A 57,671-nucleotide genomic window follows, 5' to 3' on the forward strand; every position below is an offset into this window, starting at 1 on the left:
ATTAAAACATATATATTATAACAAATTTTATAGCTGTGGCTTATCCAGAAAAAATAGTAATAGACAATAATCAAATAACTTTTTCAGCTTTCAATAAATCTTGTGCTTACCTCAAAAGCGATATAAAAAGTTTTAAGATTAAAGAACAGAAGTTAGCTGGAAAGATGTATATAAGGGTTAATAATCCATCACTATTTAAAGGACGATACTGGATAGATCTAAAGGCTTATAACGATTATAAAGAGCTAGAAGAAAAACTATTAAAAGTTGAAGCAGTTATACATCCTAATTCTCTAAAACAGAAAATAAAAGTAAATAATGCAAGGTATGCAGAAAGGAAGATGAAGAATGTACGATAAGGAAAAAAAGGAAGTTATTAATGCTGGCATTAAACTTGATAGATATGGATTGATTGCACTTTCAGGAGGAAATGTAAGCTTAAAGGTAGATGAAGATAGGGTACTAGTTACACCTTCTGGAATGATATACGAAGAGTTAGAAACAGATGATATAATTCTTATGGACCTATCTGGAAAGGTTATAGAAGGTAATAGAAAGGCATCAGTTGATACTAAGGCTCTCTTATATATCTATAATAATATGCCAGAGATTAATGCAGTAATTCACACTCATCAGCCCTATGCAACGGCATTAGGATTAGTTGAAGAAGAGTTTAAGTGTAATCTAACTACACTTGCAAATGCTACAAAAGGTTCAGTTAATGTATGTCCTTTTTCATCAGCAGCAAGTGAACAAATGGGAGTAGAAGCAGTTGAAAATCTAAATGGAAAACTTGCAGTTATTCTAAAAAATCATGGAGTAATAACAGTAGGGAATTCATTAAAGCAAGCTTTATATTCTTGTGTATATTTAGAAGAGGCTGCAAAAACCTATTGTATAGCTAAATCAATGAGTGATAATGTAGCTATGATGACCGAAGAACAGATTGAACAAGCGGTTAAGATATTTGATTATTATGGACAAGGCAAAGAAAATGTTCCAGATGAATTGGTTATGAGATAATATATAATAAAAAATAACCCCCTCAGTACAATAATAGGCTGAGGGGGTTAAATATATATTTAAAAAAAAGCTATATCTTAAATTTTTCTACAATTACACTGAGTTTTTGGGCCATTTCAGATTGAATTTGAGCACTTTTAGATATATCCTCCATTCCTAAAAATGCCTCATTTATTCCATGTTTAATACTTTCTGCATTTTCGCTAGATTTTAAAGCGCTATCTGCCATAGTTACAATAGAAGAGCTTATCTCTTCCATTGTAGTATTTACTTCCTCGCTCATAGAGGAAATTCCTTCTGACATGTCAAAAACAAATCCTGCATCTTCATAGTATTTGTTTCCTGTATCAGTAAGATTACTTAGCTGAGGTCTTACATCATTATGAATAAAATTTAAAATATCGTTACTGTTTTCTTTAATATCAAAAAAGGCTTCATTAATTTCTTTTATTGTATCTTGTATTTCTAATACTGATTCTGATGCTTGTTCAGCTAATTTCCTTATTTCTTCAGCCACAACGGAGAACCCTTTGCCTTGTTCACCTGCCCGTGCAGCTTCAATAGCAGCATTAAGTGCGAGGAGATTAGTTTGATTAGCAATGCTTGATATGGTATCAGTCATTACTTTTATGTTTTCTACAACCTCGACCTTTTTAAATGCATTTAATATTTTCTCTTCTTTTTCTTCATAAAGTTGTTCAGTTTTATCAACAGAAATAATACTTTTATCTTTAATTTCTATAGCTCTTACTTTTATAGACTCAGATTTTTTCTTTCCTTCAACCGCTTTATTTGATAATACTTGAATATTTGAGTCCACTTCTTGAATAGATGCAGAAATTTCCTCTGTAGCAGCACTAGAATCATGGATACCAGCTACAATTTCCTCTGTTGAAGTATTTATCACTTGCATTTTTGCAGTAAGTTCCTCAGCTATAGAGTATAATTCCTCACTTTCAGAAGTAAGATTCTGTATGGAACTCAACACCTCGCTTATGAGAGTAGCTACATTAATTTGAGCACTATTAAGAGCTTTTGAAACCTCTCCTAACTCATCTTTGGAATCTACACTAATACTTGTGGAGAAATCAGAATTTTCTAGCCTTGAGGCAAATTGTTTAATTTTTGTTATTGGGGATATAATACTTTTTGTGATTATAGTAGCAAGAAATGTACCAATTAAAAAGCAAATTGCGCCAAGGATAAAGAAGATCCATAATGTCTCTTCTGTTTTTTTTACATTATTATCTTTAGTTTTTTCAGCTTTATTTATATTATATTCGGATAATTCGTTTAAGTTATTTTGAAATTCATTTGCTATTGGTTCAATCTCTTCAAAGTTTTTTGTAGCTTCATCTTTTTTTCCTTGTAATGCTAAGTCTATGACTGACTGCCTTTTATCCCTATATATACTTAAGGTTTTTTCCATATTAGCTAACATTTCTTTTTCTGTTTCATCAAGATTGGTGGATTTGTAAGCATCAAAATTTTCATTAGCTACTTTTATTCTGTATTCTATATCTTTAAGCTTTTCTTGTTGTTTTTCCTTGTTTTCTGAATTAAGTACTAAATAATAAATATCTCCTTCTATGGCTCTAGATTGATTCCTATTATCTAACAGATATTTTATAGAAAGTAAATTGTTATTATAAAGATCTATCAAAGAATCGTTCGCTCTAGAAATATTTATAGATCCAATAATAGAATTGATTGCAATGAAGAATAATAATAGAAAAGACAAGAAGAATATTTTTGTTTTTACATTAAAGTTTTTTAGCATATATATTTCCTCCTAAGTAAATTGCACATTATATTATTTAATAATAATAATTCAATAGTAAATATTCAACGATTCTGGGGGTTTGTCCTGGAAATTTCTCTGACAAATAAGAAAAATACATTATAATGCAGGAAATTGGTAAATTATTACGATTTTTTATTTGTTAGATTTGATATAATCATGTGGAAATATATCAAAAATAGTTTTTTATAAGGAGTTATAAGCAATGACTGAAAAAAGCTTTGGACTATGTTTAAATGAATTGTTAAAAATATTTAATATAAGGGGAAGTACTTTGGCTAGAGGAATAAATGTTGATTCTTCGTTAATATATAAATGGATAAGAGACAAGAGAGTTCCATCTTATAATTCTTCTTATATAAATTTAATAACAAAGTTTCTTTGTAGCAATATATATAGTTCTGCTCAAAGAAACTCCATTAATAATTTGCTTAAAGAATGGTCTATAAAAGAACTTTATGATGAGAGTTTAGATTTGGATGATATAATATCTAAAAATCTTTATGAATCTCAAGGATATTCTATTGAAAAATTTACTGAAAAAAGAAAAGTAAAAGAACCTATACATGATTATAATATAGGGGACAATTCAGATGTAAAAAATAAAAGTTTAAATGCTGGTTATGAGTACCCTCAAGTTCCTAATCATAAAGAAAATATTAATATAATATATGGGCATAAAAATATTTTATATTTTGCATTAAACATGTTGGAGGATGCTATAAATATAACATCAATAAAGGATAAGAATATATTTGTAACTCTTAATAATAATTTGGATTTTCTTATGAAAAAAGATAGTTTTACGGTAAGGTGGAAATCAGCTTTAATAAAAGCTCTAAATTTGGGGTGGAATGTTACATACTTAATTAATTTAAATAATAATGTTGATAAAGTAATAGCTTTTATTAAAGATATGAGATTAATAATGAATTCTCCTAGATTCAAAATATACTACTTTAGAAGTGAAGAAAAATCTTTTAATTTAATTAATGAGTTATTTATAATAAAAGATTTTGGGACTTTAGTTTGTTTTTTATCGTCCAAAGTTAATAAGTTAGAGCATGCATTTTTATTTAGTTCTTCAGTTAGTACAAATATTTTAACAACCCATTTTTCAAGTTTTTTTGCTGCTTGTAAACCACTATTTTCATATTTCCCTACACAGAAGCTTATTAAATTTCAAGAGAAGTTTGCTGAAGTTGAAAGTATGTTAGGGAGTAGATATTGTTTTAAGGGTGATATAAGCACATTATCAATGCCTACTAGCTTGTATGAAAAATTTCTAAAATTATCAAATAAAACAAAAGAAGAAATTGATAATAGGGTTTATCTTCATGATATTAGGGTTAATTCATTTAAGGAACAAATTAAATACTATAAGTTTAAAGATATCTGGTTTAAGGAATCAATAGAAATTTTAGTTTCTAAAAAGAAATATGCCTTTGATCAATACCATATACTAGAGGATGTAATACCTACAGATGAAGATATTATTTGTCACTTAGAAAATGTTATTCATATGCTTGAAAGTAACAAAAATTTTGAAATTGCACTTATAGAACAGAGTAAAGTTGATTCAGTTTCAAAATTATATTGGATGGTTAAAGAAAACAGCGGCATATTAATAGAAACCTTAAAGTCAGATTCTAAAGAGTTATTTAAATTCTATGACTATGATAGAGAAATTAACCTTTTTATTTCAGAGAAAAGTGTAATAAAAGCTTTTGAAAATTATTTTATATCTATTTGGAACCAAATTGATAATGAAAATAAAGATAAAGAAAAAGTTATAAATTGGCTGAGGGGACAAATATCTAACTTAAAACCTAAATAGTTACTTTGTTATTTTATGAATAATTAAAGCTATAATCTGAGTTGAAATTCCAAAGATACAAACACCAACCCAACCAAAGTTTGAATATGCAGAGGAACCTAAAAATGAACCTAAAGATCCTCCAAGGAAAAAGCTTACCATATAAACTGTATTGATTCTGTTACGTTTTTCTTCATTCATAGAGTGAACTCTTGCTTGGTTTGATATATTGGAGGATTGAACACCTAAATCAAGTAGTATAACCCCAACTATTAAACCAATCATCTTAAATCCAAGTGTAAGAAATAATATATAAGATAAAGATACAATGATGATACAGATTCCTATAACATAACGGGAACCCTTTTTATCAGCTAACTTACCTACTAAAGGAGCAGCTAATGCACCAACAATTCCTACTAGTCCGATTAATCCTGCTGCTTGAGACCCCATGTTATAATGTGGACTTTCAAGTAAAAATGTAAGGGCTGTCCAAAATGCACTAAAGGCTGCAAACATTAAAGCTCCGTTTAAGGAGGCTTCTCTTAAGATAGGTTCCTCTTTTATTAACTTAGGTAATGATTTTAACAAATCAAAATATTCAACTTCAGAAACTGGATTTGTTACAGGAATTACTTTTCTTAAAACCAATGTTAAAATTATCATCATAATAGCTGCAACTATATAAACTACTCTCCATCCAAAATAATTTCCTATAAGACCACTAATAGTACGTGAAACTAAAATCCCTATTAATAGACCACTCATTACAGTACCAATTATTTTCCCTCTTTCATTAGGATTTGATAATTGAGCAGCTAGTGGAATTATAAGCTGAGGGATTATTGAAGTGAAACCTACAGCAAAAGAAGAAATAATAAGCATATAGATATTTTGAGAGAAAGCCATAGTAAAAAGTGAAATAACTGAAAATAAAGGCATAATGGTTATTAGATTTTTTCTCTCTTTAATATCACCTAGAGGTAAAATAAATATCATTCCAACTGCATAACCTATTTGAGTAAGCATGGCTGCTGAGCCAACACTTACCTCATGAACATTAAAACTTTTAGCCATGTAACCAAGCAAAGGTTGTATATAATAAAGATTTGCAACAGTAAGTCCACAAGTTATTGCCATGATTAAAATTAGTAATTTAGTTAATACATTAGTATTTTTAGTATTATCGTTATTTATTGCTTCCATTTAAAACAGCTCCTTTTAGCGAATAAAATTTGTAAATATCTTTTCTTCCATTTTGGGTTTTGGCAATGATTTTTCTCCACTTTCTATTAACTTCATAAGCCAAGCCATATTCTTACCAAGAACTCTCATTATCTGAATACCTTCTTCATCAAGAAGTACATCTCCAGGTTTTGTTCCATTTATAACATTCCAATAGTTAGATGTAGGCATAAACATTTCTGAATGATTTATATAGTTATTTAGTTGATTGAAAGTAGGGATTCCTCCCGAACGTCTTACTGCAACAACTGATGTTCCGACCTTATATCTTAATAGGTTATCATTAGCTTCAGCTACTCTAAAGGCTCTATCTAAAAATGACTTCATTGTGCCAGCTATAGCAGAGTAGTGTACAGGGGAACCTATTATTATTCCATCAGCCTCTTTCATTTTTTCAATCCATTCATTAACTGGATCTGTAGCTATTATACATTTACCATTTTTGTTTTGAGAGCATTTTCTGCAAGCTATACATCCTCTTATAGATTTATTACCAACATGTATTATCTCTGTTTCTATACCTTCTTTTTCTAGTTCCTCAAGAACTATTTTTATTCCGTGATAAGTGTTACCTTCCTTATTCGGACTTCCATTAAATGCTATAACCTTCATTTTAAAATTCCTCCTCAATTAATATACTGAACGTTTAGTTTATAAATATATAATATACTAAACGTTCAGTATTGTAAAGAGTAGATTTTTAATTTCTTTTAATTTATAATATAAATATAGTTTTTAAGTTTATTTATGTAATACATAAGGAGGATATAACTTATGGAGAAGAAATTAGGACGTCCCCGTAGTGAGAAAACAAAATCGGATATTCTTACTGCTGCATATGATTTACTACTTGAAAAAGGTTTTGATACAGTTACTGTTGAAAAGATAGCTGAAAAAGCTGGAGTTTCTAAAGCTACTATTTATAAATGGTGGCCCAATAAAGCTGGAGTTATTATGGAGGCTTATTTAGAGGCTACTTCAGTAAAGTTACCAGTTCCAAATACTGGCTCAGCTTTAATAGATATGCAAATTCAAGTAAGTAACTTTGTTAACTTTATTAAAAGTAGAGAAGGAAATGTTTTAATTGAAATAATAGGAGAAGGGCAATTTGACTCAAGTTTAGCTGACATATATAGAAGTGCCTACTTTAAACCAAGAAGAGATATTTCCAAGGAAATTTTGAATCGTGGAATCATAAGAGGGGAGATAAGATACGATATAGATGTAGAGGTAACAGTTGATTTAATATGGGGCCCTATATTTTATAGATTACTTATTACAGGAGATATGATTGACGATTATTTTATTGAAGCTTTAATAAATCATGCCTTTATAGGAATTAAAGCATAATATTTTCTATTAAGTATCTTTTGCGAAAATTAGTTGCTGATAATTTAGACCCAAGAAGGTAGTTTCTTGGGTCTTATAATATGAATAATTATTTATATATAGTTTGAACTAAGTAGAAACTGTCTGTTTGATAATAAGAATTTCCAATATTAAAAGGCTTACCATTTGATAGGCAGGCTGAAATCTCCATATGAATTAATGCACTGTTTTCTTGTATATCTAAATAGGTTGCAAGTTTTTTATTAGCATTAACAGCCGTGATTTTTTGATCCACATATTCATAAGTAATTCCTAAAGAAGATAGATATTCATAAATGGATGATTTAGAAACTTCCTCCGGTATTTCCTTGACTATATTTGCATCAAAATATTCTAATTCATAACAGATTGCTATGTTATTAGCATAACGTATTCTTTCAACTTTCCATATAGGAGAATCCACTGGAACTTGAAGAGCTTCAGAAATAGCTTCATCTGCTTGAAGTTTTTCTAATGATAGAAGTTCAGTAGAGGGTTTAAGACCTCTTTTTTTCGCTTCAGAACTAAAACCTACACCACTTTTAAATCCAAAATATTTTGGAAGAGGGTTTACAAAGGTTCCGATTCCTTTTTTCTTATTAAGCACCTTGCTATTAACTAGTTCCTCTAAACCCTTTCTTACAGTTACTCTTGAAACGTTAAGTTTATCAGAAAGTTCATTTTCAGATTCGATCATTTGATGAGGTCTATATAATCCATTTTTAATATTTGAAAGAACGTAGTCTATGACTAATTCATATTTAGTTTGAGTAGTATTTTCCATCTTTAATATGTCCATCCTTATATATCAATATTAGTTACTTTTGATATAAATTATATTAAAAAAGTCTATTATAAGCAACTAATTAAGTTTTTACCAGCCATATTTTTCAGATCCCCATTCTTTAATGATAAGCTCTTGCTTTTTTAAAACAATTTTTCCATGAGCTATATCTTCATCTACAATTAAACCAGGATATAAAGCACAGTTAGAACCTATTTTACAGCCAGGTAAAAATATATTGTTAATTCCTGTTCTAGTAAAGTCTCCAATAAAAATAGCATTAGTATTTTTACCAGAATAGGTTTTACCATCAATTTTTTGAACTTGGCTTGAATCATTAAATCTTAAAATACCAGACACACAAGCTGCTGCTATATCAACATATTTTCCGATAACTCCAAATATTTCACTATAATGTACAGCTGATACCCCGTCCATGGTTAATCCTTTAATTTCAGCATTGTGACCTATTTTGTTATCTTTTCCTATAACAGAATTGGGACCTATTTTAGCATAATCTTTTATATATGTGTTATCCCCAATATAATTATTACCTTCTAAAATAACCCCATTATCAATAAATACATTGTCACCTATGATACAATTACCATTTATAACAACATTTTTACCAATGATACTGTTTTTTCCTAGCTTTACAAAGCCATTTAATACAGCTGATGGATCAATATCTATATTGTTTTGAGCTTGGGCAGACATTTCAGTGCAAAGTTTATTAATATAATATTCATTGGCATTTAGTAAGTCCCAAGGGAACTTTAAGCTAAAGACATCAAAGTCAGTTTCAATTGAGTAAATATTGTCAGTTTCTAAAACATTATTTAATCCATTTTCAAAAAAATACTCTTGAGGAGGCATTGCTCCAGAGATGTTTTTCTCAAACCCTACATCAGCTTGAAGTGCGGATTTTAGGTTATCATGGCTTAAGGAAAATACTCCAGCAACCTTATGAGTAACATAGTGCTCACGGGGATGTCCCAAGAAAACTTTAACTTTACCATTTTCAACATTTGCACAAATATGATCTATAGAGGGTTCATTATTTTTTATAAACAGAGCTTTATTAGCATAATTTGATGATAGGAATTTTTCTACATCGGAGTCTGTTACTACGCTATTACCATAATAAATTAGAAAATCTTCTTTAATATCTTCACAAGTCTGTTTAAGGGCAGATTTTAAATCATTATTTGATATAGATATATAGTTAATGTTAGCATAATGTCTTAAAGTAAACTGTACTTGATCTTTTCTATGATCAATGATTACATAAACATCTTTTTCTAAAAACGAGTTATTAAGTAGCTGTTTAACTATTCTTTCAACATTAGAGGTATCAACAATTGGCAAACAAGCTGGTTGCCAGTTTAAATCATAAGGAAACATTTTTGATTCTTTATAGTGACATAATAAAATAGCTTTCATTAAAACCATCCTTATTAATTTTATTTCCAGTAGCCATAGTATTTACTAAATAAGTTATCGTTATATTCATCAGCTCCATCTAAGTTTGAGCTTTTAAATACAGGTACATCAACGCCTCTTTCTACTAATTTTGCTACTGTTGCTACTATAATACTTTGTGCTATACCTATACCAGTAAAATCAGAAGTTGGACCAAGATCAGCATTTAGACCTTCTATACGATAAGCTGCATCACCCTTTGGAGCACAATTATCAATTACAACATCAGAAACTTCAAACATTAACTTACCAGAAGAATGTCTAGAAGTAACATTTTTAGAATGTGATAAGGAGGTCATAGAAATAACTTTTGTTCCCCTATTTTTAGCCTCTATGCACATTTCAACAGGTACGTTATTTCTTCCAGAGTTTGATATCACCATCAAAGTATCTTTTTCATCAACCTTATATAAATCTAAGATGTTTTTTGAATATCCATCTAAACGTTCGAGATAAGTACTTTTATTAGGCATCTGATGAAGCATAAGCTCTGGTGTCAATATTGCTTTAACAAAAGCTAGTCCACCAGCACGAATATATATTTCTTCAGCAACCATATGAGAGTGACCTGATCCAAAAACATAAAAACGTCCACCTTTTTCACATGAGTCAGCTACTAATTCAGCGGCCTTTTCAATTGAATCAACTTCATTTTCTATTACCTTATTCCACGTTTCATTTAAATATTTAAGATAATCAAGGGTAATTTTTTTACTGTTCATAATTAACACTCCTTTTATTTTTTATTTGTCCTTACACATACAATTATATTATATATTTACAACTTGTCAATACAAGTAGAAAATATAGGTTGCAAGTGAAATTAATATGTAGACAGAAATCTAGCAAAAAATATAATATAAAAGTAAAGGGTAAAAGGATTATAATAATATAAGGAAAACTATTTTAAGTAGAAATAGTATTAAAAGAAGGATGATATTTGAATGAAAAATATTTTAGTAATAGAGGATAATAAAGACGTAAATAATATGCTTTCAGAAGAGTTAATGGATTCTGGGTATAAGGTTAAATCAATATATACAGGAACAGATGGAATTAAAGAAGTTAAAGAAAATAACTATGATTTGATTTTGCTTGATATTATGCTTCCTTATAAAAGTGGAGATGAGATACTTAAAGAGATTAGAACATTTTCTGATATACCTGTTATAATCATTTCTGCAAAGGATATGGTAGGAACTAAGATTGATCTTTTGAGAATAGGGGCAGATGATTATATAACTAAACCTTTTGATTTAGGAGAAGTTGTTGCAAGGGTTGAATCGAATTTAAGAAGAACGAGTAGACAGATACAAGGTAGCAATAAATTCACCTATAAGGATTTAACTCTAGATGATAATAGAAAACAAGTTATGGTTAATAATGTAGAACTCGAACTTACTGCTAAGGAGTATATGCTTCTAGAAATACTTATAAAAAACTCAGGTAAGGTTTTTAGTAAATCTAACCTTTATGAATCAATATGGAAGGAAGAATATCTTGGAGATGATAATACAGTAAAAATTCATATAAGTAACCTACGTAATAAATTGAAAAAGATAAACCCTGATGAAAATTACATAGAAACTGTATGGGGACTGGGATATAGATTATATAAAAATTAATTATCTGTTTTTAAACACTTTTATTCAAAGTCTTAACCTTTTCTAAACCTTTGAAATTTATACTAAAACTAGAGAGGACAGGTGAACAAGATGAAAAAGTATGTTTTAAAAACAAATAACCTGAAGAAAAGTTATAATGGTATAAATGCATTAAATGATGTATCTCTAACTTTAGAAGCTGGTAAGATATACGGATTAATTGGACAAAATGGTGCTGGAAAATCTACTTTTATGAAACTTGTGACAGGACTAAGTTTTCCAACCAGCGGAAGTATAGAACTATTTGGACATGTTGGAGAGAAAGAACTTCAACTAGAACGTAAAAGGATAGGTGCTATGATAGAGTATCCAAGTCTAGTTTCCAACATGACTGCAAAAGATAATTTAAGATTTCATAGAATTATGAAGGGGATACCTAATAAAGAGATTGAGGATGAATTATTAGAACTTGTAGGTCTTTCTGATACAGGAAAAAAGAAAGCTAAGAATTTTTCATTAGGAATGAAGCAAAGGCTTGGAATAGCAATAGCTTTAATAGGAAATCCTGAACTTCTTATTTTAGATGAACCTATAAATGGACTTGATCCATTAGGAGTAGTTGAAATTCGTAACCTATTAAAAAAGCTGTGTGAGGAGAAGCAAGTTACAATTTTAATCTCAAGTCATAATCTTCCTGAACTTTATCAAACGGCTACTGATTATATAATAATCCATGGAGGGGAAATAAAAGAGGCTCTTACCCTTGAAAAACTTGAAGAAAACTGCAAACATCATATTCTGATTAATTGTGATGATCCAGAAAAGTTAGCTAGTATATTAGAAACAGAATTAAAGACTAATAATTTTAAAGTTATGCCAAATAGAGAAGTTAAACTTTATGATTATTTAGATAAAAAGGATTTAGTTGCAAAGGTAATATTTGAAAATGGAATAATTACAACTAATTTCTCCACTCAGGGAGACACACTTGAGAATTACTTTATTTCTGTAATAGGAGGGAATGTGAATGTTTAATTTAATTCAAGCCGATTTATTTAAATTACGTAAAACAGTGGCTATCAAGGTGCTATTTTTAATTGCAATCCTAAGTTCTTTAATAATGGCAGTGATAGCTTATTCAATAGCAAAGGGAAGTTTTGATGGAATGAATGGAATTGGTTTTATGTTTTCTGATATCAATGTAATTAGCATCTTGGGTGGAGTTATGGCTGGTATTTTTATAAGTGGAGACTTTGAAAATAAAATAATCCATGGTTCAATTTCAAGTGGAAATAGTAGAGGGGCAGTTATAATAAGTAAAGCAGTTACATTTTTCTGCTCAATTATAGTTATTCTTATACCATATGTTGTTGTGACTATAGTAGCACTTAATATAGGTAATAAGTTCAATATGGGAAATGTGGCTTTGGGATTTTTAAATGTCATGACTATTGATTATGGAACAGTTTTTTCTGCTACAGAGGTATTAAAACTATTAGGAGTAATTATTACATTAATTATAGTATATGTAGCTCAACTAAGTATTTGTGTACCTATAGCACTTACAGCTAAAAAACCAGTTTTAGTTGTAGGAATTTATTATGGAGTAACTATTCTTGTTGCACAGCTCTCAGCACTTGGTGAAAGTAATTCAGTTCTTAAAAATATACTATCCGTTATGCCTTATGGTGGAAACTATACTCTAATTAATTTAAATACAGGAACAGAAGATATAGTAAAGGCTGTGATTGTAAGTTTAGTATTTATTGTTTTAATGCTTGGAGTAACCTATAGTTTATTTAGAAAAGCAGAAATTAAGTAGAAAGAAAGGTTGTGGATGCTTTGGTAATTGTTTTTGGAGTTATAATTATAGGGTTAATAAGTTATATAGTGTATCTCCAACATCAACTGCGGAGTATTAACAATCAATTAAATAAAAGAAGATTAGAAAAGACAAGGCAACCGATTTCTATAGAACTTATAAATTCTGAACTTAATAAACTAGTAGTTAATATAAATAGATCCTTAAAAGATGAAGAAACTCTTAGACTTAATGATATAAAAAAGGAAAATCAATTTAAAGAAATGATAGCAAATATCTCTCATGATCTAAGAACACCTCTTACTGCAATAAAGGGATATCAGCAGCTTCTACTAAAAGGAGAACTATCAGAAGAGCAGACTAGAAAGTTAGAAGTCGCTCAAAGACATGCTGGTGAGCTTGGAAACCTTATTGAAAAATTCTTTGAATATTCATATACGTTAAATTCTGATATAGAACCTAAATATGAAAAAATCAATTTAACTAAACTTGTAACTGAGTGTATTGTTGAATTTATTGAGGTGCTTGAAGAGAAAAACTTAAGAATAAACCTTTTAAAAAGTTCCCAGGTTTTTGTATCAGGGGATAGAGATATGCTTATAAGAATAACAAGGAATTTAATAGGAAATTGCATAGCTCATTCTAAAGGAGATGTGGAAGTTAAGGTAGAAAGTCACAAGGACATGGGAGTTATTTCATTTAAAAATTTAGTTGGAGATAATTCTGAAATAGATGAAGGAAGGATTTTTGAAAGGTTTTATACTGGAGATAAATCAAGGGGTAAAAGTACAGGGTTAGGACTTTCTATTGTAAAACTTTTAACTGAAAAGTTAGGGGGAGAGGTGGAAGCAATATTGGAAGATAATATGCTAGAAATAATAGTGAGTTTACCTTTTAAAAAAGAAGTTAGTTAGGAAATGTATTAAAGGACTAGTCTCATAAAAAATAAGAGATTAGTCCTTTTAAATTTATTTGTTTATTATAATTTCTTTTCCTTCTTTACGCCATTTTGCAAATTCAGCTGTAGCGGTAAAAAGTACGTCTGTAGATGAGTTAAGAGCTGTTTCAAAGGAATCTTGTAAAACTCCTATAATAAATCCAACAGCAACTACTTTCATCGCAACATCATTTGGTATACCAAATAAGCTACAAGCTACAGGTATAAGTAATAATGAACCGCCAGCAACTCCAGAAGCCCCGCAAGCACTTACAGCAGATAAAATACTTAAGATAAAAGCAGTTCCTATATCTACTTGTATACCAAGAGTGTTTACAGCTGCAAGAGTTAAAACTGAAATAGTAACAGCAGCACCTGCCATATTTATTGTAGCGCCTAAAGGAATGGATACTGAATAAGTATCTTTGTCGAGTCCAAGTTTTTCACATAAACGCATATTAACAGGAATATTAGCAGCTGAACTACGAGTAAAGAATGCAGTTATTCCGCTTTCTCTAAGACATTTAAAAACTATTGGATAAGGGTTTTGACGAATGTTTAAGAATACAATAATAGGGTTAGCTACTAGTGCTACAAAAAGCATACAGCTAATAAGAACCACAAGCAATCTTCCATAGCTTAACAAAGATTCTAGACCATTAGCTGAAATAGATTCAAACACAAGACCCATTATTCCAAGTGGAGCAAAGTTTATGATCCATTTAACTATTGTAGATGTAGCATCTGAGAAATTAGAAAGCATAGTTTTTGTACTATCAGGAGCACTTTTCAAAGCAAATCCAAATAGAACCGCCCAAGATAATATTCCTATGTAATTAGCATTAAATAAAGCTTTAATAGGATTGTCTACTAAGTTAAGAAGTAAGGTTTTTAGAACCTCTACTACCCCTCCTGGAGGAGTTAAATCTTGAGCACCACCTGTTAAAGTTAGAGTAACTGGAAACATAAAGCTTACAATAACTGCGATTAGACCAGCTAAAAATGTTCCTGTAAGATAAAGTACAATAATTGATTTCATATTTGTTTCTTGTCCGCTTTTATGTTGAGATATTGCAGACATTACTAAGAAAAATACAAGTACGGGTGCTATAGCCTTTAAGGCACCTACAAATAAAGAACCAAAAATCACAACAAATGTTGCTTTCTGTGGAAGTGTAATAGCTAAAATAATACCTACAATTAAGCCAACGATAATTCTTTTTACTAAACTTAATTGATTCCATGTGTTAAAAAGTTTCTGCATTAAGTTTTCCTCCCCAATTTTAATTAAATTAATTACCAGTATGTTTTTTAATCCCCATTAAAAACAATAATATCATTTTATCATCAAAAACTGGGTTTGGGAAGATAAATTAAAAACTTGAAAACGTAATCAGATAATATTTTAATAATTTAATATTAATTTTAAATATTTTTGATAATTTGAATATTGCAAATAAGAAATATGATGTAATTTGGGTGAATAAAAAAATAACTACTTAGATTAATGCTAAGTAGTTATTTTTTCAATTTTATGTATCCTTTTTTTAATGCTATTTCCTCTAATACTATAGTCAAAATACCTATAGTTAAAATAGTAACTATAAGAGAAATGATTGAAACCATTCTATTAGAAATGAGTGTATTTACTAGCGATATTAAGAGAAATATAATTGCTGCAATGCTACTATAATTAAATTGTAATTTATAGAATGAATTATTTACTACAAGTAAAGGTCTTTTACTTAATGGACGAATTAAAGTTTTTTTCTTGTAACACATAAAGGCATGTGCAAATGTGATAATGGCTAAAAAACCGTAAATTAAAGCAATATTCATAGCTAATCCTTTCTTAGATATAAGTCTCAATATATAATAACATATCAACCATTAAGAGTAAATTTCTTTAATTAAATTTTGGAATTACATGACATTTATAGTGAAGGAAATTTGTATAAAATATTGAATTATAACTAATATAGAGATATAGTTTTTTACTTAATCATAAATAAAGAATAAGAAAGATATAATTTGTTAGAACGAGAAATTAACTTAAAATGAGAGGAGATATGTTATGACTATTTCATTCAGTGATTTTCTGAGTCAAATGTTAGATAATCCAGCATTGTTAATTACTACGATTTTAACTTTAGGAGTAGTTCTAGTAAATGGATGGACAGATGCGCCTAATGCTATTGCAACCTGCGTTTCTACTAGAGCAATAAGTCCTCGTTCAGCAATTTTAATGGCAGCTGTGTTTAATTTTTTTGGAGTATTTATAATGACAATTATAAATGCAAATGTTGCACAGACTATATATAATATGGTGGATTTTGGTGGTGATTCTAAGTATGCACTTATAGCTTTATGTGCGGCTTTATTTGATATTGTTGTGTGGGCAACAGCTGCTTGGTATTTTGGGATTCCAACAAGCGAGAGTCATGCTTTAATAGCAGGAATATCTGGAGCTGCAATAGCTCTTCAAGGTGGATTTAACGGCATTAATGGGACAGAGTGGATAAAGGTTATATATGGGTTAGTGTTGTCTACAGTATTAGGTTTTGGAATGGGCTGGTTTACAGTAAAATCCGTAGAAGTTATATGTAGAGGTTTTGATAGGAGAAAAACTAATAGGTTTTTCCAAGGAGCTCAGGTTTGTGGAGGAGCAGCTATGGCCTTTATGCATGGGGCTCAAGATGGACAAAAGTTCATGGGGGTATTTATGCTTGGAATATTTTTGGCAAATGGACAAAGCTCAGTATCAAACTTTGCTATACCCATATGGCTCATGGTACTTTGTTCTGTAGTTATGGCTTTAGGAACTTCTATTGGAGGTTATAAGATTATAAAGGCTGTAGGAATGGATATGGTAAAATTAGAAAAATATCAAGGCTTTTCAGCAGATTTATCAGCAGCAGGATGTCTTTTGTTATCATCATTAACAGGAATTCCTGTTAGTACTACTCATACTAAAACTACTTCCATAATGGGAGTTGGGGCAGCTAAAAGGATTAGATCAGTAAACTGGGGAAAGGTTAATGAAATGGTTTTAACATGGGTGCTTACTTTTCCAGGATGCGGTCTTATAGGACTTATAATGGCTAAGTTTTTTATTTGGATATTTTAATATAGACTTGAACTAACTGAGAGGAGCAGGGTTAAAAGATGAGAAACAAAAAAGGGAATGACTATTTTGAATTATTAATAGAGCTATCAAATTTTTCTTGTACTGCAGTTTCTTTACTTCATGGTACTTTATCAAACTTTGATGTAAATAAATTAGATGAAAAGATAACAGAAATGCATGATATCGAACATAGTGCAGATATCAAAAAACATGAGATGATGAACAAACTTATAAAAGAATTCATCACACCTATAGAAAGAGATGATATTATAGAACTTGCTCATCATATCGATAATTTAACTGATGATGTAGAAGATATATTAGTAAAGATATACACTTTTAATATAAATACCATGAGACAAGAAGCACTAGACTTTTGTGATTTGATTTTAAAGGGATGTGGTAAGGTTAGAGCTTTGATGGAGGAATTTCAACACTTTAAAAAATCACAGAAGATAAATATTTTAATAGAAGATATAAATGCCTTAGAGGAAGAGGGAGACAGGCTCTACACTACAACTATAAGAAATCTTTATATAAATCTCAAAGATCCTATAGAGTTAATGAGTTGGAAAGATACCTTTAGATATTTTGAAAAGTGCTGTGACGCTTGTGAAAGTGTAGCGACTGTAGTAGAGAGAGTAATAATGAAAAATTCATAATAATTAAAAGGTTTGCTTATAAAAAATTCTGTAGTCCTTTTGTTAACTTTACTTAAACTTTAAAATCATTTATAAATATTATATAATATGGTAAAATTGAAAGATGAAGTTAATACCTATTTTTTGCTTTTAGGAAGGAAGGTAGTATATGTTACAACAGTCGTTTGAAGAAGAAGCAGAATATATTAAAGACTCCAAAAAGAGATGCAAGCTATTAGGAATGAATCCTAATAAAATTCAAATACCTAAAGTTATAATGACAAAAGATGAGTTAGCTAGAAAAAAAGAAGAATATAAAGAAGTTTTAGAGGTTGCAAGTTTTTTTAGCAATAAAATAATTGATTCACTTAAGGGAACACCTATACTGGTTGTTATATCTGATGATAAAGGTTTTTTACTTGATACCTTAGGAGATAAAACTATAGAAAATACTGTGAGAGAGCTTTGGATTAAGCCAGGTGTTCAATTTACAGAGGAAGCTATGGGGACAAATACTGTTAGTTTATGTATTGATGAAAAAGCTCCTGTTCAGCTTATAGGAACTAATCATTATCATAAACATCTATATAAAAGTGCTTGTTATTCTGTACCTTTTTACAATTCAGATGATGGAAAGTTAATAGGAACCATAAGTGTTATGACAGCTGTAATACTTCATAATCCACTTTTTCTAATGACTTTATCAACTGTAGTGGATTCTATAGAACGTGAATTATTACTTAGAAAGCAAAATCGTGAGATAAGCAGACAACAAAAATTACTGTATGAATCAGAAAAGGCTCAAAGAGAAATCTTGGAGCAGGATTTAATTAGGAAGGATGAGTTTATAACATTAATAACCCATGAATTTAAAACTCCAATCAATGTAATTTATTCAGCTATTCAGCTAATTGAAAAGATACATATTAAAAACGTTTCTGAGCCTGTTAAAAAACTTTTAGGAAGTATGAAAAGAAATACTTTCAGACAAATAAGGCTTGTAAATAACATACTAGACATTACAAAATTGAGTTCAGAAGAAATGAAGCTGAATTTGAGAAAGATTGATATTGTATGGATTACAAGATTTATAACTCAATGGGTATTAGATTATGCAGAGCAAAAAGACATAGATTTAGATTTTGAGAGTAATGTTGAGAGTAGAGATTTAATCATAGATAATGAGGTGTATGAACGTATACTTTTAAATCTCATATCCAATGCTATAAAGTTTACACCAGAGGGTGGTACCATTATGGTTAGCATTAATGAAAATAAAGAAGATAAAACAGTTGATATATCTGTAAAGGACAGTGGAATAGGGATAGCTAAAGATAAGTATGAATTAATATTTAAACCCTTTGGACAAGCTGAGAACAATCTTTCAAGACAAGCAGAGGGTAGTGGAATGGGTTTAGCTTTAGTAAAAAAATTAGTTGCGATATTAGGTGGAAGCATAAAGATTGAAAGTGAATTAGAGCAAGGCAGCACATTTACGGTTAATCTCCCAATTGGAAATGACTTTAAAGATAAAAAAAGTGGAAATCAAGTAGATGGCGATAAACTTATGAATGCTATTAATGTTGAGTTTTCAGATATTTATTTCTAAAATTACATATTGTTTTATAAACAGCCCTTGCTAAAAAGACAGGGGCTGTTTACTTTTAGTTTATTTTTTCTAAGATATAACCTTTTTGTTCTAACTGTTTTAATATACTATCTTCCCCTTGAAGGTAGTTTGTAGATAAAACTATAAAGTAGTTTTTGTTTTCTTTAATATATCCATCTATTTTAGAAGCGTACTCGGATTTAAGTTTTGAATATAGATTTTGGTTATAGTTATTTACTAAGGTATTAAGTTTAGTAAAGTTTTCTTTTTCAGATGCTGGAACTATATACTGCTCATCATAAGATTTTTCTATAGCTTCTAAGTCACTTTTTTTCCAAGCTTCTAAACGATCTAAACTCTTTTTTGTGGAATCCTCATTATAGTATTTAAGAAGTTTAAGTGATGCATCCCCTACTTCATCAGGAGGATTTGCTAAATCATCATAAAGCTTATACACATCACCAATTGAAACCACTGGTTTATCAGTTTTTCTAGCACTATATAAGAAATAGACATCAGGAATATAAGCTTGATCAACCTTAGCTTGAGCTAAATATACAGAAATACAATTTTGTGCTAAATATGAAGCTTTGTATTGTTTAACTTTATCATAATCAGCTTTAAAGTAAGAGACTTTTTCTTTATAAATATCAATTGCATCAGAAGAAACATGATTTTCTACATTATCACCTTTCTCATAGAGAAGTTGACTATTGATTTTAGCACCATCAATTTTATCAAGTTCTACTTCAATTGCCAAAGCTTCAGAAGATTTGAAAGCTTCTTCAACCTTTGGAGCTAATGGATATAAGCTTTTATCACCAACATCTAAAGAACCATATAAGTAAAGGGTAGTAGTACCAGATGATATTTTCCACATAGGCCCAACTATGTTTGATGATGGTGCATTTTCATCAAGTTTTAAATCTATTGATGGACTTATTCCATTGGAACTTGTTGCTGTTGATGGGCCTTTTGATGATACAAGTCCTATGATTAATGCAATAACCAACAAACTAGCCATTAATCTAATTTCTTTTTTCTTATTTAAGGTGTAGAATGGAGATTTTTTTCTAACTATAAAATAAGAAAGAGGTACAACAACTAAGGTTACCATGATGAAAACCAAGAAAGAATTAGCTGCAATCTTAGGAAGAAGCCCATAAACAAGAAATTGAATCAGTTCATGAAGACAATATATCCAAAGGCTCAGGTCTCTTAATAGTTTGGCTTTTCTATCAGATAATATTTTCTTAGATCTTAAAGATAACAAAAATATACAAGAAACTAAAAAAATAAGAGAAATGTACATGTTGTTGTCTCTTGATATGTTGTTTGATATAAGTACATAGGCCTCAGAAGCAAATATCACAGCAAAAAGTAATGTTAATGATTTAAGATGTTTAAGTTTGCTTCTCATATCATGTTTGTTGATTAAAACTCCTAGGGTTAAAAAAGGTAATCCAAAACAAAGCCCATTTCTTGTATAAACAAAAACAGCAGAATACATTTCTACTAGCTTTTCTAAAGGAGTTCCTACTACTAATCCATAATATGAATCACCTATAAGACCTAGTGAATATAAAACTAAACTTACTATTATTAAAGACTTAATCCAGTTTTTCTTTAAAAATAAGTACAAAACACTTATTGAGAATATCAATGCAGGGAAAAACCAAAGACTTGGAGATACCCCATTAAATAAAAGATTTTTAACTAAATCTAAAATGTTTGAGTTTCTGCTTTTTATAAAGGTAAATAAAATCACGGTATAAACAACTGTAGAAATTAAATAATATTTTAATATTCTTATAATATACGCTTTTAAATATCCTTCATGATTAAACCTCTCATAAAAGAAGTAACCAGAAGCTATGAAGAAAAATGGCACAGCTATTCTTGCGATTCCTAAACTTAAAACCTTTCCTGGAACATCTCCAAAGGAATATAAGGCTGAGGTGTGAATTGATATAACTAAAATTGCACAAACAAACCTCATTACATCTACTTGATAATATCTTTCTTTAACATTTTCCATAAAATTAACTCCCCCTTCTATTATATATACTGTTACAAATAGAAAAATCTATCAATTTTATCTTGAAAAATGAGAAAGAATTGTAATGACGCTGAGAAAGAGAAGGAATTTAATGGAGCTTAGAAGCGCTCCTACAGGATAAAGACTAACTATATGGAGTCAATACTAAATTCAAAAAAATTTTAATTAAAATTATTATAAAAAACTGCATGACAAATAAAGCAACGATGTTGCTATTAAAATTAAATGATTATATTTGTGGAGTAAAAGTAGTATTAGTTGTTAAAAGGTAGAAAATAACACGTATAAGCTTTTTTGCTACATGGCTCATAGCAATATAATAGTGTTTACCTTCACATTGTTTCTTTGCAAGATAGTTTGAAAAGGTTAAATCTCGCATAGAAACCGTTCGAGATGCCATGAGTATAGCCCATCGTAAGTAGGCGGAGCCACGTTTCACCATAGGTGTATATGTAGCAGTATACTTTCCAGATTGGTATGTTGATGGATCAAGTCCTGCAAAAGCTAAAAGCTTTGATGGATTCGTAAATCTGTGTACATCTCCAATTTCTGAAAGAATTATTGAAGCTAAGTTATAAGAAATGCCTGGAATACTCATTATTGGTGAATCTATTTCTATCATTAATTCTTTTATCTGTTCATCTAAAAGAACTATCTCAGTTTGAACAGATTTAATTAATCTAATGGTTTGTTGAAGTTCAAGAGATAAAGACTTAGTGCTAGTTCCAATGGAACTACTAGCAGCCTTTCTTATTTCATCAGCTTTCTCTCTGCCATATCTACCTTTAGTTGCTTTATACAAAAGATTGGTTAGCTTAGTTAAATGGCAATTAGAGATTTCCTTCGGGTTCGGAAACTCCGATAGGAGAGCGTAAACAGATGGTTGATGAATTGACCAAACGTAAGTTGCGAGCTCTGGAAAAATTATATCTAGAAGTCTAGTTATTGATATCTTAAGTTTAGATCTATAACCAACTAATCTATAATGATGTCTAGTTAGTGACTTTAATTCTTGAATTTGATATGATACAGGTGAATAGGATTTTGTATCATCAGAAAAAAGCATTTTAGCAATAACTAGAGCATCTGTTTTATCGGTCTTAGTTTTCCTAAGGGTTTGAGCCTTACGGAAAAGGTTTGTAGCTAAAGGATTCAAAACAGATAGGTGGAATCCTTTAGCATATAAATAGTTTTGGATGTTAGTGCTATAATGACCTGTTGATTCAAGTCCTATTTTTACATTAGATATGGTTTTATTAGGTAGAAAAGAAAGAATTGAAGTATAAAGTATTTCAAAACCTTGACGAGTATTTGGTATTCGTAAAGAATCTTTAAGAACAGTTCCATTTGAATCAACTATACAGCAATCATGCTTATCTTTGGCTACATCAATGCCAACATAAATCATAATATCAGCTCCTTTTTAAATTAGAACGCTATGCTCCACGTGCTTTATGCTGAATGTATCCTTGCTCTATATAAAACGTCATGCGTTATCTAACTAATTAACAAATAAGCATAAAGCTGTGGTTATAGCCTTAATTAAATAGTCTAGCTATAGGTGCAACATAAACTAATCCACAGCGTCTTATCTTAAGTATAGAAAAAAACTTGTAAAAATATAATTAATTTTTACTATGACTCCATTATACAAGGTGTACAAATTCCAAACTGAAATGTCATTTTAAGGTTAGGTTAAGGTTATTCATGTTTCTAGGAAAGCTTTAGAAATTATGATTGAGATATGAAATGAGAAAGGTGGATGTTTATGAAAGATATTATTTTAGAAGTTAAACATTTAAAAAAGGGGTACAAGGGAACAGAAGTATTAAAAGATATCAGTTTTGAAATGAAAAAAGGAAGTATAATGGGCCTTCTTGGAAGAAATGGAGCAGGTAAAACAACATTACTTAAATGCATCTTGGGCCTAAATGCTCTATATGAGGGTGAGATAGTATTTATGAACCATCAAATTAACCATGAAGATGAGGGGGTAAAAAAGAAAATAGGTTCTTTAGTTGATGTAACATTTTTTGGAGACTTAACTGCCTATGATAATTTAAAACTTTCCATGATGATAACTAAGGATTTTTCTATGAAAAATATCAAAAATAAGATAGAAGAACTTTTAGCTCTTGTTGATTTATCTAAGGATAAAAATAAGAAGGTTAAGAATTTTTCCTTTGGAATGAAGCAAAGACTTGCCTTAGCTCAGGCTTTTATAGCTGAACCAGAGCTTTTGATTTTAGATGAACCTTTTGTTGGACTAGATCCTGCTGGAATATGTGATATGAAAGATTTTCTGAAAAACATCATAAAAGAAAAGAAAACATCGATTATCTTTTCAAGTCATCAGTTAGATGAGGTTGAAGATTTAGCAGAGGATATCATAGTTTTAAAAGATGGATATATAAACTATGATGACAGCTATGAAAACATCAAAAACAACAATATATCATTATTAGATTTAATAAGGTAGGTGGAAGTTATGAGAATATTTGAAGTATATAAAATGGAAATGTATAAGATGTTTAAGAGAAAAAATAGTTTAATTTTAGTTATTCCTTCTTTGTTAGCTCTTCTTATAATACTTGGCTATAAAAGTGGGGCAGTTAAGATAACAAGTGAAGAAGCTTTAGTAACTGCATATTCATGTTTAGACTTTTTTGGAGTGATTTGGAGTTTCCTATCAGGCCTTGGTATTATAGGAATCCTTATTATCTTGTTATCATCATTTCAGTTTTCAGGAGAGGTTCATGAAGGACAGATTAAGATGATGGTTTTAAGAGTTGGAAAAAGAGAAAAAATCATTTTTGGGAAACTACTTTCCATGATTACTATGATAGTTATATCAATAGGTTTGCTTTTATTAGTTTCAACAGCTGGTTATTATATGTTTATATCAAGTTCTGACTTAGGCACAGGAACTTTTCTTGGTACAATGTCAGAAAAAGTTTTGATATTTTCCATTCTTAGTACAGTTATAACATCTATATTTTTAGTTACTATAACCTATGTAATAGGAGTGAATATGAACATGTTTATGACCTTTATCATTACCTTAGTTGTGATGTATGTAGGCAAATATCTTTCTGGATTAGAAAATTTAAAGTTTATGAAATACACTTCATTTTTTAGTGAAAGGCTTGATTTCTTGTTTAATGATTTTACTAATACCTTATTTATTAAAGGATTTTTAGGTTCATTTTTACTGATAGCTTTCATAGTACTTTTAGGAATAATGAGATTCAAAAAAGTTGATATAAGATGATTTAATAGCTGTACAATGATATCATATTAATAGGTTAGATTTGACAAGAGGTGATAAATTTGATGTACAGTGTATTACTTGCAGATGATGAAAAAGAGATAATGGACTTCTTAAGTTTATATTTAGAAAAGGATGGTTTTAAGGTTTATACCTCTAAAGATGGACATGAAGCATGGGAAACTCTTGAAAAAGAAAAGATAGATTTAGCAATCATTGATATAATGATGCCTCGCATAAATGGATATGAGTTAATCAAGAAAATAAGAAATAAGAGCAATATGCCTATAATGATTTTATCAGCTAAAGGAGAAAGTTCAGATAAAGTGTTGGGCCTTGGAATAGGTGCAGATGATTATATAACTAAACCTTTTGATCCTTTAGAAGTAGTGGCTAGAGTGCAGGCTAATATAAGAAGATATTATAATTTAGGCTCTGGAGAAACTAATAGAAATTTAAATGTCAGAGATTTAACTCTTGATACTTCACAGTGTATTCTTTTTAAAAATGATAAGCTCATTGAACTAACTTCCATAGAGTTTAAAATACTAAAACTATTTATGGAAAGCCCAGGTAGAGTTTTCACTAAAAAGCAGATATATGAAGCTGCTTGGGAAGATTCCTATATTGTAGATGATAACAACATCATGGTTTATATAAGCAAAATAAGAGAAAAACTAGGAGAAAGAGAGGGAGAAGCATATATTAAAACTATAAGAGGTTTAGGGTATAAAATGATGCTTCCTTAAGTATGAAAAAGAAAACCATAAGTCAGTTTGTAATTAAAAAATACTTTATATTCTCCTTTAGGCTCTTATTAGGAGTTTTGATTTTATATGCTCTTATAAGTCTAATTAGTAAAAACTCTATAGATAATCTTTTAGATGGAATTAGTGCAGAAAAATTAGTGAAAGTTGACTATGAAAATATTGATACAAGTTCATTAGAAAACTTAGATGGATGGATAGAAATATTAGATGATAATAATGATGTGATATACAGAAAAGGAAAGGTGCAAGAAGAGGTACATCACTACACTCAAGGAGAGTTATTAAAATTATCATCTATAGAGAGGGTAACAGAAAGCCAACCCTACAAAATAGCTGGGGTAATTGAAATAGGTATAAAAAAAGATAAACAGGAATATTATGCTTCAGCTTCAGTATTTGAAAAGGTTGGAAAAGATTATACTTGTCTTGTTAAAATTCCAGTTGAAAAACTAAGAATAAAGTATACAATCATTAACCCAGGAGGGGAAACAAAATATGATATACTAAAATTAACTTTGTTTTTTCTCTTTGGAGTGGTTGTTGTGTTTTTGATGGGCCTAATTAGTTACAGCAAAAGTATACAAAAACATGTAGCAAAACCTAACAAGGACTTAGTTGATGGGCTTGAGAAAATAACATCAGGAGACTATTCAAATAGATTAACCCTTAATGGGGAATATGAGTATAAAGAAATTGAAGAAGCCTTTAATTTCATGGTTTATGAATTAGAAAAAGTAAAAAAAGAAAGAGAAAACCTTGAAAAAGAAAGACAACAACTATTTAGCAGCATAGCTCATGATTTAAGAACCCCGATAACAACAATCAAAGGTTATACTAGGGCCCTTCTTGATAACTTGATAGACAGTCATGAAAAACAAGAAGAATATCTAAATACTATTTTTAGAAAAGCTGATAACATGAGTGAACTTATAGATTTACTTATGGTTTATACTAAGATGTCCAACGAAGAATATAAGTTAAACTTAGAAAAAGTAGACTTCAAAGAATTTATATTGGAAATAGCTGCTGAATATTTTAATGAGTTTGAGAAAAGTAAAATGTACATTGATATAATAACAGATGAAAATGATATAACGTGTGTGATTGATAAGCTTGAAATGAGAAGAGTTGTAGTAAACTTATTAATAAATGTTATAAAGCATAACAAGGAAGGTACATCAGTTAAGATAGTTATAAAACAAGAAAATAAGAAAACCATTTTTGAGGTTCATGATAATGGTGGGCCCATCAAACATGAAATAATTGATAGGATATTTGATCCATTTGTATCTGGCGATGAATCAAGAACAAGTAAAAATGGAAATGGGCTTGGACTTAGTATATGTAAGAAGATAGTCGAGAAACATGGAGGGTCCATCAAGTTAATTATGATAGATGATAGTTGGAAGTGTTTTAGGGTTGAGATTTAAGTGATAAGATAGGCCTACAATTGATCTAAGTTATACATGAAGTTTAGCCAGTAGGTAGCTTTTCTTCTTCATGTTTGAAATCTATAACCTTAGTTCCTAGTGGGCTAGTTTGAATTTTAATAGTATCTATTCCATACGGTGGGTTCAGAGGGCCATAATACGTATTAACTTGTACAGTTATAATAAAATTAAATATTTGAGGATCTGGGTGAGTTATTGATAATTTAGACTCTGATAATATAAAGCTAGGAACATTTTCACCATAGTATTTTTCTATGGAGTCAGTAATATAAGGATATATTAGTGAGCGGATAGTATTATTACTTAAATCAGAATCCTCTTTAATACTTGATAAACCATTTAAAACTTCAGATTTTGCTTTTGAATATGGAACTTGAATAAATATAAATAAAGAAATTACAAAACAAATGAGATTTCTAGATATTTTCATTATGAAATCACCTCCATAAACATTAATATTGCATAGTTCAAATAAATTATTCAGATATTATTTGTGAACTAGAAAGGATGAACTTATTATATGAAAGAATTAAACATTGAAAAAGGAAGGGTAAAACTAAATCTAAAAGCCATAGAAATAGGAGAAGATTTATGTATAATCATATCAGGTGGTGATAGACCCCACATTGGTTGTGTAACCTTAAGTGTACCAAGAAACAGTTTAGAAGATGAAAATGTAATAAGTTCAACAACTTCAGTACTTAATATGACAGGCCATAAGGATGATGAAGCAGCAAGATATGTGGCCCATGAACTTTGTTCAAAGCTTAACAAAAATGTAGTTATAACCTGTGGAATTCATATTGATAACATTACAAAAGAAGAGATACATGTTACTATAGATTTATTAAAAGAACTAACAAAACAATTGATAAAAATGATTCAGTAAGGATGAAAACAATGGATAATAGAAAAAAAAGATTAGTAGTAGGAATGAGTGGAGCTAGTGGTGCAATACTTGGTATAGAACTTTTAAAGATTTTAAAAGAAAATCCAGAATGGGAAAGCCATCTTGTTATATCAAGAGGAGCAGAAGAAACCATATTACAAGAAACTACATATAAGGTTGGAGAAGTAGGGGCACTTGCAGACAAGGTATATTCAATAAAAGATATTGGAGCAAGCATAGCAAGCGGAACTTTTAAAACAGAAGGAATGATAATACTTCCATGCAGCATGAAAACTCTTGCTGGAGTTGCATCAGGATATTCAGATAATCTACTTCTTAGAGCGGCAGACGTAACAATAAAAGAAAAAAGAAAACTTATATTAGCAGCTAGAGAAACCCCACTTAGCACAATACACCTAAGAAATATGCTGACGTTATCAGAATTAGGAGCCTACATAATTCCACCAATGGTTACTTATTATAATAAACCAGAAAGCATAGAAGATATGAACCATCATATTGTAGCTAAGATTTTAGATAAATTTGATATTGAGGTTGATGGGTTTAAGAGATGGGGAGAAGAATAGTGGTAGAAAGAGAAATGTATGAAAAAGCAGTTAACTTGTTAAACAAAAGTAATACACTTGCATTATCAATGGTAGACGAAGATGGTTATCCTAAAATTTACCCAATGGAGAAGGTAGTTTCAGTAAACTTAGATAAGGTTATTTTTATTACTAAGAAAGACTCCAATAAAGTAAAATTACTAAATATAAGTAATAAATGCTGTATAGAAGTTCATACAGAAGATGATATGGTTTTACTTAAGGGAAATATGGAGATTCATGAAAGTGAGTATATAAAGAAAAAAAGTCTACCTAATGATTATATAAAAAGATTGGAACGTAGTGGAAGTGAAAGGTATTGTGTGTTAATTTTTAAAACTTTTCAGATTGATTTATATATAGATGGGGATAGGTGTACTTCTGTTATAGAATAGATACAAAAATATAGATTAAGGGAGCTTCATTTAGAAGTTCCCTTATAATATTATGAGGTAAATTATGGTATAATAAGAAATAACCTACTAAGGGTTAATGAACAATAAATAGGAAGAAATTATAGAGGAAAATAGTAATTTAGGGGATGGAGAAAAAATGGATTTTAGAAATACATTTGACCGAATACCAGAAACATTTGATAAATATAGACCACGATATTGTGATGAACTATTAGCAGAAATTATAACCGCTGCTGATTTGAATTTAAGAAAAGATGTACTTGAAATTGGACCAGGGACAGGACAAGCAACAGAGCCTATTTTAAAAACTGGCTGTAGTTATAAGGCTATTGAACTCGGGGAGAACTTCACAGAATTTATGAAAAGCAGATATGGGACTTATAGTAATTTTGATATTGTAAATGCTGATTTTGAAACATACGACTTTGGAAAGCAAAAATTTGATTTAATATATTCAGCAGCTACAATTCAATGGATGCCTGAAGAAATAGCATTCTCAAAAGTCTACAATATTCTAAAACCTGGTGGCATTCTTGCAATGTTTATGACACGTTCAGATGAGAAAAGTGAAAATGAAGAGCTATACAATAGAATAGATGAGGTTTATAAAGAACATTTTTCTGTTAAGCAGAAATATAATCGTAAAATGCAATATAGCAATGTTGTGAATTATGGATTTGTTAATTATAAATATAAAGAATGGAATAAGGTAAGGACACTTAATGCTGATGAATATATTTCATATATTAGTACACATTGCGAACATATAACTTTACAAGAGCCATATAAGTCTAAATTTTATGCGGCAGTAAGAAAGGCAATTATGGATTTTGGCAATAAAATTATTATTAAAGATACTATTCCATTATATCTTGCTCAAAAACCACTATAAAATCTAATTTAAGAATTAAGTAATTGTAAATAGTGATTTGTGGAGGGGGATTATGACAAAAGTTAAAGTCATTGTCTTTGATTTATTTGAGACATTGCTTCATGACATTAAATTTGATTTTAATTCGGGTTTATCTTATCTACATGAAAATATCTTATCAAAGGATACTGATAAAGTTGGATTGCTAGATTATGCAGCTACATATTGGAAAGAACTTTATGATAAAAGAAACGAGGATAATTCAGAAGTAGCATTTGAAGATGAACTTTTAGATTTTAAAAACAAATATGGTTTTAAGGTTAATTATCCATTAGAAGAAATTTTATTTAATTGTGCACTTGAAATAAATACTACTGAATTGTTTAATGACACAATTTATACTTTAGAGCAACTTAAGTTATTAGGAATTCCAGTTTATTTATTGAGTAACTCCATATTTAAAAAGAATGTGATGAGAAAATTCATTAATCAGTATGATTTAGAAAAATATTTTGTTAATATACATTTTAGTGCTGACTATAAGATAAGGAAACCGCATAAAGATTTATTTAAAATTGTATTTGATGATATTAAAAGGTATGAGACTAAAATAGAAATAAAACAAGTTTATTTCATTGGAGATAACTTTGAAGCCGATGTTCTAGGGGCTGAAAATTTTGGATTTACGCCAATTTTTATAAACCGTAAACATGATAATGATATTAATAACAAAAATTTTATTGAGATTAAGTCGCTAAGTGAATTGTTAGAAGTAATTTGATAAATTATAATTTGTACAAATAAAGTAACATAAATTTATCTTCAACCTATGACTCCAATATTATCAGAAAGGTTTGCAAGTTTAGTCTCCGAAGAAAATGTAACTTTAGATGTTAATAGAACTATATTAAAAGAGGGGAGTGTTGATATATCAGGTGAGATAATATTTAAAGCAAAAGGGCTTAGCAAAGAGGCAATAGTTGATTTACAGCCATTTATTGAAAAGGTTAAAATTACTGAAGAAAGAATAATAAAATAGTATGAATATAGGAGTTTAAATGGGGGTGCCAAATGATATTAATAGAGATTGGTTTGCTATTTGCATTATTGGGGGGCGTGTTTTTTAAATTATTTCCACCAAAAAACATCAATAGTATTTATGGTTGGCGTTCAAGGTTATCGATGCGAAATAAGGACACATGGGAAGAAGCCCAAAAGTATGGAAGCAATGCATTTATAGTAGGAGGAATAATTTTAGCATTGATCGGAGTTATTATTCAATTTACTTTGCCTAAATTAGTTGAATCAATAAAAATAATACTTGTAATTTTAGGAACATCAGCAATTATACTTGCTGGAGAAGTACATTTAAGAAAGATCTTTAACAAAGATGGAAGTAAAAAATAATTGCAGAATAGCCCATAGCTTAGTAAAGAATGTTTCATCATCAATTACAATATTCTTGCTTTTCTAAAATTTAATTTGTAGAGTTGTAGCAATATACCTTTAGAGTCAGCTAAGTCTAATCTTCTCGTAAAAAAGCATTATAGGTGGATAACCCTACCTATAATGCTTTTTTGAAATTTAAAGTATAGGAAAACACTTGGCTTAATATTTTGAAAATTATGGTATAATAAGAAGGGTATTACTACAATTTAAACAATAATAGTAATATAACATAGTTTAAAGGGATAAATCTTATCATTGGAAGTCATACTTTCACAGAAATTTTTGCCATTGAAAGTTTAGCATTAAAGTTGGCTGAGAATATAAAAGAACTTGAAGTAGTGAGACTTAGTGAAGGGCATTATTAAGATAATGGGAAACCAATATATGTACAATAAGAATTATACAGAGTTCGAAAGTAATAATTGAATTGAACCAGTAATTAATTATAGAAGTTTAGGCTTTAAAAGGAAGGATATAATACAGTATGGAATTTAAAGATGTAAAAATAGAAATATATATCCCGGAAGAATATGTAATAACATTACGTGATGAACTTAATAAAGTTAATGTATGTACCATCGGAGCTTATGATAATGTTGTTTCAATAACAAATGTACGAGGTTATTGGAGACCATTAGAAGGTTCAAATCCCTTCAATGGTGAAGCTGGGAAGATATGCGAAGGTACGGAATGTAAAATGGAAATAAGGTGTAAAAGAGAATATTGTAAGAATGCAATTAAGATTATTAGAGAAATTCACCCTTATGAAGAACCATTGATAAATATCATTCCAATTATAAATGAATTATTTGAGTAAATACCAAGGATGAAATGAGAGGATTCTTAATATTGGTTTAAATTCAATATGTTTTGTAGTATCAAAGGGAGGTATCAATTATGAAAATAGTTTTTATGGGGACTCCTGACTTTGCAGTTCCTTCATTGAAGAAAATGATAGAGAAATATAATGTAAGTGCGATTGTAACTCAACCTGATAAACCAAGTGGAAGAGGAAAAAAGGTAGCAATTTCACCAATCAAAGAGGTGGGACTATCGAATGGAATTCCAATTTTTCAACCCGATAAAATAAAAACAGACTCTGTAATTATTGATAAATTAAAAGAAATAAAACCTGATTTTATTATTGTTGTAGCATATGGTCAAATAATAACTCAGCAGATAATTGATATACCAAGACTCGGATGTATTAATCTACATGCATCTCTCCTTCCAAAGTATAGGGGATCATCACCAATAAATTGGAGTTTAATAAATGGGGAAATAAGAACTGGAAATACAACTATACTAATGGATACGGGTATAGATACTGGAGATATGCTTATGAGAAGTGAATTTGACATATCTGAATCTATGACAGCAGGAGAATTGTACGAATTATTAAAAATAAACGGTGCTGAACTGTTAGTGGAAACAATAGATGGAATCATCATAGGTAAAATTTGTGGGATAAAACAACAGCGTGATGGAGGCTCTTATGTACAGATGTTAAACAAGCAAATGGCAAAGATTAATTGGAATGACAGCAGTATTAACATACATAATTTAATAAGAGGATTGAGTTCTTGGCCATATAAAAATATAAACTCATGGCCAACTGCCTATACTTATTATAAAGATATTCCAATTAAAATATTTAAATCTAAATCAGTAGAGTCAAGTATTACTAAACCACCTGGTTATATCATGGATGCAAATAATGAAGGAATTACAGTCGCCACCAATAACGGTATTCTGATTATAGAAATATTACAGCTTCCAGGGGGAAAACCTCTTGAGGTAAAAGAATTTTTAAAAGGAAATAAAATAGAAAAAGGCATTGTATTATCATAATCATAATTAATTATGATTATTGATTCGTAATTTTCTCATATTAAGTATTATAGGTGGGTAATCCCACCTGTTTTTTTACTATATTTAATCCTACATTAAAACTTTCACCAAGAATATAAACTTTATATATATAATTTATATGAAAATATAATTAGATATACAATTATTATATACAAATCACTCCTGAAATAATTCAATAAACCTTTCTGCAAGTGGAGATAAGGAGGAGTTTTTTAGCCAAGTAACTGCAATTCTTGTATGCATTTTATCGTGAAGTATATCTTTAACTATAAGTTCGGAACAATCCATAGTTAAAAGAGCTGATCTTGGAACTATTCCTATACCAAACCCTTCTTTAGCCCAATTTAGTGTAGTTCTTGCATCATCATTTTTGCAGCAGATAAAGGGTTTTATTTCAAACTCTTTAAAAACATCATAAATAAGTTCTTCAAATCTTCTGTAGATTATCAGAGGCTTGTCTTTAAGTTCTTCAATAGTTATAACATTTTGAGCTTCTCCACATATAAATTTCTCTTTCATAACAGCAACCATAGGTTCTAATGAAGCATAACGGCACTCTAGCATGTTGTGTTTAAAGGGAGTTCTTATTATTCCAAGCTCAATAATACGTTTTTCTAGCATTTCTATAACAGAAAAAGTATTTCCCTCATAAATTTCAAAACGGACATCTGGATAATGTTCAGTAAATTCAAGCATATTAAAATTAGGAATTATACCTCCAGAGGAAGATATTGCACCTATAGATAACACACCAGATAACCCTTTCCCACAGTTCTCAACCTCACGTTTAGTTATGGCAGCAATATCAAGTAATTGTTCTGCACGTTTGTAGAGGAGTCTACCAGCGTCAGTTAATTCAATGTTTCTAGGGCCACGTTTTACTAAAGTTACACCTAGTTCTTGTTCCAAAAGATTCAGCTGATAACTTAGGGGAGGTTGAGCTATATGTAGTTTTTTTGCAGCTGCTGTAATCTGCCTTTCTTCAGCAATAGTTAAAAAATATTTTAGTTGTTTTAAATCCATATAATCACCCTAAATTAAGTATACCATATTATTTTTGTATGGATCATAGCTAAAATAAGTATTTTTTATATATATGAAAAAACTGTATACTATATTTTAGTAGATAAAAATTAAATTTGATTATCCTTAAAAATTAGAATAGAACGCTAACTTTTTTGTAAAAATCTATTTATACATGTTTAATATTATTAGGAGTGGTGAGATGAGGAAATTATTAATTCATTTAAAAGATTATAAAAAAGAATCTATATTAGCACCTTTATTTAAGATGTTAGAAGCTGCTTTTGAATTATTTATTCCAATAGTTATGAAATCAATCATAGATGTTGGTATTAAAAATGGAGATAAGATGTATATCTTTAAGATGTGCACCATTATGATAGCTCTTGGAATAATAGGATTAGTTTGTTCAATTACAGCACAATATTATTCAGCTAAAGCCGCAGTTGGTTTTTCAACAATTTTAAGACAAAGATTGTTTGATCATATTCAAGCTTTAGGTTTTTCAGAGATGGATAAGTTAGGTACATCAACAATGATTACTAGAATGACAAGTGATATAAACCAGATTCAAGCTGGGGTAAATATGGTACTAAGGTTATTTATGCGTTCGCCATTTATAGTTATAGGTGCAATGATAATGGCCTTTACAATTGATGTTCAATCAGCACTAATATTTCTTATATCAATACCTGTTCTTTCAATAATTGTTTTTGGCGTAATGTTTGTAAGTATACCTCTTTATAAAAAGGTTCAGATAGCTCTTGATACTGTATTAAAAAATACAAGAGAAAATCTTATTGGAGCTCGTGTAATACGCGCTTTTCATAAAGAAGAGGAAGAAATAGAAACTTTTAAGAAAAATAATGAGATTTTAAAGAAGTTACAGCTTTTTGTAGGTAGAATTCTTGCATTCATGAATCCAGTAACATACATCATTGTAAATGCAGCTATTGTAGGGATTTTATATACAGGAGCTATAAGAGTTAACAGCGGTGCTTTAACAACAGGAGCGGTAATAGCACTTGTAAGTTATATGTCTCAAATATTGATTGAGCTTATTAAATTAGCAAATTTAATCATTTCAGTGACTAAAGCCTTTGCATGTGGAAACCGCGTACAGTCAATTTTTGAAATTCATCCTAAGATTAATAAGGAAGATAACAAGGTAATTAATATAGAAGAAAAAAATACTAATGGTACATTTATTGAATTTCGAAATGTTGCATTAAAATATCATAATGAAGGAGAAAATGCCTTATCTGAAGTTAATCTTAAAGTTGAAAAGGGAGAAACCATTGGAATTATAGGTGGAACTGGTTCAGGAAAATCTTCTTTCGTAAGCTTACTTCCAAGATTTTATGATGCTACTGAAGGGGAACTTCTTATAGATGGAGTAAATGTCAAAGACTATAATATAGAAGATTTAAGAAGAAAAATAGGGATAGTAATGCAAAAAGCTATACTATTTAAAGGTACTATAAAAGAAAATCTTTATTGTGGTAAAAAGAATGCCTCTAATGAGGATATAGAGGAAGCTTTAGAGATTTCACAATCAAAAGAGTTTGTTTTGAAAAAAGATAAGGGAATAGATAGCTTTATTGAACAAGGCGGAAAAAACTTATCTGGTGGACAAAAGCAAAGACTTACAATAGCTAGAGCATTAGTTAGAAAACCAGAGATTTTAATATTAGATGATAGTGCATCTGCTTTAGATTTTGCAACAGATGCTAAGTTAAGAGCTGCTATAAGAAAAATGAAAAGTAAGCCAACAGTGTTTATTGTATCTCAAAGAACTTCTGCCATTGAACATGCAAATAAGATAGTTGTGTTAGATGAAGGAAAAGTAGTAGGTATTGGAACACATCAAGAATTACTAGAAACTTGCCAAGTATATCAAGAAATATATTATTCACAGTATTCTAAAGCAGAAAGTGGAAGAGGGTGAAAAAAATGAGTAAGGTAAAACAACTGAAACATCAAAAAGAAACAATGGCGAAGGTATTAATCTATGTTAAGAAATATTGGACATATATAACTTTATCAATAATACTTGCAGCAGTATCAGTAGCCTCAACACTTTATATATTAACCTTAATTGGTGATGGAATCGATTGTATAGTAGGAGTAAATAAAGTTGATACCTATGGACTTATAAAAGTACTTAAAAGCATAGGTTTATATACTGCAATAACGGCTTTATCACAATGGGGTATGAATATCTGTAACAATAAAGTTGTTTATAATGTTATAAATGACATAAGAAAAGATGCTTTTGAAAAGATTGAGATATTGCCTTTAAAGTATATAGACAGCAAGTCTTATGGGGAAATTGTAAGCAGAGTTATAGCTGATGTTGACCAATTTGCTGATGGCCTTTTGATGGGCTTCACTCAGCTTTTTACAGGGGTAATCACTATTTTAGGAACTCTTTTCTTCATGTTTAGAGAAAATGTATCAATAGCTTTTATAGTTGTATGTTTAACTCCAGTCTCTATATTTGTTGCTAGTTATATTGCGAAAAAGACCTATAGCATGTTTAAACTTCAATCAGAAATAAGGGGAGAACAGACTGCTTTTGTTGATGAAATGATAGGAAATCAAAAGGTAGTTCAAGCTTTTAGTTATGAAGAAGAAGCTGCGAAAAACTTTGGAGAAATAAACTCTAGATTAGAAAAGGCATCTTTACATGCTATATTTTACTCATCAATAACCAACCCAGCTACAAGATTTGTAAATGGATTAGTATATACTGGAGTTGGAATATTTGGAGCGATTTCTGTTATAAATGGAAACTTGACAGTTGGAGTTTTAACTAGCTTCTTAAATTATGCAAATCAATATACAAAACCTTTTAATGAGATATCAGGAGTTGTAACTGAACTTCAAAATGCATTAGCTTGTGCTAAACGTGTATTTGAGCTTATAGAAGAAAAAGCAGAAGTTCTTGATGCACCTAATGCAATAGAACTTGGAGAAGTAAAGGGTGATGTTGTTTTAAATGATGTTGATTTTTCATATACCCAAGATAAAAAATTCATTGAAGATTTAAACATCAAAGTAAAGTCAGGACAAAGAATTGCGATAGTAGGCCCAACAGGATGTGGAAAAACAACTATAATAAATTTGCTAATGCGCTTTTATGAAATAGATAAAGGAAGTATAATGGTAGATGGGTATGATATTCGTGAAATAAGTAGAAAGAGTTTAAGATCTAATTATGGAATGGTTCTTCAAGAAACTTGGCTTAAGTCTGGAACAATAAGAGAAAACTTAACTATGGGAAAACCAGATGCAACTGAGGAAGAAATAATAAATGCTGCAAAGCTTGCTCATGTTCATGGTGTTATCAAAAGAATGCCTCATGGATATGATACTGTAATATCAGATGATGGCGAAAGTTTATCTCAAGGAGAAAAGCAACTACTGTGTATAGCAAGAGTTATGCTTTGTCTACCACCAATATTGATTTTAGATGAAGCTACATCTTCAATAGATACAAGAACAGAAGTCAAGATACAAAAAGCCTTTGCAACAATGATGAAAGATAGAACTAGTTTCGTAATAGCTCATAGATTGTCAACTATAAAAGATGCGGATATAATACTTGTTATGAAGGATGGAAAACTAATAGAACAAGGAAGTCATGAAAAACTACTTGAAGAAAAAGGCTTCTACTGCAACCTTTATAACAGCCAGTTTGTTAAACAGGCGTAAAATATATTATTATACGGAGGAGTTTCATGGAATTTTTAAAAGCACTGATATTAGGGATAATACAGGGGATTACAGAATGGCTGCCTATTAGCAGTACTGGACACATGATTTTAGTAGATGAAATATTAAAATTAAACGTAAGTTCAAACTTTATGGATTTATTTTTAGTAATAATTCAGTTTGGATCAATATTAGCGGTTATAGTTATTTATTTTAAAGATCTAGTTCCTTTTGAAGTAAAGGGTGGCTTTAAATTAGATATGGAAAAAATAAATATGTGGGTTAAAATCGTCATAGCATCAATACCAGCAGGAATAGTTGGTGTACTATGGTCAGATGAATTAAATTCTCTTTTCTTTAACAGCAAAGTTGTAGCAATAATGCTTATATTAGTGGGAGTTGCATTTTTAGTAATAGAAAAATGGAACAAAAATAAAAGTCCTAAAGTTAATTCGATTGCAGATATTACATATAAATCTGCTTTTATAATAGGAGTTTTTCAACTAGTAGCAGCAGTTTTCCCAGGAACCTCAAGATCAGGTTCAACTATAATAGGGGCTCTTTTACTTGGAATTGCAAGACCAGTTGCAGCACAATTTACTTTCTTTTTAGCAGTTCCAATAATGGCTGGAGCAAGCCTTTTAAAACTAATCAAGTTTGAAGGAAGTTTTACTAGCACAGAACTTGGAATACTAATAGTAGGAATGGTAAGTGCATTTGTAGTTTCTATAGTATGTATTAAATTCTTAATGAGTTACATTAGAAAACATAACTTCAATGTATTTGGATGGTATAGAATTGTCTTAGGAATATTAGTTTTATTCTTATTAAGATAAGAACTGTTAAACAAATAAATTTATTTAATAAACATAAAGAAGGTAGTCGCTAATGACTACCTTCTTTATGTTTATACTCTGATATCAACCTTAGAGAACGCTGTGCTTCAGATTTTATTATATGATTTTCATTGCTAGCTATAATTTGGTTTAATACATCAATACTAGCCTTTGTTCTAAAAGAAGAGAGACAACATACACACTTCCAAACTATCAAGTTATTATCTGAATACTTGTCTAGGGTATCAGTGATTGATTTGAAAAAATTATCATTAACATGGTCAGGGTTATAGAATAATAAAAAGCCAATAGCATCAATAACTTCTGAAACTTGTGAGTTTATTAGTAGAAATAGTTCACTATTAGTTAAGTGCTGAAATTTAAGAATATCTTCTTTGAAAATAAAACCTCTTTTACGTAAATCTTCATTACTGCTTTTCATAATCAATCTCCCTTGAATAACGTCAATAACTATTAATAAATTAAATACATTATATACCAAATAGTTTATAAAACAAAATTTAAGAAGTTTAAGTATTGAAAGAATAGATCAAAACTACATAAAATTGGAAGGGGATGATATAATAGACATATATGTATCAGAAATGATTTAAGGGGATGTAATAATGAAAGAATTTATTTTAAAAGATAAAAAAACACGTATGAGATATCATGATTTCCCAGGAAAAGAAATGCCTATACTATTTATACATGGACTAGGATGCGCAGGTTCCTTTGACTATCCAGAGGTTGCAGCTCAAGAGGAATTAGCAGGACATAGAAAAATAATTATTGATTTACTTGGATCAGGATTTAGCGACAAACCAGATGATTTTGAATATAGTGTAAAAGCCCATGCAGAATACCTAAGTGATTTTGTTGAGTTTTTAGGCTTAGAAAAGCTTATTATATTTGCTCATAGTCTTGGAGGTGCTGTTGGAATCACATTAGCTAACTTGTGTAAAGACAAGGTACATAGATTAATTTTATCTGAAGCAAATTTAGATAAAGGTGGCGGATTTACAAGTAAAGCTATAGCTGAGTATGAGATGAATGACTTTATTAAGGAAGGATTTCAAGAAATTATAACTAGAAGCAAAAAACATTCGAGTGAAATATGGACAGGAAGTTTTTCAGTATGTTTACCTAAAGCTATGTACTTAATATCTAAATCTGCTATCGAGGGAGATATCCCTTCTTGGAGAGAATTGTTATACTCATTAAATTGTCCAAGAACTTTTATATTTGGTGAAGAGTCTTTACCAGATCCAGATATGCAGTTTTTAGCTGAAGAAGGGATACATATAGAAGTTGTTAAAAATGCTGGACATTCAATGGCTTGGGAGAATCCTAAAGGTTTGGCTGAAGCTATAAAAAATGGAATTGATAGGAGAGAATAAAATGGATAATTATTTTAATGAAGCAATCTCTGTTATGAAGGAGCTATATGGAAAAGATGTAGCTATGTCTCTTGCTACAGTTAATGGAGATAAGGCAAATATCAGGGTTATAAATGCTTATTATAAAGATAAAGCTTTTTATATTACAAGCTATGCATTAAGCAACAAAATGAAAGAGATATCTAAAAATAAAAATGTTGCTTTAAACCATAATTTGTTTGTAGCTCATGGTACAGGAGAAAATATAGGGAATCCATTAGATAAAGGAAATGAGAAACTAAGAGAGGAACTAAAAAAGGTCTTTTTTGTTTTCTATGATAAACATGTAAATGAGAAGGATAAAAACACATGTATATTAAAGGTTACTTTAAGTGATGCTCTTGTCTTTGCTAATGATTATAAATACTTCATTGATTTTGAAAATGAGACATCAACAAGAGAGAAGTGTGTGGTTGATATAATATTTTGATGTATGGGGAGAGTATTATGGAATATGATGTAAGAAGATTAGAATCTTGTGAACTAGAGTATGCCTTTAAACTGGCTTTAAGGATTTTTATGGAATTTGAAGCACCTGATTATGGCTTGGAAGGGGTAAATGCATTTAAAAAAGATGTAATTGAAAATGAAGAGTTTAAAAACGCTTGTAGAAACGGTAATAATCGTATGTGGGGAGCTTTTGATAATGATAAGCTTATTGGAATTTTTATTATGAGAGGAGTTTCGCATATATCTATGGTTTTTACGGATAAAGAGTACCATAGGAAGGGTGTAGCAGCTAGTATATTTAAGCAGCTAGTTAAAGATGTAAAAAAGCAAAACCCAGAGGTTAAAGAGTTAACTGTTAATTCATCACCATATGGCAAGCCATTCTATTATAATATGGGATTTACAGCAACAAATGATGAGCAAACAATAAATGGAATTCGTTTTACTCCTATGGTGTTTAATTTATCAAAATAGATTTTAAATATAATGGGAAGTCAAAAATAAAGATTATAAAAGTTTATTTGAGAAATGAGGAAATCAAATGAAGGATGTTGGAGTAATATTTGAAATTCCAAATGAGTACGGAAAATATTTATCAGAGATATTAGAACCGTTACCAGTAAGTTTGTATGATTGGGTAATAGATAATGATGAAATACACCTAGTAGACAATGATGAATTTTCAAATAAATTTCTATTTAATGAAAATGTTATGATATCAGGAGAAAAACTATATGAAACATCTAAAACTAATACTTACTATATGGTGTTTGTAACCTTAAAAGGATTTTTTAAAGATGGACACATTAAGGATATATCAAATTATGAAGAGTTTTTAAAAAGTGATTGTCAAATCATACTTGGAGTATATGATTGTTCTCAGGTTATGTTTTGGTGTAAAGATTCAAATTTAATATCTAATATGTATGTTTATGTGCAGTCAAAAGGATATGAAAATGTTGGATATATAAATGAAAAAGAGGTGAATGAAGGGAAATATCGTATTGAGTAGTAATTGTTGGAGCAAGAATTAATATAGAATGGAGAAAAAGAGATGACAAATTATATAGAAAAAATATCTGATAACAATCTTTCGGATTTTTTTAGTTTATTTAGTAATGACAAATGTGAGAATTGTCAATGTACTTTCTATTTTTCAGCAGATAATATAGATAAGTGGATGAATATGAATGTTGAAGAAGCTAAAGAGTTAAGAAGAAATATTACTAGCAAATGTAGTGATGGTTATATTTACTACATTGATAATAAACCAGCTGCATGGTGCCAATGTTTATCAGCAAAAGATTCTCCTTATTTGAAAAAATTGATAGATATTAAGAGTGATAAAGATACAAGAGTTATATCATGCTTTTTTATTAAAAAGGAGTATAGAGGAAAAGGAATAATAAAAGACTTATTAAAAAAAGTCATAATACAATGCAAAAAAGAAGGTGTTAAGTTGATATATGGTATACCCGTTTATGATGGATTTCTTAAGAGTATTGATGAAAATTTGATAAATGAAAAGCTGCATACAGGATATAAAAAACTGTTTGATCAATTTAAATTTCATTGTATAGGAAACAATAGTAGATATTATTTCATGGAACTTAATTTAGATAAATCCATTGATATTAATTAAGAAAAAGTAGATATTATTTTTAAATACAATTTCTAAGCATACACATAAGAAATAATAGATGAGGTGTTAAGATGATTGGACAAATTATTCGAGTGGTTTCTTATATAATATTAATAATCATTAATATTATGTTATTTAGAGAGAAGAAAAAAATACATAACGTTATATTTGCCATTTTCTTCATGATTGAAGGGTAAGAAGAGTTTTTCTGAACCAATATTTATCTGAAACCCTACAAGCAGGTGCAGAAGCTTTTCAACTAACATTGTTGATGGTAGCTTCATTTCTGTTTTTAAGAGGTAGAAAGTTAGAAGATAAAGTTAAAGGGTGATTAATAAAGGGGAGTAGTTATGAGAAAAGTATGGAATAACAGAGTAGTTCAAGCTGTAGTATTTGTGTTAATAGCAGCAACTATTGGAATAATTTACAGCAAAATTAGTTCACTACAATTTGTACTTGAAAATGCAGGTATAATCGAGAGTTCAGTAGCTGAAAGTTTAATTAGTGATGCAAAACTTATAAAGGTTCTAGTCTTGATAATTGGTGGAATAGCAATAGGGTTATATTGTAATTTCACTTATTCACTAAATAGGAACAAACTATAAATTTAACTTGGAGAGTATTTATGAAAAGAAATATTGGATTAATAAAAATTTGGGCAGTATTCATAGGTTTTATAGCACTATTTTTAATTAACTTTGGAATAAAAACAAATATTGGATATACATCAATGATGTGGTTAGTATTAGATTTTTGTGTGCTTATACTATCTATCATAATTTTAATTAAAAATAAACTCCCTAGGAAAAATCAAGTATTAATTTCATTAGTATTTGGATTTTTAATGTTTGTAGCTTATCAAGGAATATCATTTTCATCCATTAAAGGGTTTTTAATTACTTTTTTAACATCTTTAGCTATGTTCAGTATATTTAATTTATATGAAAAAAACTCTTTAAAACTGTTAAAGGCCAATGATATAAAATCTATATTGATAACTATTGGGATTGGAATTATAGTCGGTGTTGTATTGGGAGGTATTAATCTTTTTATTAGTGGTAAAACTCTTAATTTCAATATTAAGATCTCGTATTTCTTAGTAGCATTAAGTCCAGGTGTATATGAAGAAATTGCTTTAAGGGCATTTATATATTCATTATGCCTATATATGCTTAAAGGTGAAATCAACACAAGGTTTCAAAGATTCACTTGTTATTTTATGATGACAATTCCTCATGTGATGATTCATACACCCGAGCAGTTTGTTAATCAAGGTGTAATTTCAGGAATCATGGCAATGATTATCTTAACAATTTTGTTTGGCTTACCATTTGCTTTTTTACAAAGAAAAAGAGATATAACTTCAGCAATGATTGGACATGGGCTTGTTGATGTCATAAGATTTTGCTTTTTAGGATTGCCTTATTAGAATGATTTTATAAACGATTATTTAGCTAGAAATATTTTGACTAAGGAGGAAAAGAAAGTGGGAAATTTAGAAGAAAAAGATTTAGAACTTATTAAAAGAGCCTCAGAGGCAATAAAAAAGAATTATGATAATATAAAGTTTAATCATACAGTAGGTGCAGCTGTTAGATGTAAAAATGGGAATATATACACAGGAGTAAATATCTATTCAATGCATGGGGCCTGTGCAGAGCTAATAGCTATAGGAGCAGCGATAACTAATGGAGAAAGAGAATTTGAATCTATAGTTGCCCTTAGAGGAGAAAATGGTGATGAGATTTTACCTCCATGTGGTAATTGCAGACAAGTTCTTATAGATTATATGCCAAGTTGCAAAGTCATTGTTAATGATAAAAGTGAACTTAGAAAAGTATCTGTAACTGAGTTGGTACCATTTGCTTATAATGTGCCTGAATAACATATAATGATAACTAAGTTGAAAACTCAAGGGGGAGATATGTAATTGGGTGAAGTGGATAAACGTAATAGGCTTGATGAAGAGCCTTTTTCATATAAAGTTTCAAAAGATAACAAAGTTTTTATATATTGGGGTGGGAAACTAGTTACAATATTAAAAGAGAAAGAAAGCAGCAAGTTTTTGGTACGAATAGAAAATACTGATGTAAAGTCAGGACAATTGATTATGGCAAAAGCAACAGGAAATTTTAAACATGGAAATGAAAAAAAGTAATGTCTATATTAATGTTAATAGGTAAACTAAAGTGAAATATGTTTAGGAGGCGAAATATGTGAAGTTATTTTTAACCTCAAAAGCCTTTGGAAATTCTGTTATAAAAAATAAAATCTTGAGCCATTTAAAGAAGGATGTACGAATAACGAGAATACTTTTAATACCAACAGCTTTAAGTGGAACATATCCTCCAGATAAATATATAAATGAATTGCTTGTTTCTGGATTTAGTAAAGACAATATCATTATTTTTGATGAAGCAAACAGCAATGACTACTGTAATTTAGACATTGATATTATTTATGTATGTGGGGGTAACACCTTTACATTAGTAAAATTGATAAATGAATGTGGGTTTGCTTCAGAAATAGTAAAATATTTAAGTAGAGGTGTTATGTATATTGGAAGAAGTGCAGGAACGCATCTAGTAACAAGAAATGTTGAACATGTCTTACCTTTTGATGAAAACCAAATTGGATTAGAAAACTTTGATGCATTAGGTTTATTTAATGGTATTATATTTTGTCATTATGATCAGGGTAGAGAGGAATATTATTCTCAAGCAATAAAAGAAGAAAAATATAATGTTTATAAAATTACCAATGAAGAAATGGTTATTTATGATAATGGACAAATATCGATATTATAAATATTTATAGGGAGCAATGTAATTAAAAATTACACTTTAAACCACAAAAATTGATTTAAAAAATGGGTTATTAAGAAATAAGTTTTAAATTGGAGTAAGTATCTATGAGTAAAAAATTATCAGAAATGAGCCTTGAAGAACTATGGCAGCTGTTCCCTATATTTTTAGTAGAACATCAAAACTCTTGGGAGAAGTTTTATGAAGAGGAACTAACGCATCTTCAAAGCATAATACCCAATAATCTAGTTGAAAAGATTAATCATATTGGAAGTACAGCTATAAAAACCATATGTGCGAAACCAATTATTGATATTATTGTGGAGGTATCACAAGATTGCAATATAAGAGATCTAAAAGAAATACTTATTAATGATGGTTATCTATGTATGTCTGAGGACGAAAAAAGAATTTCCTTAAATAAAGGTTATACAGATAAGGGATTTCAAGAAAAAGTGTACCATCTACACTTAAGGTATTTAGGAGATAATGATGAATTGTATTTTAGAGATTATCTTAATGAAAACCCTGATATAGCAAAGAAATATGAGAAATTGAAGATTGAGTTATGGAAAAAGTTTGAGCATAACCGTGATGGTTATACAAATAGTAAAACAGAATTTATTAAGCTTTATACAAATAAGGCTAAAGAAAAATACAAAAATAGATATTGATAAGGGGGGGTTATATAAAGTGAAGGTATTTATATCAAGACATGGGGATAAAGAGTTGGGGGAATATTACAATGAAATTTTAAAACATCAGGATGAACCATTGACTGAAAAGGGAAAGAAAATGGCAAAGAGATTGATAGATTTTTTTGAGCATTTAGAAATAAAAAGAATTATAGTAAGCGAATATATTAGAACTAGCCAAACAGCAAAATATTTAGCAGAGCATAAAGGGATAGCTATTGAAAAAGATAAACGGCTTAATGAAATTGATAATGGTCGAATAGAGTCAATGGATAAAAAAGAAATAATAGAGAGATATCCTGAGTTCTGGAGAGACTTCAGTTCTCATAATATGGATGTTAGATTTCCAGATGGTGAAACTGGTGAAGAGGTTATGATAAGACAAAAAAGTTTATTAGATGAAATCATAAAAAGAGGTGAAGATGTTTTTCTTGTATCTCATGAAGGTTATATTAGACTTTTAATATGCCATTTACTAAACGTTCCAGTTTATAAAAGACATGTATTTCAGGTAGATATGTGTGGAATAATGGAAATAGAGTATAATGAAGTCTCTAAAGAATGGAAAATAATCCGTTTTAACTACACTTTAGACATGCCATATTGAAGAATGTAAGGCATTTTTTCAGAGGTAAATTATAGAGAAGTAATTGACAAATATGAAAAATAAAAAAGGGGGAAGTAAAATGTTTGGTGGGAAGTCGAATGCAGATGATAGATTTCAGGTAATTTATAAAGAAAATGGTCTTTCAGCATGCAAAATAATAGTAGATAAAGAAACAGGTGTCCAGTATTTATTTACTCATGAGGGATATGCTGGTGGTTTAACTGTATTAGTGGACAAAGAGGGAAATCCACTTATTAAAGAAGGATATTAATAAGATTTTATAAAATTTATATTATAGGAGAGGTATTATGTTAGAAAAAGTAAATTTGAAATCAGCAGTAAATTCGGTTGATAAGTTGTATGTATATGACAAGATTGGTCAATTAAATGGACATGTTCTTAGTGTTGTCAATGTAGAGAATCGCACATTGGATTTTCATGTTCATGAAGGTTCAGATGAATTATTTTATGTGATTGAAGGTAGTTTTTATTTAGAAACCGATCAAGGATCAATTGAAGTAAATGAAGGAGAATTTATTATTGTTCCTAAAGGAATTAGACATAGACCTGTAGTTAAGAGTTTATCAAGATTCTTGATGATTGAGTTAGAAGGTACACTTAATAAAGAAAATAGTGGAGATTTATATGAAGATTAACTCACTTTGAAAATGATATTGAGGTAGATTTTATTAGGTTCATCAAAGGTACATCAGATTTATAAAGAAATATAATAGGCCCATCAAAATAAAGAAGTTCATGAAGTATAAGTATAGGATTATGAGTAAATAAGAGAGGCCCATGATAAAAAAAAGAGGTACATGAAAACTAAGAAAAGAGCAAGATACATAAGCAGAAAGGAAGTTTGGGGATGTCAATAGAAATTAAGTTGGGCTATGATAATAGTAAAGAAATTGCGGAGTTATTTTTAGAATATACAGAAATGGTTGTATTTAATGATCCAAGTTTTGAAAAATACTTACAAGTTCAAAATTTTGATTATGAACTTAAACATCTATCTAGTAAATATGGACTACCAGAAGGACGGTTATATATAGCTATATTTGAGAATGAAGTAGCTGGATGTATTGCTTTAAAAAAGATAGATAATGAAAAATGTGAGATGAAGAGATTATATGTTAAACCTAAATTTCGTGGTAAAAAGATTGCAAATAAGTTAGTAGAGAGGATTATTGAAGATTCTAAAGAAATAGGATATAAGGTTATGCTCTTAGATACTTTTCCTTTTTTAGAAGGTGCAATAAAGTTATATAAGAAATTTGGATTTTATGAGATAGAATCATATAATAACAGTCCTATGGATGATTGTATTTATATGAGATTAGATTTGTGATTTTAAAATATGTTTAAGATGACACCGTATTATTAAAAAAGAATATACGGTCTTTTTTTATTTTACATTCCAGATAAATTTAATGGTTTAAATAGTTAGGTCTATCGAATGTATATAAAAAAGTGCTGTTTTTTACCTGTGCAACCGAAGCGCAACTGAAAATATCGTAATAGTTGATGGTGGCAACCACAGAATATCGATAAAATAAATTTAAGAAAGGAGTGGTTAGTATGAAACTTGATTTTTTAGGAGGAGCTATTTTTGGAGGAGTACTTCTTATTGGGCTGGCAGTATTAATAACTTTTATCAGTGTAGGTATATTTATTATAAAAGCATTAATTAAATATATCAAAGCAGGAGATGTTAGAAAAGAAAAGTCAAGCATTAAAAAATCTCTTGGTCAAGTTTTAAAACAGCATCGAGAGGAATGTAACATGACCCAAGAATTTGTTGCAGAGGCAATCGGTGTAAGCAGACAAGCGGTATCTAAATGGGAGAATGGAACATCTGATCCAAGTACATCTAATTTAATTACACTTGCAAAATTATTCAAAATCTCTGCTGAAGAACTATTACACGAGGTGCAATAAACAGGATGTTGAAAAATTAATATTAAACATGAAAGGAAATATAGTTATGAAAAAAAGAACAAAACGCTCTAAGATAAGGTCTATAATATTGGGACTACTAGGAGTAATTGTTTTGGTAGCACTTATATTTATGCGTTTCGGTGGCTTTAGTACAGGAAAAAATATAAATCCAGAAGAATTTGCAAAATATGCACAATCAGTGGATAATATCAAAATACCAGAAAATTCAAAAGTAATAGCTTTAGGAGAGGCTACACACGGGAATGTAGAATTTCAACAGCTTAAGCTTGATGTATTCAGAAAAATGGTAGAAGATTATGGCGTAAGAGCATTTGCGATTGAGGGAGACTATGGTGGTAGTGAGAAAGTAAATAGCTATATACATGGAGGTGAAGGTACAGCTCAAGAAGCAGTATCAGCTATTGGTTTTGCCATATATCGCACGGAGGAGATGGCTGAACTTATTTCTTATATGCGACAATATAATGACAACGCTGCAAATGGTGAGGATTTGCGCTTTTATGGTTTTGATATGCAAAGATATGCATATAGCTTTCAATTTTTAATGGAAGCTTGCAAGGAATTTAGTGTAGACACAAAGAACATGGAAAAACTTATGGAAGGTGAAGAATGGAGTAGTGAGTATGACTACCATGCACGAATGGAAATAATAACTCAGGTTAAAACTGAGCTTGAGGGCAAAAAAAACTCTGAAGAGGCAGTACACTTTGCAGATATGTTATTACAATACTGTGAGTTCCAATTGGAATCCAACACAGATGCTGGAACATTAAGAGATAAATTTATGGCTGACAATGTTAAGTGGATATTACAACAAGAGCAACAAATTGGATTCCAGCGTATCTTTATTTCAGGTCATAACGGTCATGTGGCTAAATGGGGTAGCTTTAATTCAATGGGCAAGCTGCTCTCAAATGAAACAGACAATGGTTACTATGTAATAGGTACAGATTTTTATAGAACTCGTTGTAATATGCCAACACGCTCTCCTAAAAAGCGTACAAATCAAGTGTTTTATTCTCATGATCCATTGGCTAAAACAGCAAAGATGGCTGGTCTTGATATTTGTTGGTTGGATTTTTCACATGTTCCTGAAAATTCCGAACTATCTGAGTTAATTTCACAATACACCAATATGGGTACTCTTGGAGAAAGCTATTCTTGGTTTATGCGTCTTCTTCCTCCAAGTTACAGAATGTTTCAACCTCCTGCTGAACTTTATGATAGTATGATATTTGTAGCAGATGCCAAACCAACTAAAATAATCACAGGAAAATGAGTCTCAGATGATTTAATAATAAGAAATGGTATAAGTTTTTAAAAACAATAAAATTTAATGGTTAAACAGATTAGGGGGAACATTATGCCTAAAAATGATAATATGCTAGCAATTTTATGGATGCTTAATTCAGGTACAAAAATAACTGCAAAGCAAATATCTGAAAGGTTAGAAATAAACATACGATCAGTTTATCGTTATATTGATGCACTATGTGTTAGTGGAGTGCCAATAATATCGGAACCTGGTCATAACGGCGGATATAGTTTGCTTAATGATTTTATACAAGCACCTCTGTTTTTTGATATTGAAGAGAAAAAATCACTTTTGCATGCTGCTGTTTTTGCAATGGAATCAGGATATCCTTTTACGGAATCACTAAATAATGCAACATCAAAGTTAAAGATGTTTTCAAATCAAAAACAAGAAAAAGTTCTAAGTCGTCATTTAGTTGGGTTTGAAGTAGTGAGCCGTATTTGTGATCCAGCTATAAAACCTATATTAATGGAACTAGAGCAAGCTGTTGCAAATGAATGCTCCATGGAAATTGAATATCGTACAGGATATGAAGGGCATCCTAAAAATAGGGTTATTGACCCCTATGGGCTACTTTACTGGAACAATAAATGGTACGTTGTTGCATTTTGTCATCTTAGAAATGAAATTCGTAACTTTAGAGTAGATAGAATAATGAATATTTTAAACACTAAAAATACATTTAAGCGACCTGAAGCTTTTTCTGCGCGTGAGTTTTTTACAGAAAGCTTATTAGCGGATGTAGAAAGTAAAGCAGGACTTTGTACTTTAGTGATTGAGGGCAAGACAGAAGCATTAAATGACCTAAGTTCACATTGGTTTTTAGGATATCATCTGATAAAACAAACTGAATGCAGTTTGATTTTTTTGATGGATGAATACTCAATCCATAACTATGTTCCTCATATTATACTTCCATATGGTAAAGCAATAAAGGTGATTGAACCAAATAGTTTTAAAGCTGCTATGGCATCAATTCTTAAAGATTTGCTAGACTACTATCTCCACTGACTGAGTTTGTCAGTAAAGATAATATATAATTTCTTTAGATGGAGATTGAAACCATCCTATGATAAATAGTACTAAGAGAATGAAAGTGGAGGAATAGAAAATGAAAAACAAAGTATATCTTTATGTATTTGATACAATGGCAGACTGGGAAGTGGGTTATTTAAGTGCTGAAATTAATTCTGGAAGATACTACAAAAAGGGAGTAAGGCCTTTAAAAATAGTAACTTTAGGAATTAACAAAAACCCTATTACTACAATGGGTGGTTTAGAGATATTGCCAGAAATTGAACTAAAGGATTGTAATATTGAAGAGACAGTTGCTTTGATTTTACCAGGTGGTAATACATGGACTGAAGCAATTCATACTCCCATTATAAAAATAGCTGAAGAATGTTTAGAGAAAGGTATTGTTGTAGGGGCAATTTGTGGTGCAACAATTGGACTTGCTATGAAAGGAATATTGAATAAGAGAGCTCATACAAGCAATGACCTAGGATATCTTAAAATGGTCTGCCCAAGCTATTTAGGAGAAGAACATTATAAGCAAGAATGTGCAGTAACTGATGGAAGTTTGATTACTGCCTCTGGAATAGCTCCTCTTGAATTTACTTTTCATATATTGAAAATTCTAGAGGTATTTTCACCACAAACCTTAAATCCTTGGTACAATCTTTATAAAACTCAAGATACAAAATATTTCTTTGAGTTGATGAGCTCTATTCAATAGTTGAAAATTGAGTAATTAGGTGTAAAAAAAGTACAACTTATCTTGAAATTAAGTTTTAAGTAGTTAATTATAATAGATGAATATGGTATAATTACCATTAACTAAATTACAATTAATAAATATAATCATTTGATGTGTTTTTTATTTGAGATGGGGATGAGAAGTTAAATGAATAGAAAAAGTATAGCTTATACAGGTATTAGTTTATGTTCAGCATTTATTTTAGTTACATTCATGTTGATTGTAACAAGTTCAAAAATTTGGTTAACTGCTTTTGAAATTATTACAATGATCTCTGGGGTATTTATGGTACTATTAATATTATTTTTACCATCAAGTGAAAATGAAGTAACAAAACCATACAGAATAGTATCGGTAGTTTTTGTAACTGGAAATATGATACTTACAAATGTTACTCATTTTGTAAACCTTGCAGTAACTGAGAAGCTGATAAAATCAGGAATAAATATACCTGATTATTTTCAAATTGGTAAGTGGCCTTCAATAGAAATGGCTATCGATTATTTAGCATGGGGAATGTTTATGGGGCTAGCATTTTTGGCATCATTTATGTTTATACCCAAGGAGAAAGGTTATAAAAAACTAAAGTATACATTACTTATATGTGGAATTCTATGTGTATCAGGATTTCTTGGAGCAATGATTAATGAGAACTTGTGGTATTTAGCCCCAATGGGATACGGAGTTGGAACCATAGTTATTTGTATTGAGTTACTAGTAATTGAAAAAATAAGCAAAGATAGTATCATGAGTATAAAATCAAGTTAATTTAATTAGTCATTTTCTTTTAGTTGAACTACTATAAAAATGAATAATAACATCAAACACCACATCATTCAGAAATGAATTTTGGGGTGTTTTTTAGTTCATAATGAAAAATTGGTGCTCTGAAAACTGGATAAAGCGGCATTGGATAAATATGATATAATTGTAAATTATCATGAAGATTAATTTTGCAATAGGGGTGATTAAAGTGAATATAAAAAGAGCGAATTTAGAGGACATTCAGATAGTGAAATATATAGTGCATGCTACAATAAAAGAAGTATATCCACATTATTATCCAAGTGGAGTAGTAAATTTTTTTCTGAACCATCATTCTGAGAATAATATTCAAAAAGCCATTGAAACAGAAATTGTTCTATTACTTAATATAGATGGAACAATCGTAGGTACTGGAAGTGTTCATAAGAATGAAATAAATAGAGTATTTGTATTACCTAAGTTCCAAGGTTTAGGTTATGGCACTAAACTTTTAGAAGAGTTAGAAGATATAATAGAAAAAGATTATTCTAAGATTATTTTAGATTCTTCATTACCAGCTTATAATCTATATCATAAACATGGATATTTACCAGTTAAATATGAAAAAATCATAACATCAAATAAAGATGTACTTTGTTTTCATACTATGGAAAAACTATCAAAAGGTACATCAAAGTAAAGAGGGTCATGAAGTATAAATACAGGCCCATGAATAAATAAGAGAGGCCCATGATACAACATGAGAAATAAGAGGTTCATGAAAATTATAAGGTGCTAAAAATAGTCAACATTAGTTCTTCGTCTCGATTTACTTTCTCAATGTTGTTAAGGTAATTAGTATTTGCTATTATGGATTAAAAGATTAAACCATTATAAGAAAATCTAATAAATTTAAATACTTAAAGGAGATAAAGATGGATAAATTAGTAGATTTAGATCAATTAGAAAATGAGTTTAAAAAATGCAGAGCTACACTAGCTGCCATTGGAGATGAAACAAGACAATTGATTATTTTATGTTTAATGAAAGGTACATTTCCAGGAATGAGAGTTGGAGAAATAACTGAGAATGTAAAATTATCACGTCCAGCTGTTTCTCATCATTTAAAAGTTTTAAAAGATGCAAAAATTGTGAGTGTAGTAAAACAAGGAACAATGAATTTCTATCATATAAATCCTACTACAAGCGATTTAAATCTACTAAAAAAACTATTTTCACAGATTGAAGTTTCTATGTTCGAGTGTTACAAATCTGAATAAAGGAGCTGAAAATAGGTAAAGATTTCATGATTTATTTATTAAAAGGAGAGTAAAGAGAGAATTATGATTAATAACGAAATAGAAGCAGTAAATGGGGTCAAAATTCCGCAGGTTGGTTTTGGAGTATATAAATTATCAGAAGGTAATCATCTCGAAAGAGTAGTTGAAGAGGCAATAAATGTTGGATATAGGCATTTTGATACTGCAAAAATTTATGGAAATGAAGAAAGTTTAGGTTCTACTATTCAAAAAAGTAAGATAGAACGTGAAGAATTTTTTATTACTTCAAAGGTATGGAATACAGAGCTTGGTTATAACGCCACAAAAAAGGCTTTTGAACAGACTTGTGAAAAACTTAAAGTAGAATACCTAGATATGTACCTTATTCATTTTGCTGCACCAAATTACATTGAAGCTTGGAGGGCTATGGAAGAGTTATATTTGGAAAATAAAATAAAAGTAATTGGCGTAGCAAATTTTGAGATACAACATCTTGAACAATTAATTAAAAATTCAAGGATTACTCCAATGATTAATCAAATAGAGACCCATCCAGAATTTCAACAAGATGAGCTACACAAATATCTAATTGATAATAATATTCTGCATGAGGCTTGGGCCCCATTAGGACAAGGAAATAAAGCATTATTAGAAAATAATATTATTAAAAATATTGCAGATAACCATAATAAAACTATAGCTCAGGTCATTTTGAAATGGCATATACAACGAGGTGTTATAATTATTCCTAAATCTTCAAATCCTAAAAGGATTAAAGAAAATTTTCAGTTATTTGATTTTGAATTAACTAGTAAAGAAATGGATATGATTAAGCAATTAAATACAGGGAAAAGATATTCACATAGTCCTACTGGGTATATGATTAATCCACTTTATAATAAACTAATGAAGGTATTTATTAAATGATTTACTAAGATATAGAATCATTCAAAATTAATATATATTTTATGTTTTTAATAAACACCCTTGACTATTCCCTTAGGGGTTAGGTTAAAGTTAAACCAGAGGTGATGAGAATGTTAATAAAAGAAGTATCAAAAGAAACTGGATTAACGAAAAAAGCTATAGAATATTACTCTGAACATGGACTAGTAGATCCAAAAGTTTTAGAAAATGGATATAGAGATTTTTTAGGGGAAGATGTTGAGAAGCTTAGAAAAATTTCTCTATACAGAAAATTAGGATTAAATATATCTGATATAAAAGCTATTTTAAACAATCCAAGTTTTTTAACTGATATCCTTCATAGAAGATCATTAGAATTAGATAGACAACAAGAGAAACAAGAGGTGTTAAAAAAATTAAGTGATGGAAGTAAGCTTGAAGATGTCGAGAGAGAAATAAACCTTATCACAGCAAAAGCAACTATTTTAGAGAAGCTTTTAGATATGTTTCCAAGTTATTATGGAAGATTTTTTAGCATGAACTTTTCTTATTATCTTAATTGTACAATAGAAACAGAAGAGCAAAAGGGAGCTTTTGAGGAAATAATAGAGTTTTTAGATAACAGTCCTAGTTTAGTGTTTCCTAAGGAGCTACAGGAGTATTTAGATGAGTATGCAAGCTATCTTAGTTCAAAAGATATAACAAAAATTATAAAAGCAAAAGAAGAAAATATAATAAACTATGAAGAGTTTATGGAAAATAATAAGGAGATATTAAACCAATATATTGAGTATAAAAAGACAGATGAATTTAAAAATTCACCAGCAAATAAACTGGCAGAGCTCACTAAAGAGTTTTGTAAGACAAGTGGTTATTATGATAAATTTATCCCTGCAATGAGAAGATTAAGTTCAGAATATAACAAATATCAAGAAAGATTATCTGAAGTTAATGAAAAGTTTATTAAGGACTATCCAGAAACAAAAAATTGGTAGTAGAAGGTGCATGAGTTCCGAGATATTGGAGTTGGAACTTAGGCACTTTTTTATTTACAAGAAAGTTGTTTATATTATACTTAGCTCAATATAAAAATAAATTCAATATTAATGAATTGACAATAGTGTACGATATACAGTATAATAATTTTGAGGTGATTACATGGATTCAATAGATGAACTTATGGCTTCGCTACTTGTTGAACTTAGAAGAGGGACATTAGTGCTTTCAGTACTTAGTCAGCTTGATAGTCCAGAGTATGGTTATTCTCTTGTTCAGAAACTTGAGGAAAAAAATTCTCCAATAGATTCAGGGACATTATATCCACTACTTAGAAGACTAGAAAAACAAAAACTTTTAACTAGTGAATGGGATACAACTGAAAGTCGTCCAAGAAAGTTTTATGTTTTAAGTAATGAAGGAAAAGAAGTATATAAGCGTTTAAAAAATGAATGGAAACTTATTTCTAGTCAATTAGATATATTGTTGAAAGAGGGGGATTAAAATGAATTTGATTGATCGTTATGTTTATGCTGTAACTGAAAATTTGAAGGAAGATATAAAAGAAGATGTAAGCAGGGAACTTCGCACAAATATAGAGGATATGCTACCAGATGAGCCAACAGAAAATAATGTGAGAGAAGTTCTTGAAAAGTTAGGAAATCCTAAGAAGCTTGCAAGTGAATATGGTGATAGTAAGAGATATTTGATAGGACCAGAACTTTATGATAATTATATCTATGTTCTTAAACTTGTTACGGGAATTGTTGCTGCAGTGGTTGTATGTGCTTCACTTTTAGAAAAGATATTTTCACTTTCACCTGATGCTGGTTTCTTAGGAACTGGAATTGGAATTTTTGCAGGTGTGATTTCAGCTGGTATTGAAGGTGCTATTCAAGGAGCATTATGGGTTACAATTGTATTTGTTATTTTAGAGAGAACAGGAACAACAAATGTAAACTATGGAAAAGGAACTGGGCTTAAGAATAAATGGTCAGTAAATGATTTGCCAGAGATTCCTGTAGGGGGTAAAGGAAAAATTTCACGTGGAGAAACTATATTTTCAATGATATTCACAGTTATATTTACTGCTTTAATATACACAAATGCTCATCTTATAGGTATTTATACTACTTCAGAAGGTGGACTTACTCTTTCTGAATCATTGTTTAACGATGAACGTTTGAAGTTCTATATGCCTATGTTTTTAATAGTTGCATTATTTCAGTTTGGTGTTTATGTTTGGAAATTTGTTGCTGGAAGATGGAATACCCCTCTTGCAATAGTAAATTCAATATTTAATGTTGCTTCTTGTATATTGATGTATGTAATGGTAAAGGACGCTACTCTCATTAATGAAGGATTTATAAACAAATTAACTAGTTCTATTGAAGTTGCAAGTTCTAATATAACTATAGCCTGGGAAAAAGGTATAAATATTTTTATAGCAATCTTTGTTCTGATTGCTTTATGGGACAGTATAAGTGGATTTTTAAAATCTAAGAATTTGTTAAAATAAATAAGAAAACAGCAGTTTCATTTAATTATGGAGCTGCTGTTTTTATAATTTAATTCAGTTTTTTATAATTTCATAAATAGAAGGGTTTATAGAACCAATCACAAGATCAGCAAGTTCTTCAGGAGTTTCTTTAAAGCCATTTTCCATCCAATGAGTTTTTACCTGAACAAGTCCACCAAATAGGAAATATTTTATATATTCAACTTCAGCATCAGATTTTCCATGTAAGTTCATGATGGATTTATCAAAATAATCGCTCATGAAAGGATAATAAAAGTCCATAATATTGTAGTTTAGTTTACACTTAGTAACTAGCAGCAAAAAATCCTTGGTTTTATGCCAATAATCAAAATAAGTTATGAAGATATTTCGTATATTTTTTTCAGCCATTTTATCTATTTCATCAAAACAGTCTTTATATAATTTACTTACATATTCATATAGTACATTTTCTTTTGATTCAAAGTTTCTATAAAAAGTTTGACGTGTTAAGTCAGCTTTGTTTATTATTTCAGTAATTGTGATTTTATCAAAATCTTTTTCCTTCATTAAAGCTAATAGGGATTCAGTAATCCAAGCTTTAGATTTTAGAGCAGTTATGTTTGTTGTTTCCTTCTTCATAAACTGTTACATTCCTCTCATTTTGTATAACTTAAGTTTAGGATATTGACCAGAGAATAATAGTAGTATATTATATTCTCAAATAAGTTACAAGTGTAACATTTTTGATGTTTATCATGGGTTGTATGAAGGGAGAATATTATGAGTATAAATGAGTTAAGTGCAAAAGATGTAGAGGTTATTTTGGAAGAACAAAAGAGATATTTCCATACTCAAGCTACAAAAGATTTGGATTTTAGAATAAATCAGTTAAGACTATTAAAAAAGGCAATAAAAGAATATGAGAAGCAAATACTAGAGGCTTTAAATATAGATCTTGGAAAACATAAAAATGAAGGTTACATGACTGAGGTTGGTTTTGTTTATCACAGTATAGATTTAACTATAAAAAATATCAAAAAATGGGCTAAACCAGAAAGAAGAAAAACCCCTTTTTATTTAATGCCA

67 protein-coding genes (1 of these 67 running past the window's edge) are annotated in these 57,671 nt (G+C 29.7%); 54 read left to right on the forward strand and 13 right to left on the reverse strand.

Features of this window, described 5'->3' with window-relative positions:
* Positions 1–35 precede the first annotated feature (35 nt).
* Both B3N22_RS20180 and B3N22_RS20185 read left to right on the forward strand, forming a co-directional pair.
* Entirely contained in the window at positions 36–359 is a 324-nt protein-coding gene (locus B3N22_RS20180) for a hypothetical protein (protein ID WP_286909986.1), read from the forward strand.
* Entirely contained in the window at positions 349–1,023 is a 675-nt protein-coding gene (locus tag B3N22_RS20185; protein WP_286909988.1) for a class II aldolase/adducin family protein, read from the forward strand. Before B3N22_RS20180 ends, B3N22_RS20185 begins: the two co-directional genes overlap by 11 nt.
* A gap of 70 nt (positions 1,024–1,093) precedes the next feature.
* Here the strand turns inward: B3N22_RS20185 and B3N22_RS20190 are convergent, their stop codons facing one another.
* Positions 1,094–2,803 carry a methyl-accepting chemotaxis protein gene (locus B3N22_RS20190; RefSeq protein ID WP_286909990.1) on the reverse strand — a complete coding sequence of 570 codons (1,710 nt, stop codon included), beginning with the start codon at positions 2,801–2,803 and terminating at the stop codon, positions 1,094–1,096.
* Positions 2,804–3,029: 226 nt separating this feature from the next.
* On the opposite strand from B3N22_RS20190, the gene B3N22_RS20195 reads away from it, so the two are divergent.
* Positions 3,030–4,661: a hypothetical protein gene (locus B3N22_RS20195; protein WP_286909993.1), complete on the forward strand. Its 1,632-nt coding sequence runs from the start codon at positions 3,030–3,032 to the stop codon at positions 4,659–4,661.
* On the opposite strand, the gene B3N22_RS20200 is transcribed toward B3N22_RS20195, so the two are convergent.
* Positions 4,662–5,846, reverse strand: a complete 1,185-nt coding sequence (locus B3N22_RS20200; RefSeq protein ID WP_286909995.1) for an MFS transporter — start codon at positions 5,844–5,846, stop codon at positions 4,662–4,664. It abuts the gene before it with no gap.
* 15 nt (positions 5,847–5,861) lie between these two features.
* Complete coding sequence (locus B3N22_RS20205; RefSeq protein WP_286909998.1) at positions 5,862–6,497, reverse strand: flavodoxin family protein; 636 nt, start codon at positions 6,495–6,497, stop codon at positions 5,862–5,864.
* A 162-nt stretch (positions 6,498–6,659) separates the two neighbouring features.
* On the opposite strand from B3N22_RS20205, the gene B3N22_RS20210 reads away from it, so the two are divergent.
* The gene (locus tag B3N22_RS20210; protein WP_286910000.1) at positions 6,660–7,235 is read left to right on the forward strand and encodes a TetR/AcrR family transcriptional regulator; all 576 of its coding nucleotides are present in this window, start codon (positions 6,660–6,662) and stop codon (positions 7,233–7,235) included.
* 88 nt (positions 7,236–7,323) lie between these two features.
* On the opposite strand, the gene B3N22_RS20215 is transcribed toward B3N22_RS20210, so the two are convergent.
* The 3 genes from B3N22_RS20215 to B3N22_RS20225 all read right to left on the reverse strand — a co-directional run bounded on the left by B3N22_RS20215 (position 7,324) and on the right by B3N22_RS20225 (position 10,241).
* Complete coding sequence (locus B3N22_RS20215; RefSeq protein WP_238906957.1) at positions 7,324–8,037, reverse strand: GntR family transcriptional regulator; 714 nt, start codon at positions 8,035–8,037, stop codon at positions 7,324–7,326.
* A 90-nt stretch (positions 8,038–8,127) separates the two neighbouring features.
* Positions 8,128–9,480 (reverse strand): LbetaH domain-containing protein, encoded by a 1,353-nt coding sequence (locus tag B3N22_RS20220; protein ID WP_286910003.1) that lies wholly within the window; start codon positions 9,478–9,480, stop codon positions 8,128–8,130.
* 20 nt (positions 9,481–9,500) lie between these two features.
* Positions 9,501–10,241, reverse strand: a complete 741-nt coding sequence (locus B3N22_RS20225) for an SIS domain-containing protein (protein ID WP_238906959.1) — start codon at positions 10,239–10,241, stop codon at positions 9,501–9,503.
* A gap of 222 nt (positions 10,242–10,463) precedes the next feature.
* Here B3N22_RS20225 and B3N22_RS20230 point away from each other — a divergent pair, with 222 nt between their 5' ends.
* The 4 genes from B3N22_RS20230 to B3N22_RS20245 all read left to right on the forward strand — a co-directional run bounded on the left by B3N22_RS20230 (position 10,464) and on the right by B3N22_RS20245 (position 13,859).
* The gene (locus B3N22_RS20230; RefSeq protein ID WP_286910004.1) at positions 10,464–11,144 is read left to right on the forward strand and encodes a response regulator transcription factor; all 681 of its coding nucleotides are present in this window, start codon (positions 10,464–10,466) and stop codon (positions 11,142–11,144) included.
* Between the two features lie 90 nt (positions 11,145–11,234).
* Positions 11,235–12,158, forward strand: a complete 924-nt coding sequence (locus B3N22_RS20235) for an ABC transporter ATP-binding protein (protein ID WP_286910006.1) — start codon at positions 11,235–11,237, stop codon at positions 12,156–12,158.
* A complete protein-coding gene (locus B3N22_RS20240; RefSeq protein WP_286910008.1) occupies positions 12,151–12,945 on the forward strand; it encodes an ABC transporter permease in 795 nt (264 codons plus the stop codon). Before B3N22_RS20235 ends, B3N22_RS20240 begins: the two co-directional genes overlap by 8 nt.
* Before the next feature lie 11 nt (positions 12,946–12,956).
* Positions 12,957–13,859, forward strand: a complete 903-nt coding sequence (locus B3N22_RS20245; protein ID WP_349676656.1) for a sensor histidine kinase — start codon at positions 12,957–12,959, stop codon at positions 13,857–13,859.
* A 54-nt stretch (positions 13,860–13,913) separates the two neighbouring features.
* Here B3N22_RS20245 and sstT read toward each other — a convergent pair whose 3' ends face one another.
* Complete coding sequence (gene sstT, locus B3N22_RS20250) at positions 13,914–15,146, reverse strand: serine/threonine transporter SstT (protein ID WP_238906964.1); 1,233 nt, start codon at positions 15,144–15,146, stop codon at positions 13,914–13,916.
* A gap of 810 nt (positions 15,147–15,956) precedes the next feature.
* Between sstT and B3N22_RS20255 the strand changes: the two genes are divergently transcribed.
* The 3 genes from B3N22_RS20255 to B3N22_RS20265 all read left to right on the forward strand — a co-directional run bounded on the left by B3N22_RS20255 (position 15,957) and on the right by B3N22_RS20265 (position 19,259).
* Positions 15,957–17,009 (forward strand): inorganic phosphate transporter, encoded by a 1,053-nt coding sequence (locus B3N22_RS20255; protein ID WP_286910012.1) that lies wholly within the window; start codon positions 15,957–15,959, stop codon positions 17,007–17,009.
* A gap of 38 nt (positions 17,010–17,047) precedes the next feature.
* Positions 17,048–17,671, forward strand: coding sequence for a DUF47 domain-containing protein (locus B3N22_RS20260; RefSeq protein ID WP_286910017.1), 624 nt, complete (start codon positions 17,048–17,050; stop codon positions 17,669–17,671).
* Between the two features lie 148 nt (positions 17,672–17,819).
* Entirely contained in the window at positions 17,820–19,259 is a 1,440-nt protein-coding gene (locus B3N22_RS20265) for an ATP-binding protein (protein ID WP_286910021.1), read from the forward strand.
* Between the two features lie 55 nt (positions 19,260–19,314).
* Here B3N22_RS20265 and B3N22_RS20270 read toward each other — a convergent pair whose 3' ends face one another.
* Positions 19,315–21,297: a TraB/GumN family protein gene (locus B3N22_RS20270; RefSeq protein WP_286910023.1), complete on the reverse strand. Its 1,983-nt coding sequence runs from the start codon at positions 21,295–21,297 to the stop codon at positions 19,315–19,317.
* A 250-nt stretch (positions 21,298–21,547) separates the two neighbouring features.
* A complete protein-coding gene (locus B3N22_RS20275) occupies positions 21,548–22,726 on the reverse strand; it encodes an IS110 family RNA-guided transposase (protein WP_286910025.1) in 1,179 nt (392 codons plus the stop codon).
* A 360-nt stretch (positions 22,727–23,086) separates the two neighbouring features.
* Between B3N22_RS20275 and B3N22_RS20280 the strand changes: the two genes are divergently transcribed.
* The 4 genes from B3N22_RS20280 (at position 23,087) to B3N22_RS20295 (ending at position 26,786) form a co-directional block, all read left to right on the forward strand.
* Positions 23,087–23,797, forward strand: a complete 711-nt coding sequence (locus B3N22_RS20280; protein WP_286910028.1) for an ABC transporter ATP-binding protein — start codon at positions 23,087–23,089, stop codon at positions 23,795–23,797.
* Positions 23,798–23,806: 9 nt separating this feature from the next.
* Positions 23,807–24,589, forward strand: coding sequence for a hypothetical protein (locus B3N22_RS20285; protein ID WP_286910031.1), 783 nt, complete (start codon positions 23,807–23,809; stop codon positions 24,587–24,589).
* 62 nt (positions 24,590–24,651) lie between these two features.
* A complete protein-coding gene (locus B3N22_RS20290; protein ID WP_286910033.1) occupies positions 24,652–25,335 on the forward strand; it encodes a response regulator transcription factor in 684 nt (227 codons plus the stop codon).
* Between the two features lie 2 nt (positions 25,336–25,337).
* Positions 25,338–26,786 carry a HAMP domain-containing sensor histidine kinase gene (locus B3N22_RS20295; protein WP_286910037.1) on the forward strand — a complete coding sequence of 483 codons (1,449 nt, stop codon included), beginning with the start codon at positions 25,338–25,340 and terminating at the stop codon, positions 26,784–26,786.
* A 43-nt stretch (positions 26,787–26,829) separates the two neighbouring features.
* On the opposite strand, the gene B3N22_RS20300 is transcribed toward B3N22_RS20295, so the two are convergent.
* Positions 26,830–27,237, reverse strand: coding sequence for a DUF3888 domain-containing protein (locus B3N22_RS20300; protein WP_286910041.1), 408 nt, complete (start codon positions 27,235–27,237; stop codon positions 26,830–26,832).
* A 90-nt stretch (positions 27,238–27,327) separates the two neighbouring features.
* Here B3N22_RS20300 and lpdD point away from each other — a divergent pair, with 90 nt between their 5' ends.
* The 9 genes from lpdD to fmt all read left to right on the forward strand — a co-directional run bounded on the left by lpdD (position 27,328) and on the right by fmt (position 32,888).
* Entirely contained in the window at positions 27,328–27,696 is a 369-nt protein-coding gene (gene lpdD, locus B3N22_RS20305; RefSeq protein WP_286910044.1) for a prenylated flavin chaperone LpdD, read from the forward strand.
* Positions 27,697–27,707: 11 nt separating this feature from the next.
* Entirely contained in the window at positions 27,708–28,283 is a 576-nt protein-coding gene (locus B3N22_RS20310; RefSeq protein ID WP_286910046.1) for a UbiX family flavin prenyltransferase, read from the forward strand.
* Entirely contained in the window at positions 28,283–28,696 is a 414-nt protein-coding gene (locus tag B3N22_RS20315) for a pyridoxamine 5'-phosphate oxidase family protein (protein ID WP_286910048.1), read from the forward strand. Before B3N22_RS20310 ends, B3N22_RS20315 begins: the two co-directional genes overlap by 1 nt.
* 157 nt (positions 28,697–28,853) lie before the next feature.
* Positions 28,854–29,609, forward strand: coding sequence for a class I SAM-dependent methyltransferase (locus B3N22_RS20320; protein ID WP_286910051.1), 756 nt, complete (start codon positions 28,854–28,856; stop codon positions 29,607–29,609).
* Positions 29,610–29,661: 52 nt separating this feature from the next.
* Positions 29,662–30,369 (forward strand): HAD family hydrolase, encoded by a 708-nt coding sequence (locus tag B3N22_RS20325; protein WP_286910053.1) that lies wholly within the window; start codon positions 29,662–29,664, stop codon positions 30,367–30,369.
* 48 nt (positions 30,370–30,417) lie between these two features.
* The gene (locus tag B3N22_RS20330; protein ID WP_286910054.1) at positions 30,418–30,627 is read left to right on the forward strand and encodes a hypothetical protein; all 210 of its coding nucleotides are present in this window, start codon (positions 30,418–30,420) and stop codon (positions 30,625–30,627) included.
* Between the two features lie 32 nt (positions 30,628–30,659).
* Positions 30,660–30,995 carry an SdpI family protein gene (locus B3N22_RS20335; RefSeq protein WP_286910055.1) on the forward strand — a complete coding sequence of 112 codons (336 nt, stop codon included), beginning with the start codon at positions 30,660–30,662 and terminating at the stop codon, positions 30,993–30,995.
* A gap of 526 nt (positions 30,996–31,521) precedes the next feature.
* A complete protein-coding gene (gene cutA, locus B3N22_RS20340; protein WP_286910058.1) occupies positions 31,522–31,854 on the forward strand; it encodes a divalent cation tolerance protein CutA in 333 nt (110 codons plus the stop codon).
* An 80-nt stretch (positions 31,855–31,934) separates the two neighbouring features.
* Positions 31,935–32,888, forward strand: a complete 954-nt coding sequence (gene fmt, locus B3N22_RS20345) for a methionyl-tRNA formyltransferase (protein ID WP_286910060.1) — start codon at positions 31,935–31,937, stop codon at positions 32,886–32,888.
* A 177-nt stretch (positions 32,889–33,065) separates the two neighbouring features.
* Here fmt and B3N22_RS20350 read toward each other — a convergent pair whose 3' ends face one another.
* Positions 33,066–33,932, reverse strand: a complete 867-nt coding sequence (locus B3N22_RS20350) for a LysR family transcriptional regulator (protein ID WP_073017253.1) — start codon at positions 33,930–33,932, stop codon at positions 33,066–33,068.
* A gap of 202 nt (positions 33,933–34,134) precedes the next feature.
* On the opposite strand from B3N22_RS20350, the gene B3N22_RS20355 reads away from it, so the two are divergent.
* Genes B3N22_RS20355 through B3N22_RS20365 form a run of 3 tightly spaced genes read left to right on the forward strand, consistent with a single transcriptional unit; the run spans position 34,135 to position 38,485 of the window.
* Positions 34,135–35,880 carry an ABC transporter ATP-binding protein gene (locus tag B3N22_RS20355; protein ID WP_286910062.1) on the forward strand — a complete coding sequence of 582 codons (1,746 nt, stop codon included), beginning with the start codon at positions 34,135–34,137 and terminating at the stop codon, positions 35,878–35,880.
* 5 nt (positions 35,881–35,885) lie between these two features.
* On the forward strand, positions 35,886–37,649 hold the full coding sequence (locus B3N22_RS20360) for an ABC transporter ATP-binding protein (RefSeq protein WP_286910064.1): 1,764 nt from the start codon (positions 35,886–35,888) through the stop codon (positions 37,647–37,649).
* 26 nt (positions 37,650–37,675) lie between these two features.
* Positions 37,676–38,485, forward strand: coding sequence for an undecaprenyl-diphosphate phosphatase (locus tag B3N22_RS20365; protein ID WP_238907056.1), 810 nt, complete (start codon positions 37,676–37,678; stop codon positions 38,483–38,485).
* A gap of 49 nt (positions 38,486–38,534) precedes the next feature.
* Here the strand turns inward: B3N22_RS20365 and B3N22_RS20370 are convergent, their stop codons facing one another.
* Positions 38,535–38,927 carry a hypothetical protein gene (locus B3N22_RS20370; protein ID WP_286910067.1) on the reverse strand — a complete coding sequence of 131 codons (393 nt, stop codon included), beginning with the start codon at positions 38,925–38,927 and terminating at the stop codon, positions 38,535–38,537.
* A gap of 184 nt (positions 38,928–39,111) precedes the next feature.
* On the opposite strand from B3N22_RS20370, the gene B3N22_RS20375 reads away from it, so the two are divergent.
* From B3N22_RS20375 to B3N22_RS20500, 26 genes are all read left to right on the forward strand, one after another.
* A complete protein-coding gene (locus B3N22_RS20375) occupies positions 39,112–39,885 on the forward strand; it encodes an alpha/beta fold hydrolase (RefSeq protein WP_286910069.1) in 774 nt (257 codons plus the stop codon).
* A gap of 1 nt (position 39,886) precedes the next feature.
* Complete coding sequence (locus B3N22_RS20380) at positions 39,887–40,354, forward strand: pyridoxamine 5'-phosphate oxidase family protein (RefSeq protein ID WP_286910071.1); 468 nt, start codon at positions 39,887–39,889, stop codon at positions 40,352–40,354.
* Between the two features lie 17 nt (positions 40,355–40,371).
* Positions 40,372–40,848, forward strand: coding sequence for a GNAT family N-acetyltransferase (locus B3N22_RS20385; protein ID WP_286910073.1), 477 nt, complete (start codon positions 40,372–40,374; stop codon positions 40,846–40,848).
* Positions 40,849–40,915: 67 nt separating this feature from the next.
* Positions 40,916–41,386, forward strand: a complete 471-nt coding sequence (locus tag B3N22_RS20390; protein ID WP_238907051.1) for a DUF2691 family protein — start codon at positions 40,916–40,918, stop codon at positions 41,384–41,386.
* Between the two features lie 42 nt (positions 41,387–41,428).
* Entirely contained in the window at positions 41,429–42,016 is a 588-nt protein-coding gene (locus B3N22_RS20395) for a GNAT family N-acetyltransferase (protein ID WP_286910076.1), read from the forward strand.
* Positions 42,017–42,366: 350 nt separating this feature from the next.
* Positions 42,367–42,621: a hypothetical protein gene (locus B3N22_RS20400; protein WP_286910078.1), complete on the forward strand. Its 255-nt coding sequence runs from the start codon at positions 42,367–42,369 to the stop codon at positions 42,619–42,621.
* 20 nt (positions 42,622–42,641) lie between these two features.
* On the forward strand, positions 42,642–43,445 hold the full coding sequence (locus tag B3N22_RS20405) for a CPBP family glutamic-type intramembrane protease (RefSeq protein ID WP_286910080.1): 804 nt from the start codon (positions 42,642–42,644) through the stop codon (positions 43,443–43,445).
* A 57-nt stretch (positions 43,446–43,502) separates the two neighbouring features.
* Positions 43,503–43,901 carry a cytidine/deoxycytidylate deaminase family protein gene (locus B3N22_RS20410; RefSeq protein ID WP_238907046.1) on the forward strand — a complete coding sequence of 133 codons (399 nt, stop codon included), beginning with the start codon at positions 43,503–43,505 and terminating at the stop codon, positions 43,899–43,901.
* 54 nt (positions 43,902–43,955) lie between these two features.
* Positions 43,956–44,174: a hypothetical protein gene (locus B3N22_RS20415; protein ID WP_414632252.1), complete on the forward strand. Its 219-nt coding sequence runs from the start codon at positions 43,956–43,958 to the stop codon at positions 44,172–44,174.
* Positions 44,175–44,232: 58 nt separating this feature from the next.
* Positions 44,233–44,823, forward strand: a complete 591-nt coding sequence (locus B3N22_RS20420; protein WP_286910085.1) for a Type 1 glutamine amidotransferase-like domain-containing protein — start codon at positions 44,233–44,235, stop codon at positions 44,821–44,823.
* Between the two features lie 104 nt (positions 44,824–44,927).
* Positions 44,928–45,494 carry a GrpB family protein gene (locus tag B3N22_RS20425; RefSeq protein WP_286910087.1) on the forward strand — a complete coding sequence of 189 codons (567 nt, stop codon included), beginning with the start codon at positions 44,928–44,930 and terminating at the stop codon, positions 45,492–45,494.
* A gap of 19 nt (positions 45,495–45,513) precedes the next feature.
* Entirely contained in the window at positions 45,514–46,122 is a 609-nt protein-coding gene (locus B3N22_RS20430) for a histidine phosphatase family protein (protein ID WP_286910089.1), read from the forward strand.
* Positions 46,123–46,201: 79 nt separating this feature from the next.
* Positions 46,202–46,393, forward strand: a complete 192-nt coding sequence (locus tag B3N22_RS20435) for a DUF6440 family protein (protein WP_286910090.1) — start codon at positions 46,202–46,204, stop codon at positions 46,391–46,393.
* 37 nt (positions 46,394–46,430) lie between these two features.
* Positions 46,431–46,778 (forward strand): cupin domain-containing protein, encoded by a 348-nt coding sequence (locus tag B3N22_RS20440; protein WP_073017212.1) that lies wholly within the window; start codon positions 46,431–46,433, stop codon positions 46,776–46,778.
* 212 nt (positions 46,779–46,990) lie between these two features.
* A complete protein-coding gene (locus B3N22_RS20445; RefSeq protein ID WP_286910093.1) occupies positions 46,991–47,473 on the forward strand; it encodes a GNAT family N-acetyltransferase in 483 nt (160 codons plus the stop codon).
* A 230-nt stretch (positions 47,474–47,703) separates the two neighbouring features.
* Complete coding sequence (locus tag B3N22_RS20450) at positions 47,704–48,063, forward strand: helix-turn-helix domain-containing protein (protein WP_286910095.1); 360 nt, start codon at positions 47,704–47,706, stop codon at positions 48,061–48,063.
* 46 nt (positions 48,064–48,109) lie between these two features.
* On the forward strand, positions 48,110–49,363 hold the full coding sequence (locus tag B3N22_RS20455) for an erythromycin esterase family protein (protein ID WP_286910097.1): 1,254 nt from the start codon (positions 48,110–48,112) through the stop codon (positions 49,361–49,363).
* An 84-nt stretch (positions 49,364–49,447) separates the two neighbouring features.
* A complete protein-coding gene (locus tag B3N22_RS20460) occupies positions 49,448–50,410 on the forward strand; it encodes a helix-turn-helix transcriptional regulator (RefSeq protein ID WP_286910099.1) in 963 nt (320 codons plus the stop codon).
* A 100-nt stretch (positions 50,411–50,510) separates the two neighbouring features.
* Entirely contained in the window at positions 50,511–51,137 is a 627-nt protein-coding gene (locus B3N22_RS20465) for a type 1 glutamine amidotransferase family protein (RefSeq protein ID WP_286910101.1), read from the forward strand.
* A gap of 168 nt (positions 51,138–51,305) precedes the next feature.
* Complete coding sequence (locus B3N22_RS20470) at positions 51,306–51,926, forward strand: hypothetical protein (protein ID WP_286910103.1); 621 nt, start codon at positions 51,306–51,308, stop codon at positions 51,924–51,926.
* 205 nt (positions 51,927–52,131) lie between these two features.
* The gene (locus tag B3N22_RS20475; protein WP_286910106.1) at positions 52,132–52,602 is read left to right on the forward strand and encodes a GNAT family N-acetyltransferase; all 471 of its coding nucleotides are present in this window, start codon (positions 52,132–52,134) and stop codon (positions 52,600–52,602) included.
* A gap of 235 nt (positions 52,603–52,837) precedes the next feature.
* Positions 52,838–53,182, forward strand: a complete 345-nt coding sequence (locus B3N22_RS20480; RefSeq protein WP_286910113.1) for an ArsR/SmtB family transcription factor — start codon at positions 52,838–52,840, stop codon at positions 53,180–53,182.
* A 63-nt stretch (positions 53,183–53,245) separates the two neighbouring features.
* Entirely contained in the window at positions 53,246–54,109 is an 864-nt protein-coding gene (locus B3N22_RS20485; protein ID WP_286910115.1) for an aldo/keto reductase, read from the forward strand.
* Between the two features lie 110 nt (positions 54,110–54,219).
* A complete protein-coding gene (locus B3N22_RS20490) occupies positions 54,220–55,083 on the forward strand; it encodes a MerR family transcriptional regulator (RefSeq protein ID WP_286910116.1) in 864 nt (287 codons plus the stop codon).
* A gap of 163 nt (positions 55,084–55,246) precedes the next feature.
* Complete coding sequence (locus B3N22_RS20495; protein WP_181603104.1) at positions 55,247–55,588, forward strand: PadR family transcriptional regulator; 342 nt, start codon at positions 55,247–55,249, stop codon at positions 55,586–55,588.
* A gap of 1 nt (position 55,589) precedes the next feature.
* Positions 55,590–56,603, forward strand: coding sequence for an HAAS signaling domain-containing protein (locus B3N22_RS20500; protein ID WP_286910120.1), 1,014 nt, complete (start codon positions 55,590–55,592; stop codon positions 56,601–56,603).
* 54 nt (positions 56,604–56,657) lie between these two features.
* Here the strand turns inward: B3N22_RS20500 and B3N22_RS20505 are convergent, their stop codons facing one another.
* Positions 56,658–57,224: a TetR/AcrR family transcriptional regulator gene (locus B3N22_RS20505; RefSeq protein ID WP_286910122.1), complete on the reverse strand. Its 567-nt coding sequence runs from the start codon at positions 57,222–57,224 to the stop codon at positions 56,658–56,660.
* Positions 57,225–57,365: 141 nt separating this feature from the next.
* On the opposite strand from B3N22_RS20505, the gene B3N22_RS20510 reads away from it, so the two are divergent.
* Positions 57,366–57,671, forward strand: the 5' portion of a protein-coding gene (locus B3N22_RS20510; protein WP_286910124.1) for an aldehyde dehydrogenase. 1,095 nt of this gene lie beyond the right edge of the window; the window shows 306 of its 1,401 coding nt (coding positions 1–306); the start codon lies at positions 57,366–57,368; its stop codon lies beyond the right edge, outside the window.

This window comes from Clostridium sp. UBA1652 (assembly GCF_002320975.1).
GTDB lineage: Bacteria > Bacillota > Clostridia > Clostridiales > Clostridiaceae > Clostridium_T > Clostridium_T intestinale.

What these genes read in the sequence shown, in the direction of transcription:
- B3N22_RS20275 (WP_286910025.1), bottom strand. Translation starts at nt 22,726, where the DNA reads ATGATTTATGTTGGCATTGATGTAGCCAAAGATAAGCATGATTGCTGT.
- B3N22_RS20190 (WP_286909990.1), bottom strand. Translation starts at nt 2,803, where the DNA reads ATGCTAAAAAACTTTAATGTAAAAACAAAAATATTCTTCTTGTCTTTT.
- B3N22_RS20320 (WP_286910051.1), top strand. Translation starts at nt 28,854, where the DNA reads ATGGATTTTAGAAATACATTTGACCGAATACCAGAAACATTTGATAAA.
- B3N22_RS20365 (WP_238907056.1), top strand. Translation starts at nt 37,676, where the DNA reads ATGGAATTTTTAAAAGCACTGATATTAGGGATAATACAGGGGATTACA.
- B3N22_RS20450 (WP_286910095.1), top strand. Translation starts at nt 47,704, where the DNA reads ATGAAACTTGATTTTTTAGGAGGAGCTATTTTTGGAGGAGTACTTCTT.
- B3N22_RS20390 (WP_238907051.1), top strand. Translation starts at nt 40,916, where the DNA reads ATGAAGGATGTTGGAGTAATATTTGAAATTCCAAATGAGTACGGAAAA.
- B3N22_RS20470 (WP_286910103.1), top strand. Translation starts at nt 51,306, where the DNA reads ATGAATAGAAAAAGTATAGCTTATACAGGTATTAGTTTATGTTCAGCA.
- B3N22_RS20205 (WP_286909998.1), bottom strand. Translation starts at nt 6,497, where the DNA reads ATGAAGGTTATAGCATTTAATGGAAGTCCGAATAAGGAAGGTAACACT.
- B3N22_RS20225 (WP_238906959.1), bottom strand. Translation starts at nt 10,241, where the DNA reads ATGAACAGTAAAAAAATTACCCTTGATTATCTTAAATATTTAAATGAA.
- B3N22_RS20425 (WP_286910087.1), top strand. Translation starts at nt 44,928, where the DNA reads ATGAGTAAAAAATTATCAGAAATGAGCCTTGAAGAACTATGGCAGCTG.
- B3N22_RS20220 (WP_286910003.1), bottom strand. Translation starts at nt 9,480, where the DNA reads ATGAAAGCTATTTTATTATGTCACTATAAAGAATCAAAAATGTTTCCT.
- B3N22_RS20265 (WP_286910021.1), top strand. Translation starts at nt 17,820, where the DNA reads ATGTTACAACAGTCGTTTGAAGAAGAAGCAGAATATATTAAAGACTCC.
- B3N22_RS20385 (WP_286910073.1), top strand. Translation starts at nt 40,372, where the DNA reads ATGGAATATGATGTAAGAAGATTAGAATCTTGTGAACTAGAGTATGCC.
- cutA (WP_286910058.1), top strand. Translation starts at nt 31,522, where the DNA reads ATGGAATTTAAAGATGTAAAAATAGAAATATATATCCCGGAAGAATAT.
- fmt (WP_286910060.1), top strand. Translation starts at nt 31,935, where the DNA reads ATGAAAATAGTTTTTATGGGGACTCCTGACTTTGCAGTTCCTTCATTG.
- B3N22_RS20230 (WP_286910004.1), top strand. Translation starts at nt 10,464, where the DNA reads ATGAAAAATATTTTAGTAATAGAGGATAATAAAGACGTAAATAATATG.
- B3N22_RS20455 (WP_286910097.1), top strand. Translation starts at nt 48,110, where the DNA reads ATGAAAAAAAGAACAAAACGCTCTAAGATAAGGTCTATAATATTGGGA.
- B3N22_RS20280 (WP_286910028.1), top strand. Translation starts at nt 23,087, where the DNA reads ATGAAAGATATTATTTTAGAAGTTAAACATTTAAAAAAGGGGTACAAG.
- B3N22_RS20370 (WP_286910067.1), bottom strand. Translation starts at nt 38,927, where the DNA reads ATGAAAAGCAGTAATGAAGATTTACGTAAAAGAGGTTTTATTTTCAAA.
- B3N22_RS20185 (WP_286909988.1), top strand. Translation starts at nt 349, where the DNA reads ATGTACGATAAGGAAAAAAAGGAAGTTATTAATGCTGGCATTAAACTT.
- B3N22_RS20500 (WP_286910120.1), top strand. Translation starts at nt 55,590, where the DNA reads ATGAATTTGATTGATCGTTATGTTTATGCTGTAACTGAAAATTTGAAG.
- B3N22_RS20255 (WP_286910012.1), top strand. Translation starts at nt 15,957, where the DNA reads ATGACTATTTCATTCAGTGATTTTCTGAGTCAAATGTTAGATAATCCA.
- B3N22_RS20360 (WP_286910064.1), top strand. Translation starts at nt 35,886, where the DNA reads ATGAGTAAGGTAAAACAACTGAAACATCAAAAAGAAACAATGGCGAAG.
- B3N22_RS20350 (WP_073017253.1), bottom strand. Translation starts at nt 33,932, where the DNA reads ATGGATTTAAAACAACTAAAATATTTTTTAACTATTGCTGAAGAAAGG.
- B3N22_RS20235 (WP_286910006.1), top strand. Translation starts at nt 11,235, where the DNA reads ATGAAAAAGTATGTTTTAAAAACAAATAACCTGAAGAAAAGTTATAAT.
- B3N22_RS20355 (WP_286910062.1), top strand. Translation starts at nt 34,135, where the DNA reads ATGAGGAAATTATTAATTCATTTAAAAGATTATAAAAAAGAATCTATA.
- B3N22_RS20490 (WP_286910116.1), top strand. Translation starts at nt 54,220, where the DNA reads ATGTTAATAAAAGAAGTATCAAAAGAAACTGGATTAACGAAAAAAGCT.
- B3N22_RS20240 (WP_286910008.1), top strand. Translation starts at nt 12,151, where the DNA reads ATGTTTAATTTAATTCAAGCCGATTTATTTAAATTACGTAAAACAGTG.
- B3N22_RS20270 (WP_286910023.1), bottom strand. Translation starts at nt 21,297, where the DNA reads ATGGAAAATGTTAAAGAAAGATATTATCAAGTAGATGTAATGAGGTTT.
- B3N22_RS20395 (WP_286910076.1), top strand. Translation starts at nt 41,429, where the DNA reads ATGACAAATTATATAGAAAAAATATCTGATAACAATCTTTCGGATTTT.
- B3N22_RS20380 (WP_286910071.1), top strand. Translation starts at nt 39,887, where the DNA reads ATGGATAATTATTTTAATGAAGCAATCTCTGTTATGAAGGAGCTATAT.
- B3N22_RS20440 (WP_073017212.1), top strand. Translation starts at nt 46,431, where the DNA reads ATGTTAGAAAAAGTAAATTTGAAATCAGCAGTAAATTCGGTTGATAAG.
- B3N22_RS20405 (WP_286910080.1), top strand. Translation starts at nt 42,642, where the DNA reads ATGAAAAGAAATATTGGATTAATAAAAATTTGGGCAGTATTCATAGGT.
- B3N22_RS20400 (WP_286910078.1), top strand. Translation starts at nt 42,367, where the DNA reads ATGAGAAAAGTATGGAATAACAGAGTAGTTCAAGCTGTAGTATTTGTG.
- B3N22_RS20210 (WP_286910000.1), top strand. Translation starts at nt 6,660, where the DNA reads ATGGAGAAGAAATTAGGACGTCCCCGTAGTGAGAAAACAAAATCGGAT.
- sstT (WP_238906964.1), bottom strand. Translation starts at nt 15,146, where the DNA reads ATGCAGAAACTTTTTAACACATGGAATCAATTAAGTTTAGTAAAAAGA.
- B3N22_RS20215 (WP_238906957.1), bottom strand. Translation starts at nt 8,037, where the DNA reads ATGGAAAATACTACTCAAACTAAATATGAATTAGTCATAGACTACGTT.
- B3N22_RS20375 (WP_286910069.1), top strand. Translation starts at nt 39,112, where the DNA reads ATGAAAGAATTTATTTTAAAAGATAAAAAAACACGTATGAGATATCAT.
- B3N22_RS20460 (WP_286910099.1), top strand. Translation starts at nt 49,448, where the DNA reads ATGCCTAAAAATGATAATATGCTAGCAATTTTATGGATGCTTAATTCA.
- B3N22_RS20310 (WP_286910046.1), top strand. Translation starts at nt 27,708, where the DNA reads ATGGATAATAGAAAAAAAAGATTAGTAGTAGGAATGAGTGGAGCTAGT.
- B3N22_RS20435 (WP_286910090.1), top strand. Translation starts at nt 46,202, where the DNA reads ATGTTTGGTGGGAAGTCGAATGCAGATGATAGATTTCAGGTAATTTAT.
- B3N22_RS20295 (WP_286910037.1), top strand. Translation starts at nt 25,338, where the DNA reads ATGAAAAAGAAAACCATAAGTCAGTTTGTAATTAAAAAATACTTTATA.
- lpdD (WP_286910044.1), top strand. Translation starts at nt 27,328, where the DNA reads ATGAAAGAATTAAACATTGAAAAAGGAAGGGTAAAACTAAATCTAAAA.
- B3N22_RS20445 (WP_286910093.1), top strand. Translation starts at nt 46,991, where the DNA reads ATGTCAATAGAAATTAAGTTGGGCTATGATAATAGTAAAGAAATTGCG.
- B3N22_RS20285 (WP_286910031.1), top strand. Translation starts at nt 23,807, where the DNA reads ATGAGAATATTTGAAGTATATAAAATGGAAATGTATAAGATGTTTAAG.
- B3N22_RS20200 (WP_286909995.1), bottom strand. Translation starts at nt 5,846, where the DNA reads ATGGAAGCAATAAATAACGATAATACTAAAAATACTAATGTATTAACT.
- B3N22_RS20325 (WP_286910053.1), top strand. Translation starts at nt 29,662, where the DNA reads ATGACAAAAGTTAAAGTCATTGTCTTTGATTTATTTGAGACATTGCTT.
- B3N22_RS20495 (WP_181603104.1), top strand. Translation starts at nt 55,247, where the DNA reads ATGGATTCAATAGATGAACTTATGGCTTCGCTACTTGTTGAACTTAGA.
- B3N22_RS20335 (WP_286910055.1), top strand. Translation starts at nt 30,660, where the DNA reads ATGATATTAATAGAGATTGGTTTGCTATTTGCATTATTGGGGGGCGTG.
- B3N22_RS20330 (WP_286910054.1), top strand. Translation starts at nt 30,418, where the DNA reads ATGACTCCAATATTATCAGAAAGGTTTGCAAGTTTAGTCTCCGAAGAA.
- B3N22_RS20480 (WP_286910113.1), top strand. Translation starts at nt 52,838, where the DNA reads ATGGATAAATTAGTAGATTTAGATCAATTAGAAAATGAGTTTAAAAAA.
- B3N22_RS20505 (WP_286910122.1), bottom strand. Translation starts at nt 57,224, where the DNA reads ATGAAGAAGGAAACAACAAACATAACTGCTCTAAAATCTAAAGCTTGG.
- B3N22_RS20260 (WP_286910017.1), top strand. Translation starts at nt 17,048, where the DNA reads ATGAGAAACAAAAAAGGGAATGACTATTTTGAATTATTAATAGAGCTA.
- B3N22_RS20465 (WP_286910101.1), top strand. Translation starts at nt 50,511, where the DNA reads ATGAAAAACAAAGTATATCTTTATGTATTTGATACAATGGCAGACTGG.
- B3N22_RS20485 (WP_286910115.1), top strand. Translation starts at nt 53,246, where the DNA reads ATGATTAATAACGAAATAGAAGCAGTAAATGGGGTCAAAATTCCGCAG.
- B3N22_RS20195 (WP_286909993.1), top strand. Translation starts at nt 3,030, where the DNA reads ATGACTGAAAAAAGCTTTGGACTATGTTTAAATGAATTGTTAAAAATA.
- B3N22_RS20290 (WP_286910033.1), top strand. Translation starts at nt 24,652, where the DNA reads ATGTACAGTGTATTACTTGCAGATGATGAAAAAGAGATAATGGACTTC.
- B3N22_RS20300 (WP_286910041.1), bottom strand. Translation starts at nt 27,237, where the DNA reads ATGAAAATATCTAGAAATCTCATTTGTTTTGTAATTTCTTTATTTATA.